52 protein-coding genes, 1 tRNA gene and 3 pseudogenes (2 of these 56 cut by a window edge) are annotated in these 56,597 nt (G+C 72.2%); 31 read left to right on the forward strand and 25 right to left on the reverse strand.

The features are described 5' to 3' along the window. The 4 genes from AB0F04_RS05395 to AB0F04_RS05410 all read left to right on the forward strand — a co-directional run. Positions 1-983, forward strand: the 3' end of a protein-coding gene (locus AB0F04_RS05395) for a beta-N-acetylglucosaminidase domain-containing protein (protein ID WP_362037997.1). Its footprint begins 1,870 nt before the window's first position; the window shows 983 of its 2,853 coding nt (coding positions 1,871-2,853); its start codon lies beyond the left edge, outside the window; it ends in the stop codon at positions 981-983. A 78-nt stretch (positions 984-1,061) separates the two neighbouring features. After that, positions 1,062-1,595, forward strand: a complete 534-nt coding sequence (locus AB0F04_RS05400) for a PadR family transcriptional regulator (protein WP_362038000.1) — start codon at positions 1,062-1,064, stop codon at positions 1,593-1,595. Then, positions 1,592-2,278, forward strand: coding sequence for an ABC transporter ATP-binding protein (locus AB0F04_RS05405; protein WP_362038002.1), 687 nt, complete (start codon positions 1,592-1,594; stop codon positions 2,276-2,278). Before AB0F04_RS05400 ends, AB0F04_RS05405 begins: the two co-directional genes overlap by 4 nt. After that, complete coding sequence (locus tag AB0F04_RS05410) at positions 2,275-3,630, forward strand: FtsX-like permease family protein (protein WP_362038003.1); 1,356 nt, start codon at positions 2,275-2,277, stop codon at positions 3,628-3,630. Before AB0F04_RS05405 ends, AB0F04_RS05410 begins: the two co-directional genes overlap by 4 nt. A 100-nt stretch (positions 3,631-3,730) precedes the next feature. On the opposite strand, the gene AB0F04_RS05415 is transcribed toward AB0F04_RS05410, so the two are convergent. Next, positions 3,731-4,267 carry an HNH endonuclease gene (locus AB0F04_RS05415; protein WP_030836042.1) on the reverse strand — a complete coding sequence of 179 codons (537 nt, stop codon included), beginning with the start codon at positions 4,265-4,267 and terminating at the stop codon, positions 3,731-3,733. Between the two features lie 318 nt (positions 4,268-4,585). Between AB0F04_RS05415 and AB0F04_RS05420 the strand changes: the two genes are divergently transcribed. The 10 genes and pseudogenes from AB0F04_RS05420 to AB0F04_RS05465 all read left to right on the forward strand — a co-directional run bounded on the left by AB0F04_RS05420 (position 4,586) and on the right by AB0F04_RS05465 (position 18,960). Further along, on the forward strand, positions 4,586-5,689 hold the full coding sequence (locus tag AB0F04_RS05420; protein WP_362038676.1) for a mechanosensitive ion channel family protein: 1,104 nt from the start codon (positions 4,586-4,588) through the stop codon (positions 5,687-5,689). 153 nt (positions 5,690-5,842) lie between these two features. Further along, a pseudogene (locus tag AB0F04_RS05425) lies at positions 5,843-6,769 on the forward strand (6-phospho-beta-glucosidase); the annotation flags it as partial. After that, positions 6,760-7,731: a BadF/BadG/BcrA/BcrD ATPase family protein gene (locus AB0F04_RS05430; protein ID WP_362038006.1), complete on the forward strand. Its 972-nt coding sequence runs from the start codon at positions 6,760-6,762 to the stop codon at positions 7,729-7,731. The pseudogene AB0F04_RS05425 and the gene AB0F04_RS05430, both read left to right, overlap by 10 nt. A gap of 452 nt (positions 7,732-8,183) precedes the next feature. After that, positions 8,184-9,635 carry a hypothetical protein gene (locus AB0F04_RS05435; RefSeq protein WP_362038009.1) on the forward strand — a complete coding sequence of 484 codons (1,452 nt, stop codon included), beginning with the start codon at positions 8,184-8,186 and terminating at the stop codon, positions 9,633-9,635. A 68-nt stretch (positions 9,636-9,703) separates the two neighbouring features. After that, positions 9,704-10,684 (forward strand): glutamate ABC transporter substrate-binding protein, encoded by a 981-nt coding sequence (locus AB0F04_RS05440; protein WP_362038678.1) that lies wholly within the window; start codon positions 9,704-9,706, stop codon positions 10,682-10,684. 68 nt (positions 10,685-10,752) lie between these two features. Beyond that, complete coding sequence (locus AB0F04_RS05445; protein ID WP_362038011.1) at positions 10,753-12,090, forward strand: hypothetical protein; 1,338 nt, start codon at positions 10,753-10,755, stop codon at positions 12,088-12,090. A gap of 17 nt (positions 12,091-12,107) precedes the next feature. After that, positions 12,108-14,663, forward strand: coding sequence for a tetratricopeptide repeat protein (locus tag AB0F04_RS05450; RefSeq protein WP_362038680.1), 2,556 nt, complete (start codon positions 12,108-12,110; stop codon positions 14,661-14,663). A gap of 3 nt (positions 14,664-14,666) precedes the next feature. Further along, complete coding sequence (locus AB0F04_RS05455; protein ID WP_362038012.1) at positions 14,667-16,076, forward strand: PP2C family serine/threonine-protein phosphatase; 1,410 nt, start codon at positions 14,667-14,669, stop codon at positions 16,074-16,076. Between the two features lie 101 nt (positions 16,077-16,177). Next, positions 16,178-17,524, forward strand: a complete 1,347-nt coding sequence (locus AB0F04_RS05460) for a VWA domain-containing protein (RefSeq protein ID WP_362038015.1) — start codon at positions 16,178-16,180, stop codon at positions 17,522-17,524. Between the two features lie 32 nt (positions 17,525-17,556). Next, entirely contained in the window at positions 17,557-18,960 is a 1,404-nt protein-coding gene (locus AB0F04_RS05465; RefSeq protein WP_362038018.1) for an FHA domain-containing protein, read from the forward strand. A gap of 26 nt (positions 18,961-18,986) precedes the next feature. Here the strand turns inward: AB0F04_RS05465 and AB0F04_RS05470 are convergent, their stop codons facing one another. Beyond that, the gene (locus AB0F04_RS05470) at positions 18,987-19,970 is read right to left on the reverse strand and encodes a methyltransferase domain-containing protein (RefSeq protein ID WP_362038020.1); all 984 of its coding nucleotides are present in this window, start codon (positions 19,968-19,970) and stop codon (positions 18,987-18,989) included. Positions 19,971-20,048: 78 nt separating this feature from the next. Between AB0F04_RS05470 and AB0F04_RS05475 the strand changes: the two genes are divergently transcribed. Beyond that, entirely contained in the window at positions 20,049-20,462 is a 414-nt protein-coding gene (locus tag AB0F04_RS05475; protein ID WP_362038022.1) for a globin, read from the forward strand. A 67-nt stretch (positions 20,463-20,529) separates the two neighbouring features. On the opposite strand, the gene AB0F04_RS05480 is transcribed toward AB0F04_RS05475, so the two are convergent. Genes AB0F04_RS05480 through ettA form a run of 3 tightly spaced genes read right to left on the reverse strand, consistent with a single transcriptional unit; the run spans position 20,530 to position 23,279 of the window. Continuing rightward, on the reverse strand, positions 20,530-21,198 hold the full coding sequence (locus AB0F04_RS05480) for a hypothetical protein (RefSeq protein WP_362038024.1): 669 nt from the start codon (positions 21,196-21,198) through the stop codon (positions 20,530-20,532). Next, positions 21,195-21,608 (reverse strand): thioesterase family protein, encoded by a 414-nt coding sequence (locus tag AB0F04_RS05485; protein WP_352099376.1) that lies wholly within the window; start codon positions 21,606-21,608, stop codon positions 21,195-21,197. Before AB0F04_RS05485 ends, AB0F04_RS05480 begins: the two co-directional genes overlap by 4 nt. Before the next feature lie 6 nt (positions 21,609-21,614). Next, positions 21,615-23,279, reverse strand: coding sequence for an energy-dependent translational throttle protein EttA (gene ettA, locus AB0F04_RS05490; RefSeq protein ID WP_362038026.1), 1,665 nt, complete (start codon positions 23,277-23,279; stop codon positions 21,615-21,617). Between the two features lie 250 nt (positions 23,280-23,529). Here ettA and AB0F04_RS05495 point away from each other — a divergent pair, with 250 nt between their 5' ends. The 3 genes from AB0F04_RS05495 (at position 23,530) to AB0F04_RS05505 (ending at position 25,364) form a co-directional block, all read left to right on the forward strand. Then, positions 23,530-24,069 carry an HAD domain-containing protein gene (locus AB0F04_RS05495; protein ID WP_362038028.1) on the forward strand — a complete coding sequence of 180 codons (540 nt, stop codon included), beginning with the start codon at positions 23,530-23,532 and terminating at the stop codon, positions 24,067-24,069. Positions 24,070-24,291: 222 nt separating this feature from the next. Continuing rightward, a complete protein-coding gene (locus tag AB0F04_RS05500) occupies positions 24,292-24,756 on the forward strand; it encodes an N-acetyltransferase (protein ID WP_362038031.1) in 465 nt (154 codons plus the stop codon). A 206-nt stretch (positions 24,757-24,962) separates the two neighbouring features. After that, entirely contained in the window at positions 24,963-25,364 is a 402-nt protein-coding gene (locus AB0F04_RS05505; protein WP_362038033.1) for a DUF4234 domain-containing protein, read from the forward strand. 116 nt (positions 25,365-25,480) lie between these two features. Here AB0F04_RS05505 and AB0F04_RS05510 read toward each other — a convergent pair whose 3' ends face one another. The 4 genes from AB0F04_RS05510 to AB0F04_RS05525 form a co-directional block, all read right to left on the reverse strand. After that, positions 25,481-26,890: a Cys-Gln thioester bond-forming surface protein gene (locus AB0F04_RS05510; RefSeq protein ID WP_362038035.1), complete on the reverse strand. Its 1,410-nt coding sequence runs from the start codon at positions 26,888-26,890 to the stop codon at positions 25,481-25,483. Between the two features lie 275 nt (positions 26,891-27,165). Then, positions 27,166-27,648 (reverse strand): single-stranded DNA-binding protein, encoded by a 483-nt coding sequence (locus AB0F04_RS05515; protein ID WP_362038037.1) that lies wholly within the window; start codon positions 27,646-27,648, stop codon positions 27,166-27,168. Between the two features lie 323 nt (positions 27,649-27,971). Next, the gene (locus tag AB0F04_RS05520; protein ID WP_362038040.1) at positions 27,972-29,792 is read right to left on the reverse strand and encodes a YfjP family GTPase; all 1,821 of its coding nucleotides are present in this window, start codon (positions 29,790-29,792) and stop codon (positions 27,972-27,974) included. Between the two features lie 3 nt (positions 29,793-29,795). Then, positions 29,796-31,403, reverse strand: a complete 1,608-nt coding sequence (locus tag AB0F04_RS05525; RefSeq protein WP_362038042.1) for a dynamin family protein — start codon at positions 31,401-31,403, stop codon at positions 29,796-29,798. A 320-nt stretch (positions 31,404-31,723) separates the two neighbouring features. On the opposite strand from AB0F04_RS05525, the gene AB0F04_RS05530 reads away from it, so the two are divergent. Beyond that, positions 31,724-31,799: transfer RNA gene (locus tag AB0F04_RS05530), tRNA-Arg, on the forward strand. An 87-nt stretch (positions 31,800-31,886) separates the two neighbouring features. Here the strand turns inward: AB0F04_RS05530 and AB0F04_RS05535 are convergent. The 5 genes and pseudogenes from AB0F04_RS05535 to AB0F04_RS05555 form a co-directional block, all read right to left on the reverse strand. Then, positions 31,887-32,132, reverse strand: coding sequence for a tyrosine-type recombinase/integrase (locus AB0F04_RS05535; RefSeq protein WP_362038044.1), 246 nt, complete (start codon positions 32,130-32,132; stop codon positions 31,887-31,889). A gap of 168 nt (positions 32,133-32,300) precedes the next feature. After that, positions 32,301-32,522: a hypothetical protein gene (locus tag AB0F04_RS05540; RefSeq protein WP_362038045.1), complete on the reverse strand. Its 222-nt coding sequence runs from the start codon at positions 32,520-32,522 to the stop codon at positions 32,301-32,303. Between the two features lie 282 nt (positions 32,523-32,804). Next, positions 32,805-33,260, reverse strand: a complete 456-nt coding sequence (locus tag AB0F04_RS05545; RefSeq protein ID WP_362038047.1) for a hypothetical protein — start codon at positions 33,258-33,260, stop codon at positions 32,805-32,807. A 218-nt stretch (positions 33,261-33,478) separates the two neighbouring features. Then, positions 33,479-33,955, reverse strand: a pseudogene (locus tag AB0F04_RS05550) (IS5 family transposase); the annotation flags it as partial. 72 nt (positions 33,956-34,027) lie between these two features. Further along, positions 34,028-34,693, reverse strand: a pseudogene (locus AB0F04_RS05555) (histidine kinase); the annotation flags it as partial. Between the two features lie 163 nt (positions 34,694-34,856). Here AB0F04_RS05555 and AB0F04_RS05560 point away from each other — a divergent pair. Next, positions 34,857-35,816 (forward strand): D-2-hydroxyacid dehydrogenase family protein, encoded by a 960-nt coding sequence (locus tag AB0F04_RS05560; RefSeq protein ID WP_362038048.1) that lies wholly within the window; start codon positions 34,857-34,859, stop codon positions 35,814-35,816. Positions 35,817-35,975: 159 nt separating this feature from the next. On the opposite strand, the gene AB0F04_RS05565 is transcribed toward AB0F04_RS05560, so the two are convergent. The 4 genes from AB0F04_RS05565 to AB0F04_RS05580 form a co-directional block, all read right to left on the reverse strand. Continuing rightward, entirely contained in the window at positions 35,976-36,251 is a 276-nt protein-coding gene (locus tag AB0F04_RS05565) for a hypothetical protein (protein WP_362038051.1), read from the reverse strand. A 146-nt stretch (positions 36,252-36,397) separates the two neighbouring features. Then, positions 36,398-36,667, reverse strand: coding sequence for a hypothetical protein (locus tag AB0F04_RS05570; RefSeq protein WP_362038053.1), 270 nt, complete (start codon positions 36,665-36,667; stop codon positions 36,398-36,400). Positions 36,668-36,901: 234 nt separating this feature from the next. Continuing rightward, positions 36,902-37,180 (reverse strand): hypothetical protein, encoded by a 279-nt coding sequence (locus AB0F04_RS05575; RefSeq protein WP_362038055.1) that lies wholly within the window; start codon positions 37,178-37,180, stop codon positions 36,902-36,904. Between the two features lie 83 nt (positions 37,181-37,263). Next, a complete protein-coding gene (locus AB0F04_RS05580; protein ID WP_362038056.1) occupies positions 37,264-37,542 on the reverse strand; it encodes a hypothetical protein in 279 nt (92 codons plus the stop codon). A gap of 387 nt (positions 37,543-37,929) precedes the next feature. Between AB0F04_RS05580 and AB0F04_RS05585 the strand changes: the two genes are divergently transcribed. After that, a complete protein-coding gene (locus AB0F04_RS05585) occupies positions 37,930-38,217 on the forward strand; it encodes a chaplin (protein ID WP_362038058.1) in 288 nt (95 codons plus the stop codon). 75 nt (positions 38,218-38,292) lie between these two features. On the opposite strand, the gene AB0F04_RS05590 is transcribed toward AB0F04_RS05585, so the two are convergent. The 4 genes from AB0F04_RS05590 to AB0F04_RS05605 all read right to left on the reverse strand — a co-directional run bounded on the left by AB0F04_RS05590 (position 38,293) and on the right by AB0F04_RS05605 (position 41,268). Beyond that, positions 38,293-39,159 carry a tyrosinase family protein gene (locus tag AB0F04_RS05590; protein ID WP_362038060.1) on the reverse strand — a complete coding sequence of 289 codons (867 nt, stop codon included), beginning with the start codon at positions 39,157-39,159 and terminating at the stop codon, positions 38,293-38,295. Then, positions 39,143-39,625: a tyrosinase family oxidase copper chaperone gene (locus AB0F04_RS05595; RefSeq protein WP_362038062.1), complete on the reverse strand. Its 483-nt coding sequence runs from the start codon at positions 39,623-39,625 to the stop codon at positions 39,143-39,145. Before AB0F04_RS05595 ends, AB0F04_RS05590 begins: the two co-directional genes overlap by 17 nt. A 195-nt stretch (positions 39,626-39,820) precedes the next feature. After that, entirely contained in the window at positions 39,821-39,943 is a 123-nt protein-coding gene (locus AB0F04_RS05600; RefSeq protein WP_362038711.1) for a hypothetical protein, read from the reverse strand. 617 nt (positions 39,944-40,560) lie between these two features. Continuing rightward, a complete protein-coding gene (locus tag AB0F04_RS05605; RefSeq protein WP_362038064.1) occupies positions 40,561-41,268 on the reverse strand; it encodes a hypothetical protein in 708 nt (235 codons plus the stop codon). 399 nt (positions 41,269-41,667) lie between these two features. Between AB0F04_RS05605 and AB0F04_RS05610 the strand changes: the two genes are divergently transcribed. The 8 genes from AB0F04_RS05610 to AB0F04_RS05645 are packed head-to-tail and all read left to right on the forward strand — an operon-like array spanning position 41,668 to position 51,070. After that, positions 41,668-42,750 carry a DUF3344 domain-containing protein gene (locus tag AB0F04_RS05610; RefSeq protein ID WP_362038066.1) on the forward strand — a complete coding sequence of 361 codons (1,083 nt, stop codon included), beginning with the start codon at positions 41,668-41,670 and terminating at the stop codon, positions 42,748-42,750. Positions 42,751-42,800: 50 nt separating this feature from the next. Further along, a complete protein-coding gene (locus AB0F04_RS05615) occupies positions 42,801-44,048 on the forward strand; it encodes a glycosyltransferase family 4 protein (protein WP_362038068.1) in 1,248 nt (415 codons plus the stop codon). Then, positions 44,045-45,472: an exopolysaccharide biosynthesis polyprenyl glycosylphosphotransferase gene (locus AB0F04_RS05620; protein WP_362038070.1), complete on the forward strand. Its 1,428-nt coding sequence runs from the start codon at positions 44,045-44,047 to the stop codon at positions 45,470-45,472. Before AB0F04_RS05615 ends, AB0F04_RS05620 begins: the two co-directional genes overlap by 4 nt. Positions 45,473-45,478: 6 nt before the next feature. Then, on the forward strand, positions 45,479-46,819 hold the full coding sequence (locus AB0F04_RS05625) for an O-antigen ligase family protein (protein WP_362038072.1): 1,341 nt from the start codon (positions 45,479-45,481) through the stop codon (positions 46,817-46,819). Beyond that, positions 46,816-48,516 carry a lipid II flippase MurJ gene (locus AB0F04_RS05630; protein ID WP_362038074.1) on the forward strand — a complete coding sequence of 567 codons (1,701 nt, stop codon included), beginning with the start codon at positions 46,816-46,818 and terminating at the stop codon, positions 48,514-48,516. Before AB0F04_RS05625 ends, AB0F04_RS05630 begins: the two co-directional genes overlap by 4 nt. Beyond that, the gene (locus tag AB0F04_RS05635; protein ID WP_362038076.1) at positions 48,500-49,264 is read left to right on the forward strand and encodes a polysaccharide deacetylase family protein; all 765 of its coding nucleotides are present in this window, start codon (positions 48,500-48,502) and stop codon (positions 49,262-49,264) included. The genes AB0F04_RS05630 and AB0F04_RS05635 overlap by 17 nt, the downstream gene beginning before the upstream one ends. Before the next feature lies 1 nt (position 49,265). Continuing rightward, positions 49,266-50,417, forward strand: a complete 1,152-nt coding sequence (locus AB0F04_RS05640; RefSeq protein WP_362038078.1) for a glycosyltransferase — start codon at positions 49,266-49,268, stop codon at positions 50,415-50,417. Next, positions 50,414-51,070, forward strand: a complete 657-nt coding sequence (locus AB0F04_RS05645) for a lipopolysaccharide biosynthesis protein (protein WP_362038079.1) — start codon at positions 50,414-50,416, stop codon at positions 51,068-51,070. The genes AB0F04_RS05640 and AB0F04_RS05645 overlap by 4 nt, the downstream gene beginning before the upstream one ends. Before the next feature lie 58 nt (positions 51,071-51,128). Here the strand turns inward: AB0F04_RS05645 and AB0F04_RS05650 are convergent, their stop codons facing one another. Continuing rightward, positions 51,129-52,469 (reverse strand): glycosyl hydrolase, encoded by a 1,341-nt coding sequence (locus AB0F04_RS05650; protein WP_362038081.1) that lies wholly within the window; start codon positions 52,467-52,469, stop codon positions 51,129-51,131. Positions 52,470-52,636: 167 nt separating this feature from the next. Between AB0F04_RS05650 and AB0F04_RS05655 the strand changes: the two genes are divergently transcribed. Both AB0F04_RS05655 and AB0F04_RS05660 read left to right on the forward strand, forming a co-directional pair. After that, positions 52,637-53,887 carry an ATP-grasp domain-containing protein gene (locus tag AB0F04_RS05655; protein ID WP_362038083.1) on the forward strand — a complete coding sequence of 417 codons (1,251 nt, stop codon included), beginning with the start codon at positions 52,637-52,639 and terminating at the stop codon, positions 53,885-53,887. Further along, on the forward strand, positions 53,887-55,155 hold the full coding sequence (locus AB0F04_RS05660) for an FAD-dependent oxidoreductase (protein ID WP_362038085.1): 1,269 nt from the start codon (positions 53,887-53,889) through the stop codon (positions 55,153-55,155). Before AB0F04_RS05655 ends, AB0F04_RS05660 begins: the two co-directional genes overlap by 1 nt. Before the next feature lie 186 nt (positions 55,156-55,341). On the opposite strand, the gene AB0F04_RS05665 is transcribed toward AB0F04_RS05660, so the two are convergent. Together AB0F04_RS05665 and AB0F04_RS05670 are read right to left on the reverse strand one after the other, a co-directional pair. Continuing rightward, positions 55,342-56,058 carry a chaplin gene (locus AB0F04_RS05665; protein WP_362038087.1) on the reverse strand — a complete coding sequence of 239 codons (717 nt, stop codon included), beginning with the start codon at positions 56,056-56,058 and terminating at the stop codon, positions 55,342-55,344. A 398-nt stretch (positions 56,059-56,456) separates the two neighbouring features. Continuing rightward, positions 56,457-56,597: the 3' portion of a von Willebrand factor type A domain-containing protein gene (locus AB0F04_RS05670; protein ID WP_362038090.1), read on the reverse strand. The gene runs 1,374 nt beyond the window's last position; only the last 141 of its 1,515 coding nucleotides appear in the window; its start codon lies beyond the right edge, outside the window — the gene reads right to left on this strand; it ends in the stop codon at positions 56,457-56,459.

A 56,597-nucleotide genomic window follows, 5' to 3' on the forward strand; every position in this document is an offset into this window, starting at 1 on the left:
CCTGGTCGGGCATCCGCCACGAGCCGCCCCGCAATCCCGGTGACGGCCGCACCCTGCGCTTCCCGCAGGCGCGGGCGCTGACCGCCGTGACGGCCCTGACCGAGCCGGGCACCGCGGGGGTCGTCGAGGTGCACGTGCCGGGGCAGGGCTGGCGGGCGGCAGGCCGGCTGGACCGGTCCGGGGCGACCGAAGTGCGGCCGGCGGCCCGCGCCGACGCCCTGCGGGTCACCGGCCCCGCCCCGACACGCGTCCACCACCTCGTCCCCTGGTTCGCCGAGGCCCCCGCCGCCTCCCTCGGTCTGCCCCGCGACCGGGCGGACGTCGCGACCGGGCGGACCGAGCGGCTGACCGCCCGGCTCGGCTCGCTGCGCCCCGCCGACGCCCGCGGCAGGCTCACCGCTGACGCACCCGCGGGCGTGCGGGTCCGGGTGCCGAAGGGCGAGCTGACCGTGCGGCGCGGCACGACGGTGGAGGTCCCGGTCGAGGTGAGCGTGGAGCGCGGTGCCCCCCTGCGGTCGTACGAGGTCCGGCTGGCGTTCGCGGGAGCGGACCGCACCCTCACCGTCCGCGCCGTCCCGCCCACCGGCGGCCCCGACCTGGCCCGCTCCGGCACCGCCCGTTCCTCGGCCGACGAGACGCCCGACTTCCCCGCGTCGGCGGCGAACGACGGCGACCCGGAGACCCGCTGGTCGTCGCCGGTCGACGACGGCGCCTGGTGGCAGGTCGAGCTGGACCGCCCGGCGCGGCTGGGCCGGGTCGCGCTGCACTGGCAGGACGCCCACCCCTCGTCCTACCGCGTCCAGGTCTCGCCGGACGGCCGCCGCTGGCGCACCGCCGCGACGGTGCGGGACAGCGGGGGCGGCCGGGAGAGCGTCCCGATGGACGAGCGGGACGTGCGTTTCGTGCGCGTGCAGGGTGACGGGCGGGCGACGCAGTACGGGTATTCGCTGTGGTCGGCGGAGGCGTACGCCGTCTCCGAGTGAGCTTCGCGGCGATCGGCCGAAAGATTCTCCGGCGATCACTATTCACTCAGTACATGTACTCAGTACATAATGATCGCCATGAGCACCCGCCACATCCTGCTGGGCCTGCTCGCGACGGGTCCGAGCCATGGCTACGACCTCAAGCGACGCCACGACGAACGCTTTCCGCAGGCCCGCCCACTGGCCTACGGGCAGGTCTACACGACCCTGCAGCGCCTCGTGCGGGACGGCCTCGCCGAGGTCGACGGCACCGGCTCGGACGGCGGCCCGGAGCGCACGGCGTACCGGACGACCGACGAGGGGGCACGCGAACTGGCCCGGTGGGCCGGGGAGACCGCGGCGCCCGCGCCCTTCGTGGCGAACGAGATCTTCGCCAAGGTCGTGGTCGCGATCCTCTCGGGCGGTGACCCGGCCCGGTACCTGAGCGCCCAGCGCGCCGCGCACATGGAGCGCATGCGCGAACTCACGGCGGTCAAGGCCGCCAGGGGAGCCGACCTCGCGACCGTGCTCTCGGCGGACTACGCCCTCAACCACCTCGACGCCGATCTCCGCTGGATGAACACCACGGCGGCCCGGCTCACCACCCTGACCGCGGAGGTCGACGCAGCATGAGCAGACCCGTGCCCCTTCTCACGGCCGCCGGTCTCACCAAGGCGCACGGCCGGACCCCCGCCCTGCGCGGCGCCTCGGTCGAACTGCACGCCGGCGAGATCCTCGCCGTGACCGGCGCGAGCGGCAGCGGGAAGTCGACGTTGCTGCACTGCCTGGCCGGCATCGTCCGCCCGGACGCCGGCTCGGTGACCTACGACGGCCGGCGGCTGGAGGACCTGCCCGAGAAGCGGCTGAGCGAACTGCGGCGCACCGAGTTCGGCGTGGTGTTCCAGTTCGGGCAGCTCATCCCCGAGCTGACGGTCCTGGACAACGCCGCCCTGCCCCTGCTGCTGGCGGGCACCGGCCGGGCGGAGGCCCGGGCGCGGGCCGGTGAGTGGCTGGAGCGGTTCGGGGTGCGGGGCCAGGAGGACCAGCGGCCGGGCGAGCTGAGCGGCGGCCAGGCGCAGCGGGCCGCACTGGCCCGGGCCCTGGTCACCGGCCCGAGGGTGGTCTTCGCCGACGAGCCGACGGGCGCGCTGGACTCCCTGGCCGGCGAGCAGGTCATGACGGCCCTCGTCCACACGGCCCGTGAGACGGGCACGGCCGTCCTGCTGATCACGCACGACGCCCAGGTGGCCGCGTACGCGGACCGCGAGGTCCAGCTGCGGGACGGGGCCGTGACGGCGCTGGGGGTGACGGCGTGACGTCACTGAAGGCCGATCTGCGTCTCGCCTGGGAACTCACCCGCGGTTCCGACCGCGGCGAGTGGTGGCGCGTGACCCTCACGGCGACGGGGGCGGCGCTCGCGACCGGGTTCGCCCTGGCCGCCGTCGCCCTGGCGTCGCTGCGCGGCCAGTACAACGTGCCCGTGGCCGCGGGCCTGCTGAACCAGCCGGGCACGCGGTCCGGCGTGATCGCCGGCCTGATGCTCCTGCTCGTGCCCGTGCTCGGGTTCCTCGGCCAGTGCGCCCGCATCGGGGCGGTGCACCGCGACCGGCGGCTGGCCGGGCTGCGGCTGGCCGGGGCGACGGCCTGGCAGGTACGGCGGATCGCCGCGCTGGAGACCGGCCTGGCCTGTCTGCTGGGCTCGGCGGTCGCCACCGTCTTCGCCGTGCTGTTCCTGCTGCGCCTGTGGGACCGTCCGACCGCCCTGGCCTGGGCGGGGATCGTCCTGGTCGCGGTCGGCGTACCGCTGCTGGGCGCGGCGGCCAGCGCGCTGGCGCTGCGCCGGGTGGTGGCCTCGCCCCTCGGCTGGGTGCGCCGGATCGGGCCGCGCTCCGGGCGGGGTCCGGGGCTGCTGTTCCTGGCGGGGGTCGTGCTGGTCGGGGTGGTGACCCTGGTCGCCGTGCTCGCCACGTCCGCGGCCTCCGCCAACCGGCCGCACGCCGGGGCGCCGCTGATGACGGTGGGCGTGGTCCTCGCGGTCGGCGCGGGCGCGGTGTGGCTCTCCGGGGCCACGGCCAAGGTGACCGGACGGGTCCTCGCCGCCCGGGCCCGGTCGGCGCAGGCGCTGATCGCGGCGGAACGGCTGCGCGACGACCCGTGGGCCGCTGCCCGTACGCACGCGGCGGTGCTGCTGGTGACGGTCGCCGGCGGCGGCTTCATGGGCGTGCGCGCGGTGCTCCTCGCCGAGGTGCGCTCCGGCAAGCAGCTCTCCGCGAGCCAGGACTACTACACCACCGGCCTCGACCTCACCGGCGTCGCCCTCGCGGTCGCTCTCGCGATCACACTGTCGGGCCTCGCCGTCGGCACGGCCGAGTCCCTGGCCACCCGCCGCCGCGGTCTGGCCGCGCAGGTCGCCGCCGGGGTGCCGCGCGCGGTCCTCGGCCGGGCCCTGCTGCTGGAGACCGCGCTGCCGCTGGCACCGGCGGTACTGCTCGCGGGCCTGGGCGGGACGGCCGTCGCCGCCTCGTACACGCTGCTCACCGGTCACCCGTTCCCCTGGGCGGCGGCCCTGGTGCCCGTCGCCGTCTACGCCGGCTGCCTGCTCGCCGCGGCGACCTCGCTGCCGCTGCTGGGCCGCTCGGTGCGGCCGGCGGAGCTGCGGTACGCGTGAGCGCCGCGACGGCCGGCCCATGACCGGCCGGCCCCGGGGGAACAGGGGACCCCCGGGGCCGGCTCTCACGCATGCGGCACTACGAAGGCCCGGATCCTCGTCAGGCGGAAATGCCGTCGATCCGGGCCATGGCGTCGTCCGCGCCGAACGGCTGCAAGTACGGCAGCCAGCGCGGATCCCGGTGGCCGGTCCCGATGATGCGCCAGGCCAGGCCCGACGGCGGGGCGGGTTTGTGGCGCAGCCGCCAGCCGATCTCGAAGAGGTGCCGGTCGGCCTTCACGTGGTTGCAGCGACGGCAGGACGCCACCACGTTGTCCCAGACGTGCTTGCCCCCGCGACTGCGCGGGATGACGTGGTCGACGCTGGTTGCGACACCACCGCAGTACATGCACCGGCCCCCGTCGCGGGCGAACAGCGCCCGGCGGGTCAGAGGAACGGGCCCCCGATAGGGAACCCGGACGAATCGCTTGAGCCGGACCACGCTGGGTGCGGGGACTGTGACGGTCGCGCTGTGCAGATAGGCGCCGGACTCCTCGAGGCAGACGGCCTTGTTCTCGAGGACGAGGACGAGCGCGCGGCGGAGCGGTACGACGCCTAGCGGCTCGTACGACGCGTTGAGGACCAGGACATGCGGCACGGATGCCTCCTTGGACGCCGGCGGCGCGTGGCTCGCGCCGGGACGATTCGTAGCCAGTCTCCCCTCATGCCTGGTGGAAGCGCCACCATGTCCCCGTAACGGGCTGGGAGTGTTTTCGACCACATCCCATTCATCCCCCGGATCATGGCCTGTTCAAGCCCAGGTGAGCACGGTCTCTCCTTCACACATTCCGCGAGAGCACACACAATGCCCCGTTAGTGTGGTGGTTCTGCCCCTTCGGTGACCCTGCCGTGACCTTGACCCCCTGAATCACCGCACCGGGGCGGACCGCTGCACCTGGAGGTACCTGCCGTGTCCCTGTCCCTCGCGGACGCCGTCCTGATGGCCGCCGACCCGTCACCGTCGCCGACCCCCTCGGAGACCCAGTCCCCGAGAGTGCCTTCGCTCCAGGACGCACAGGAGAGCGCGACGAACGCCGCCGGCTGGGTCGAGCAGAACTGGTCGACGTGGCTCGCGATCGGGCTGAGAGTCCTGCTCATCGTGGTGATAGCCGCGGTGCTGAGGGTCTTCGTACGCCGGGCGATCACCAAGCTGATCGACCGCATGAACCGGACCGTCCAGTCCGTCGACGGCAGTGCGCTCGGCGGCCTGCTCGTGAACGTCGAGCGCCGGCGACAGCGCTCGCAGGCCATCGGCTCGGTGCTGCGTTCGGTGGCGTCGTTCCTGATCATCGGCACCGCCGCGCTGATGATCCTGGGCACTTTCCAGATCAACCTCGCCCCGCTGCTGGCCTCGGCCGGTGTCGCCGGTGTGGCGATCGGCTTCGGTGCCCGCAACCTCGTCACGGACTTCCTGTCCGGCGTCTTCATGATCCTTGAGGACCAGTACGGCGTCGGCGACACGATCGACGCGGGCGTGGCCTCCGGCGAGGTGATCGAGGTCGGCCTGCGCGTGACCAAGCTGCGCGGCGACGGCGGCGAGATCTGGTACGTCCGCAACGGCGAGGTCAAACGCATCGGCAACCTCTCGCAGGGCTGGGCCACGGCCAACGTCGACGTCACCGTCCACTCCGGCGAGGACCTGGACAAGGTGAAGGCCACCCTGGACGAGGTCGCCGAGAAGATGAGCGCCGAGGAGCCCTGGAACGAACTGCTGTGGGGCCCGATCGAGGTCCTCGGCCTGGACAGCGTGCTGCTGGACTCCATGGTCGTGCGCGTCACCGCCAAGACGATGCCCGGCAAGTCCCTGACCGTGGAGCGCGAGCTGCGCTGGCGCGTCAAGCGCGCCTTCGACGCGGCGGGCATCCGGATCGTCGGCGGAGCCACCGCCCCGGTGGAGGAACAGCCCGTCGACCCGACGGCGGGCATGGCCGCGCCGTCGGTGTACGCCAACACGGGGTCCCCGCAGTCGGCGGCGGCGTCGCCGCTCACTCCCCCCGCGCCGACCAGCACCACGAAGTAGCAGCACCCCCGCGTACGCAGAGGGCGGTGTCCGGTTCGGCCGGGCACCGCCCTCCGGTGTGTCCGGACGGCGACGGGCCGTCCCTGTGGAACCAGGAGGGCCTGGGCGCCGCCCTGGTCCTCGGCGGCCGGCTGCACCGCGGCTGGACCGGCGGCGCCGGCGATGCGCACGGTCCCGGTCGTCCTGGACATCGCGGACCGCGTCCGCCGTACCACCCCCCACGCCTGGATCATCGACTTCACGAACCCGGTGGGCATCGTGACCCGCGCCCTGCTCCAGGCGGGTCACAAGGCGGTGGGCCTGTGCAACGTGGCGATCGGCCTCCAGCGCAAGTTCGCGGCCCTGCTGGCCACCGAACCTGCCGGGATCCACCTGGACCACGTGGGCCTGAACCACCTCACCTGGGAGACCGCCGTACGCCTCGGCGGCCCGGAGGGCGAGGACGTCCTGCCGAAACTGCTGGGCGAGCACGGCGACACGATCGCGGCGGACCTCCGCCTGCCCCGCTCCCTGCTGGACACCCTGGGCGTGGTCCCCTCCTCCTACCTGCGCTACTACTACACGCACGACGAGGTGGTCGCGGAAGCGCGCACGAAGCCGCCCCGCGCGGCCGAAGTGGCGTCAATGGAAAGCCGGTTGCTGACGATGTACGCCGACCCGGCCCTGGACGAGAAGCCGGAGCTGCTCGCCCAGCGGGGCGGTGCCTTCTACTCGGAGGCGGCGGTGGACCTGGTGGCGGCCCTGCTGGGCGGCGTCGGTTCGCCGTACCAGGTGGTGAACACGTACAACCGGGGCACGCTGCCGTTCCTCCCCGACGACGCCGTGATCGAAGTCCAGGCGGCGGTGGGGGCCAAGGGCGCGTCGCCACTGCCCGTACCGGCGGTGGACCCGCTGTTCGCGGGCCTGATGGCGGGCGTCACGGCCTATGAGGACCTGGCCCTCCGGGCCGCCCTGCACGGCGGCCGGAACCGCGTCTTCCGCGCCCTCCTCTCCCACCCCTTGGTCGGCCAGTACGGGTACGCCGAGACGCTCACCGACCGGCTGATCGCACACAACCGGGAGCACCTCGCGTGGGCGTGACCGCACGTGTCCTCGCGATCGACGCGGGCAACAGCAAGACGGACGTCGCGATCGTCACGGCGGGCGGGGACGTCCTCGCCACGGCACGCGGAGGCGGCTTCCGCCCCCCGGCCGTGGGCATCGGCACAGCGATGGACACCCTCGCGGCAACGGTGGGGCGGGCCCTCACCGCCGCGGAACTCACGTCGGTCACACACGTCTCGGCCTGCCCGGCGAACGCCGACTTTCCCGTCGAGGAGCAGAGCCTGGCCTCCGCACTGCGGGCACGCGCCTGGGGCGAGACGGTGACGGTCCGCAACGACACCTTCGCGATCCTGCGGGCCGGGGTCACCGAACCCCGGGGTATGGCGGTCGTCTGCGGCGCCGGCATCAACTGCGTGGGCATGCGCCCCGACGGCCGCACGGCCCGCTTCCCGGCCCTCGGCCGCGTCTCCGGCGACTGGGGCGGAGGCTGGGGCCTGTCCGAGGAGGCCCTCTGGCACGCGTCCCGGGCGGAGGACGGCCGCGGCGCCCCCACCGCCCTCTCCCACACCCTCCCCGCCCACTTCGCCCTGCCCTCCATGTACGCCCTCGTCGAGGCGCTCCACCTGGGGCTCATCCCCCCACTCCGCCGTCACGAACTGACCCCCGCCCTCTTCGCCACGGCCGCCGGCGGAGACACCATCGCCCGGACGATCATCCAACGCCAGGCCGAGGAGGTGGTCTCCATGGCCGTGGTCGCCCTGACCCGCCTGGACCTCCTGGACGAACCGGCACCGGTCCTCCTCGGCGGCGGCGTCCTGGCGGCCCGGCACGCCCGGCTGAACGACCACATCGCACACCTGCTGACCGACCGCGCACCGAAGGCGGCCCCCCAGGTGGTGACGGCGAGCCCGGTCCTGGGAGCGGCGCTGCTGGGCCTGGACAGAGTGGGCTCGGGCGAGGGGGCGCAGGAGCGGTTGCGGAGGTACTACGGCGTGTGAATCGCAGCGCCGCTGAGGCCGGATGGAACCGCAGCCAAGCGGAGACGCGCCCGCACCCGCGTACGGCGAGCAGGGGCCGTGTCGGGGGGTGTCCGCTCGCAGCGGTTGTCGCGTCAACGCACAGTGAGTCGGCGTCAGACCCCATCGCGACGTTCCGAGGACGGACACCCCCCGGCGCGGCCCCGACCCCCACCCGGCGCCACGCGAACACGCGCACCCCCACCCGGCGCCACGCGAAGAGGCGAACCCCCACCCGGCGCCACGCGAAGAGGCACGACCCCACCCAGCCGCACGGGAACCGAACCACCTCCCCGTACGTGTTCCAGGACAAGGCGTGGCGACTGGGGGCGGTGCGCCACGCTGCGATCCGATCAAGATCAGGGCAAGGCCGGTGCGGATGTCAGTCCCGGCAGCGATACTTGCGGCGACGGATGACCACGGGGGAGGTCACAGTGACGCACACGCCGAAGAGCAGCCCGCCACCACCAGGCCCGGCCCTGCCCGTCCTGCCGGCGGTCCCGGCACAGGCAGCGCCCCCCGCCCGACCCGCGGGAAACGCTCCCGCGCTTCCGAGCCCCCCGACCGGCCCCCGCCGCACCGCCTTCGCCGAGGGCCTCGACCAACTCCGCTCCGCCGCCACCACCGAGCCCGGCCGCCTGCGCATCATCGGCGCCCTGCTGGCCCTCCTCGTCATCGCCTTCGGCGCCGTCACCGCCTGGCAGATGACCGACCGCGCGGCCGCCGCCGACGACGTCCTCACCCGCAGCCAGCCCCTCAGCTCGGACGCCGCCGACATCTACCGCTCCCTCGCCGACGCCAACACCGCCGCATCCAGCGGCTTCCTCGCCGGCGGCCAGGAGTCGGCCGCCACCCGCGACCGCTACGAGCGCGACATCCGCACCGCCGCGGAGAAACTCGTCAACGCCGCCGCGAACGCCGAACCGGACTCGCCGTCCACGGCCACGATCGCCGAACTCAACCGACTCCTCCCGGAATACAAGGGCCTGGTGGAGCGCGCCCGCACCTACAACCGGCAGGGCTTCCCCGTCGGCGGCGCCTACCTCCGCTACGCCAACGAGAAGATGCAGGAGCAGATGCTCCCGGCGGCCGAGGACCTGTACAAGAAGGAGAACCAGCGCCTCGGCGCGGACTACGCCGCGGCCACGCCCTACCCCTGGGCCGCCATCGCCCTCGGCCTCGCCGCCCTGGCCGCCCTCGCCTGGGCCCAGCACCGCAACTACCAGCGCACGAACAGGGTCCTGAACCACGGCCTGGTGGCCGCCACCGCCACGGCGACGGTCGTCCTGCTGTGGCTGGTCGTCGGCCACACCGTGGCCCGCGCGGGCCTGAACGACTCCTTCGACCACGGCGTCCGCTCCCTGAACGTGCTGCACGACGCGCGCATCGCCTCCCTGAAGGCCCGGGGCAACGAGAACCTGACCCTGGTGGCCCGCGGCGCGGAGACGAAGAAGGTCGGCGAGAAGACGTACGACGCCTACGACTACGACTTCGGCGAGGACATCAAGGCCCTCGCCACCCACCTGGCGGCAGCCGAGAAGCTCGCCGACGACACCTCGGGCGAGCGCCCCGTCAGCGCCGCCATGGGCAACATGCAGGTGTGGAAGAAGCGCCACGCCGCGGCCCGTCAGCAGGACGAGTACGGCAACTACGAGCAGGCGCTGAAGCGGGTCATCGGCGACAAGGACGCGACCGGCGAGTGCTTCGACAGCGTCGACGAGAACCTGCGCACGGCACTCGCGCACGAGGAGACGGAGTTCAAGCGCGCGGCGGGCGACGGCCGCGACGCGCTGACGGGCATGCCGGCCGGTGTCGCCGTACTGGCGGTGCTGGGCGCCGTGGGCGCGGTCCTGGGCATCGGCCGCAGGCTGTCGGAGTACCGGTGAACGGGCCGGGCGGGAAGGGAGGAACGACCGTGCGAGACACGCTCAAGGGCTGGGGCGGGGTGACCGCGATGGCAGCCGTCTGCGCCCTGGTGGCGCTGGTGGCCCTCTGCCTGCCGTTCACCACGAACGCGACGCCGGCCCCGAACGCCACCGCGACCACCTGGACCGCCGAGACCAGGGCGGAAAAGGACTGCAAGGACCCCGAGAAGCAGACCCTCTCCCCCTCCTCCGCCGACGGCGACACCATCCGGAAGATCAAGGACCGCGAGGGCGGGAAGCGCAAACTGATCGTGGGCGTCGACCAGAACAGCTTCCGGTGGGGCTACCGCGACCCCAACAGCGGCAAGTCCGCGGAGCTCGAGGGCTTCGACATCGACCTGGTCCACCGCATCGCCGAGGACATCCTCGGCGACCCGGACGCCGTCCAGTTCAAGGCGATCCCCACCGACCAGCGCATCCCGGCGATCCAGGGCGAGCGCGTGGACATGGTCGTCCGCACGATGACGATCGCATGCGACCGCATCGACGACGTGGCGTTCTCCGCGCCCTACTTCAAGACGGGCCAGCAGGTCCTGGCCCCGAAGGCCTCGCCCGTCAAGGGCTACGACAAGACGCTCGCGGGCCGCAGGATCTGCACGGCGTCCGGCTCCACGGCCCACTCCAGGCTGCAGGCGGACAAGGACGCCCGCGAGCTGCCCGCCGACACCGACATATCCACCACCGTCCCGAACCAACTCGACTGTCTGGTCCGGCTCCAGCTCGGTGAGGTCGACGCCGTCGTCACCGACGGCGCGCTCGCGGCGAGCCAGGCGGCACAGGATCCGACGGTCCAGCTCAAGGGCGACGCCTTCACTACCGATTACTACGGCGTGGCGATGAAGAGGGACGCGGACGATCTGGTACGCCGGGTCAACCAGATCCTGGTCGACTACCGCAAGGACACCGCGAACGGCTGGCAGGCGTCCTACAACCGATGGCTGTCGGCCACCATGGGCAAGGATGCGAAGAAGTCGGAACCACCGGCACCGCAATACCTCCGCACGAGCTGATGACCGGCACGCAGCCGGACCACGACCGAGAACGCCCCGACGGGCACGACCGCAGCGAGAGGTGATCGATGGGCGCCACGGGACCCACCGGGCCGGTGATGGACCGGGACGAGGTGGACCGTGCGCTGGCGCGGCTCGACGCGGAGCACGAGGCGATCGAGACCTCGCTCCTCGCCCTGCAGGACCACGCGGGCCGCAGACTCCTGGAGGGCGCCGCGCTCACCGGCGTCACCCAGGAGCGCTGGACGTCCACGGAGGCGTCGATCACGCTGCTGTGGACCTACTTCGACGCGTACACCGACGCGCTGCGCTCCGCCCGGGACATCCGGGCCCGCCGCCGCTGGTCCAGCCGCGAGGACCTGGTGGAGCTGACGGAGCTCCTGAACGGCGACTCGGTCACCGTCGCGGGCAGCGCCACGGCGACGGCCAACGCCCCGACCCTGCACGCCGGTCCGACCAAGCTGAGCGAACGCCACTCGCTGCGCACCCTCGTCGACCGGATGAACGAGCTGTACGCGGCGAGTCTGGACATGGTGGTCGCCGCGGACGCGGTCTGGTCGGCGCTGCCGGCCCGGATAGACCTGCTCGCGGCCGAACTCCAGCGCACCCGCCGGCTCGCCCATTCGGTCGGCGTGCGCCCCGGTGAGCACCCGGCCGGTGACGACCTGGAGCGCATCACACGGGTCCTGACCAGGCTGCGCGAGGGGGTGGTCTCGGACCCGCTGGCGTTCTGGCTGGCCGCGGAGGGCAGTTCGGCGCCGGGCGGCGGCAGACCGGACACGACGGTGTACGACCGCGAGGCCCGCGCCCTTGAGGACGTACGCCGTGAGATCGACGCCGTGCTGACGGTCCGCCAGGACGCCGAGAAGCGGATCGTGCGGCTGCGGGACATCCTCAGCCGCGCGGACCGCACGCTCGCCGAGGCGCGCACGGCACGCGGTGAGGTCCTCGCGAAGATCGCGGCGACGGAGGTGCCGGTGGTCAGCGGACCGCCGACCGTGCTGCAGGAGCAGCTGGCGGCGGCGGCCGAGTACCGCAGGCAGGCACAGTGGCACCGGCTGTCCCCGCTGCTGGAATCGCTGGAGCAGAAGGCCGAGGACGAACTGCTGCGTGCCCGCGAGTCGTTGACGGCGGTCACCGCACCGCTGGCGGTCCGCGCCGAGCTGCGCGGCCGTCTCGACGCGTACAAGGCGAAGGTCGCCCGGCACGGCTTCGCCGAGGACACACTGCTGGTGGAGCGGTACGAGAAGGCGCGCCGCATGCTGTGGAGCGCCCCCTGCGACCTGCGGGCCGCGGAGCAGGCGGTGCTGCGCTTCCAGCACGCGGCGGCGGAACTGCTCGGCGGGGGCCCGCGGCTGCCGGAGCAGGGCGTGCCGGAGGACGACCGGAGGGGGCCGGGCGCATGAGCGACGAGGGGGAGTCCATGGGTCGGGCACCGCACGAGCCGGCCGGCGGGCCGCCACGCACCTGTCAGCGGCCGGGTTGCGAGGGCACGTACGAGGACGTCGGCGGCGGTGAACTGTACTGCGACACCTGTGGTCTGGCCCCGGTCGTCGCGGCTGGGAATTCCCCCTCCGGCGCAGGCACGGTCGGGTCGCCTCCCACCGGCGTCACCGCCGGGAGCAGGGGCGGGTCCGCCGGCAGCGGCAGTTCCCGCTCCAGCGGCCGCAGTTCGCGGACGTCGTCCCAGTCGTCGAAGTCCCGCCGCTCGGTGTCGGGGCGTCTGTCGCGGTCCCTCTCGGGCACGTCGACGGGCCGCTCGGTGTCGGTGCGCAGCTCCGGCTCCTCCACCGGTTCGGGGTCCCGGGGGCGGCTGGGCGCCGGGCTGGTGCAGGTGCCGCCGATCCCGCGGCCCGCCCCGCGCGAGATGGTCCTGGACAACCCCGAGGTTCCCGAGCGGAAGCGGTTCTGTTCGCGCTCCGACTGCGGCGCCCCAGTGGGCCGGGCACGCGGCGACCGGCCGGGCCGTACGGAGGGCTTCTGCACCAAGTGCGGGCATCCGTACTCGTTCGTGCCGAAGCTGAAGGCCCTGGACGTCGTGCACGGCCAGTACGAGGTGGTCGGCTGCCTGGCGCACGGCGGGCTCGGCTGGATCTACCTGGCCGTCGACCGGGCGGTGTCCGACCGTTGGGTGGTCCTGAAGGGCCTGCTCGACACGGGCGACCAGGACGCGATGGCCGCGGCGATCTCCGAGCGGCGCTTCCTCGCGGAGATCGAGCACGCCAACATCGTGCGGATCTACAACTTCGTGGAGCACCTGGACCAGCGCACGGGCTCCCTCGACGGCTACATCGTGATGGAGTACGTCGGCGGCAAGTCCCTCAAGGAGATCGCCAACGCCCGCCGCACCCCGCAGGGCAGGCGCGACCCCCTGCCGGTGGAGCAGGCCTGCGCGTACGGGATCGAGGCGCTGGAGGCGCTCGGGCACCTGCACAGCCGGAACCTGCTGTACTGCGACTTCAAGGTCGACAACGCCATCCAGACCGAGGACCAGCTCAAGCTGATCGACATGGGCGCCGTGCGCCGGATGGACGACGAGGAGTCGGCCATCTACGGCACGGTCGGCTACCAGGCCCCGGAGGTGGCCGAGGCGGGCCCGTCGGTGGCGAGCGACCTGTACACCGTCGCCCGCACCCTCGCGGTCATGACCTTCGACTTCCAGGGCTACACGAACGTCTACGCCGACTCCCTGCCCGACCCCGATCACATCGAGGTGTTCCGGCAGTACGAGTCGTTCTACCGGCTCCTGGTCCGTGCCACGGACCCCGACCCGGCTCGCCGGTTCGCCTCCGCGCAGGAGATGTCCGAGCAGCTGACGGGCGTGTTGCGGGAGGTCGTCTCCCTCCAGACGGGCCGCGCCCGCCCCGCCCTGTCCACGCTCTTCGGTCCGGAACTGCGGGTCACGGACACGGAGTTGTTCCCGAGGCTGGACGGCGAGGTGTCGCGCCTGGGGGCCCGGGCGCCGCGCACCCGGGCGCGTGGCGCGCCTCCCGCCGCGTTGCCCGATCCGCGGCGGCCCGGGCCCGCGCACAGCCTGGTGAAGCCCGTCGACGTCCCGGCCGCCGCCTTCGCCCTGCCCGTCCCGCGCGTCGACCCGACCGACCCCAACGCCGGTTTCCTGGCAGGTCTGATGAGCTCGGCGCCGGGCGAGCTGCTCGGCGCCCTGGCGGCCGCCCCGGCCCCGTCGATCGAGACACGGCTGCGGCAGATCCGGGCCTGGCTGGAGACCGGCGATCCGGCCGCGGCGCTGCAGGCGCTGGTCTCGCTGGAGGGTGAGCGGCCCGACGACTGGCGGGTCGTCTGGTACCGGGGCCTGGCCGCCCTGGTGACCGGCGACGACGAGGGCGCCGCCCTCGCCTTCGACGCGATCTACGACGCCTTCCCGGGCGAGATCGCGCCCAAGCTGGCGCTGGGCCTGTGCGCGGAGGTGCTGGGCCAGTCGGACAACGCCGCCGAGTACTACCGGCTGGTGTGGTCGACCGACCCGAGCCATGTGAGCGCCGCGTTCGGACTGGCCCGCGTCCAGCTGGCGACCGGGGAGCGGCACGGCGCCGTACGCACGCTGGAGTCGGTGCCGGAGTCGTCCATCCACTACACGGCGGCGCGGGTCGCGGCCGTCCGGGCGCGGCTGCGGCAGCGCTCGGCGACCGCGGCCGACGCGGCGTTCCCGGGGGATCTGACGGCGGCCGCCGCGCAGGTCGAGGCGCTGGAGGCGTACGGTCTGGATCCGGCGCGCCGGGAACAGTTGGCGGCCGAAGTCCTCGGTTGCGCGCTGGACTGGGTACTCTCCGGGGGCCAGGGTTCCGCCCCTCCCGCCGCCGGGGGACGGACGCTGCTCGGCAGCGGCCTGGACGAGCGGGGCCTGCGTTTCGGCCTGGAACGCTCGTACCGCACGCTGGCCCGGCTGGCGCGGGGCGGCGAGGAGAGGATCGACCTGGTGGAACGTGCCAATCGTTACCGCCCCCGGACGTGGGTGTAGTTGATGTCGCAGATGCCCCAGTTGTCCGCCTGCCCGAGTTGCGAGGAACCCCTCGAGTCGGGTGACCGTTTCTGCGGTGCGTGCGGATACGACCTGTCCGCCGTGCCGGAGCGGCCGCAGGACAACCCGACCATCGCCATGAACGGCTCGGTGCCCGCCCAGGGTGCCCCGGCCGCCGCGTATCCCGAGCCGCCGTCGGCGCCCCCCGCCGGCACGGCCTGGCCCGCGCCCGGTCCGGACGGCGCAGGCGCCCCGGACGCGGTGCACCTGCCGTCGGACCTCCCGGGCACGGACTCGGGCGGCTCCGCCCTGCCGCCGGAGACACCCCCGCCGCCGGGCGCCCCGCCCACCGCGGGCGTGCGGTTCGACCGGCCGCAGCAGTCCGACGGAGCTGCCGCGTCGCCGGAGATCTACCAGACACAGCCCGACGAGTACCTCCTCCAGGCACCGGACCCACGGGCGTCCGCCGAGCCGGCGGCCCGGGCCGCGGGCACCGGCGGCAAGGTCTGCGTCGCCTGCCGGGCCGGCCGCGTGGACGACGACGGCTACTGCGAGAACTGCGGCCACGCCCAGCCGCGCGAACGGGACCACATGGAGCAGGAGTCCGGCCCGGTGGCCGCGGTCAGCGACCGCGGTCTGCGCCACCACCGCAACGAGGACGCGTTCGCCATCGGCACCACCGCGCTGCCCGACGGCTCCCCCGCCTCCGTCGCGATCGTCTGCGACGGTGTCTCCTCGGCGACCCGCCCCGACGACGCCTCCGCGGCGGCGTCCAGGGCGGCGGGCGAGACGCTGCTGGCGGCCCTGCCGCGTGGCACCCACCCGCAGCAGGCGATGCACGACGCGATCCTCGCCGCCTCGCGCGCCGTCAACTCGCTCGCCGCGGAGCCCGCCACGGCGCTGGAGCAGGCCCCGCACCAGAACGCCCCCGCCTGCACGATCGTCGGCGCCGTGGTGACGTCCGGCCTGCTGATCGTCGGCTGGGTCGGCGACAGCCGCGCCTACTGGGTCCCGGTCGACCGCGGCGCTCCCCCCGCCCGGCTCACCGAGGACGACTCCTGGGCCGCCCAGATGGTCGCCGCGGGCCTGATGAACGAGGCCGAGGCCTACGCCGACGACCGCGCCCACGCGATCACCGGCTGGCTCGGCGCGGACGCCTACGAACTGGAACCGCACACCGCCGCGTTCAAGCCGGACCGGCCCGGCGTGGTGGTCGTCTGCACGGACGGCCTGTGGAACTACGCGGAGGCGGCCGAGGACATGGCCCGGGTCGTCCCGCTCGACGCGGCCACGCATCCGCTGCACAGCGCCCGGGTGCTGCTCGGCCACGCCCTCGACGGCGGGGGCCACGACAACGTAACAGTGGCGCTCGTGCCGTTCCCGGCCGCGCCCCAGGGGGCAGGATCGGCCTGAGGCCACGTACGGGGAAGCGCCTCGGCGGACCGGAGGGGACCGGTCCGCCTACCGTCATCACCCCGCCGCGGCGGGGGCTTTGGAGGGGGATCGAAGCAGGCATGGCCAATTTCTCGAAATCGAACGTGCCCCAGTTCTCGGTGGACGTCTACCAGAACGAGTACCTGCCGGAGGGCGCCGGCGAGGTCAACGCCATCGTCACGGTGACGGCGACCGGCGGCGGCACGATCGGCAGCGCGGTCGCGGCGCCCCACCTCTACTCGCCCGGCCAGGGCCCGTCCGCGGCCGTGGCGATCATGGTCGACTGCTCGGGTTCGATGGACTACCCGCCGACCAAGATGCGCAACGCCCGCGACGCCACGGCCGCCGCGATCGACACCCTGCGCGACGGCGTGCACTTCGCGGTGATCGGCGGGACGCACGTGGCGAAGGAGGTCTACCCGGGCGGCGGGCGGGTCGCGGTCGCCGACGCCACCACCCGCGCGCAGGCCAAGCAGGCGCTGCGCTCGCTGAGCGCGGGCGGCGGCACGGCCATCGGCACCTGGCTGAAACTGGCCGACCGCCTGCTGTCCTCCGCGGACGTAGCGATCCGGCACGGCATCCTGCTCACCGACGGCCGCAACGAGCACGAGTCGCCCCAGGACCTGAAGGCCGCGCTCGACGCGTGCGCCGGGCGCTTCACGTGCGACGCCCGGGGCGTGGGCACCGACTGGGAAGTGAAAGAAGTCACAGGGATCGCCTCCGCCCTGCTCGGGACCGCCGACATCGTCGCCGATCCGGCCGGGCTCGCCGCGGACTTCACGCGGATGATGGAGACGGCGATGGGCAAGGAGGTCGCGGACGTCTCCCTGCGGCTGTGGACTCCCGTCAACACGAGCGTGAAGTTCGTCAAGCAGGTCGCGCCGACGGTCGAGGACCTGACCGGCCGGCGCACCGAGACGGGCCCGCGCGCGGGCGACTACCCCCTCGGTTCCTGGGGAGACGAGTCGCGTGACTACCACGTCTGCATCGAGGTCCCGGTCGCGGACATCGGGCAGGAGATGCTGGCCGGCCGGATCTCACTGGTGATTCCGCAGCCCGACGGCAGCGTCCAGAACCTCGGCGCGCAGGGTCTCGTGCGGGCCGTGTGGACGGACGACATGGCCGCCTCGACGTCGATCAACCCGCAGGTCGCCCACTACACCGGGCAGGCCGAACTGGCACAGGTCATCCAGCAAGGGCTGGATCTTCGCAAGTCCGGAGATATGGATGGCGCGACGGCCAAACTGGGCAGGGCCGTTCAGCTCGCGAGTGCCTCCGGTAACGCCGATACTGCGAAACTGCTTGCGAAGGTGGTGGACGTGGTCGATGCCGCGACCGGTACTGTGCGACTGAAGGCGAAGGTCGCGGAGGCTGACGAGATGACGCTCGAAACCCGTTCCACCAAGACCGTTCGCGTCAAGAAGTGACCTAGAAGAGATCGAAGGAGGGACGCGCCGACATGCCGACCTGCCCGAACGGACACCAGTCGGGTTCCGACGACTGGTGCGAGGTCTGCGGTCACCGCATGGCGGGTGCCGTGCCTCCGCCTCCTCCCCCGCCGCCCCCGCCCGGCGGCTACGGCTTCCCGCCCCCCGCCGGCCAGGGCGGCCCGCAGGGCCCCGGCGGCCAGCCCGGTGGACGCCCGCCGCACCTGTCCGCCGTACCGAACGCCGAGCCCGAGCTCTGCCCGCAGTGCCGCACGCCCCGTGAGGGCGGCGCGCCGTTCTGCGAGGAGTGCCGGTGGAACTTCCTGACGAACACGGCGACGTCGTACACCCCCGCGGCCCCGCCGCCCGGCCCGGGCGTGCGTTTCCAGCCGCCGGGCCAGCAGGGCGGCCCGCCCCCCGGCCCCTCGTACGGCGGTGACGCCTTCGACTACCAGGGCTCCCGCCCATCGCAGATCAACCGCCCGGCCGAGCCGATCCCGCCGTTCGGCGGCGACCCGTCCGGCCGCCCCGGCCCGGGTGGCCCCGGTGGCCCCGGCGGCCCTCAGGGCGGTGGCTACGGCTACCCGCAGCCCGGCGGCGCCCCGACCTCGCCCGGTCCCGGCGGTCCTGGCGGCCCGGGTGGCTTCGGCGGTCCTCCCGGCCCGGGTGGTCCCGGCGGCCCGGGTGGTCCCGGCGGGCCCGGCGGCTTCGGTGCCGACCCCTCGCGGCCGGTCCCGCCCCCGCCCGGACCCGGCGGTCCCGGTGGTCCCGGCGGTGCTCCGCAGGCGTTCCACCAGTCCGGCCCGCCGGCCCCGCCCGGATTCCCGCAGGAGACCCGGCGGCCTCCGCAGCAGGGCGGTCCGTCCTTCGGCGGCGGTGACGACGACTGGGTGATCTCCCCGCCGACGTCCGGTCCGGGCGGCCAGGGCGGCCCCGGTCAGGGCGGCTACGGCTACCCGCAGCCCGGCGCGACCCAGGCGCCGCCCGGCCCCGGCGGTTTCCCGCAGCAGCCCCAGGCGCCGCAGGGACCCGCGACGTGGACCGCGACCATCGGCCCGGACCGCGACTACTTCATGGCGATGATGCAGCGCTCCGGCCCCGAGGCCGCGGGCCTGAACCTGCCCGCGTACTCGCCCGAGCAGCAGCGCACGCTCACCGGCAACCAGCTCACGATCGGCCGCCGCCGGCACTCCACCGGTGACACCCCCGACATCGACCTGTCGACGCCGCCGGAGGACCCGGGCGTCTCGCACCAGCACGCGGTGCTGGTCCAGCAGCCGGACGGCAGCTGGGCGGTCGTCGACCAGAACTCGACGAACGGCACGACGGTCAACGGCTCGGAGGAACCGATCCAGCCTTTCGTCCCCGTTCCGCTCCAGGACGGCGACCGGGTGCACGTGGGCGCCTGGACGACGATCACGATCCGCCGCGGCTGAGGCCGTCCGGGATGCACTGAGATCGTTCACGACGGGAGGGGCCAGGCGTACGGCCCCTCCGGGTCGTCCAGCCAGGCCCACTCCGTCTCCTCGCCGACGGTGATGCCGTAGCGCTCGCGCTGCGGCCTGCCCTCCTGCTCCCACAGCGCGTGGGCCTCCTGCGGGTCCAGGCTGCCCCGGGTGAGGGCCAGCAGGAACCGGAACAGGTCGTCCTCCCGGGCCCGGTGCGGCACCCCGCCCAGCTGGACCGGATCGCCCCCGGGCCGGCCGGCGCCGCGCAGCGGCACGAAGTAGGCGGGCGTGTGCAGGAAGCGTCCCTCGGCGCGCCCCGCGCCGGTCACCGTGAGCAGGATCAGGCCCGTGGCGAGCGGCATGAGGATCCGGCCGCCGGGGCGGCTCTGCGCCACCCAGGCGCGCGGGACGCCGCCCAGGGCGCACGTGGCGATGATCCGGTCGAACGGCGCGCGCTCGGGCACGCCCCGGGCACCGTCACCGGTGACGACGGCCGGGTGGTACCCGGCGGCCGCCAGGTGCCGGCGGGCCGACTCGGTGATCTCCGGGTCGAGGTCGACGGTGGTGACCTTGTCGTCGCCCAGCCGGTGGGCCAGCAGCGCGGCGTTGTAGCCGGTGCCGGCGCCGATCTCCAGGACCGTGTGACCGTCCTCGACGCGCAGCGCGGTCAGCATGTCGGCCATCAGGGACGGCTGGCTGCTGGAGGACAGCAGTTCACCGTCGCGCAGCCGGGTGGCCAGCGGGGTGTCCTCGTAGGCGCCGCGCAGCCACCGCTCCCGCGCCCCGGGGTCGGCGCTCTCGCCCCAGCGGCGTTCGTAGCCGCCGGCGACACCGACGTAGTAGTACGGCACGAAGAGGTGCCGCGGGACCGCCTCGAAGGCCTCCCGCCAGCCCGGGTCGGCGGCCCAGGCCCCGCTCGCCTCGATCCGCCGCACCAGCCCCGCCCGCGCGACGGCGGCGAGAGAGTCGATGTCCCTGCCGGGTGCGTGCCCGCCCATGTCTCCACAGTAGGGGCAGGGGCCCGGCGGGAAGGGCAGGTCCTAGGTCTTGAGTCCTATGCCGGGGCGTCTGAGACCATGGATCGCGTGAATGAGATTCGGCGCGGCACGCTTCAGGAGCAGACCTTCTACGAGCAGGTCGGCGGGGAGGAGACCTTCCGTCGGCTCGTCCACCGTTTCTACGAGGGAGTCGCCGGGGACCCGCTGCTGCGGCCGATGTACCCCGAGGAGGATCTGGGCCCGGCCGAGGAGCGCCTCGCGCTGTTCCTCATCCAGTACTGGGGCGGCCCCACGACGTACAGCGACAACCGCGGCCACCCCCGGCTGCGGATGCGGCACGCGCCCTTCGCGGTCGACCGGGCGGCGCACGACGCGTGGCTGAAGCACATGCGGGTCGCCGTCGAGGAACTCGGCCTGTCCGAGGAGCACGAGCACACGTTGTGGAACTACCTGACGTACGCGGCGGCCTCGATGGTCAACACCGCGGGCTGACGCCCCCGCCGCGTTCCGGGAACGCCCCGGGGGCTGCTCAGCTGACGCCGACGAGTCCCCGGGGTGCTCAGCGGACGCTGACGTCCAGCGCCCCGAGCCCGGCACGTCGTACGGCGACGGACCCGTACGGCGTGCGCAGCCGCAGCCACGCGCCCGAGGAGAACAGCGCCGGCGGCCCACCGGGCCGCAGGAAACCGAGGGACTGCGCCGCGTGCACGGCCCGGACGGGGAGCGGGGTGTCCCCGACCGTACGGGACCAGACGTCCCGGCCGATCCGGTCCAGCTCGGCCCGCGTCCGCCCCTCGGGGGGCAACGCCTGGGTACGCGAGCGGAACTCGGCGACCACTGACCCCACGAGCTCGCGCAGCGCCTCCGGCGCCGGCAGCCCCGGCTCGGCCCGCCAGTCGCCACGGGGCGGCAGCACACCCGCCCACGGCGGCCCGGTCACGGCGCCCGGCACGACGGCCGTGCCGGCCTTCTCGTCCACCGACTCCAGGAACTCACCGGCGGACACGGTCATGTCCAGCGTGACGTCGAGACCCCTCTCGTACGGCTTCACCAGCCGCACCGCCCGCACGGCGAGCACCTCGAAGGACGGCGGCCGCCCGAAGACGGCCAGTGCGGTTCCGGCGGCCTGCAGACGCACGGCGGCCCCACGGTCGTAGTGGAGCAGCCGGGAGAGGAAGGCGGCGAGATCCGCCGCCTCCCCCTCGTCGGCGAGGTGGAGCACCGTCATGCGGCGACGGCCTCCTCCTCGGCGTCGTCCATGTACTCGCGGAGGAACTCCCGCTCCTCCGCGGTGATCCGGCGCGGGCGCTGGGCCTCGAAGTCGAACGGCACGATCACCGTCGAGGCCCGCACGTAGACCTGGTCGCCGTCCTTCACCTCGTAGGTGAGGGTGAAGGACGCGGCCCTGATCTCGGTGACCCACAGCTCGATGTCCACCGGGTGGTGCCGGTGCACGAGCTGCCGCTTGTAGTCGATCTCATGGCGTGCCACCACGGACCCCTGCTTGAAGTCCTTCTCCGGGCGGAACAGGAAGTCGATACGGGCTTCCTCCAGGTAGCGGAGGAACACCACGTTGTTGACGTGGCCGTACGCGTCCATGTCCGCCCAGCGCAGCGGGCAGCGGTAGATGTGCCGCAAGACCGATCAGCCCCGGGTCAGCTTCTTGTAGGTGGCACGGTGCGGACGGGCGGCGTCCGGACCGAGCCGCTCGATCTTGTTCTTCTCGTACGACTCGAAGTTGCCCTCGAACCAGAACCACTTGGACTCGCCCTCGTAGGCGAGGATGTGCGTGGCCACGCGGTCCAGGAACCACCGGTCGTGGGAGACGACGACGGCGCAGCCGGGGAACTCCAGCAGCGCGTTCTCCAGGCTGGAGAGGGTCTCGACGTCGAGGTCGTTGGTCGGCTCGTCGAGGAGCAGCAGGTTGCCGCCCTGCTTCAGGGTGAGCGCGAGGTTCAGGCGGTTGCGCTCACCGCCGGAGAGCACGCCGGCCGGCTTCTGCTGGTCCGGGCCCTTGAACCCGAAGGCCGAGACGTAGGCGCGCGACGGCATCTCGACCTGGCCCACGTTGATGTAGTCCAGCTCGTCGGAGACGACGGCCCACAGGGTCTTCTTGGCGTCGATGTTCTCGCGGCTCTGGTCGACGTAGGAGATCTTGACGGTGTCGCCGACCTTGATGGCGCCGGAGTCGGGCTGCTCGATGCCCTGGATCATCTTGAACAGGGTGGTCTTGCCGGCGCCGTTCGGGCCGATGATCCCGACGATGCCGTTGCGCGGCAGCGTGAAGCTGAGATCGTCGATGAGCAGCTTCTCGCCGAAGCCCTTGGTGAGGTTGCTGACCTCGACGACGACGTTGCCCAGGCGCGGGCCCGGCGGGATCTGGATCTCCTCGAAGTCCAGCTTCCGCATCTTGTCGGCCTCGGCGGCCATCTCCTCGTAGCGGGCCAGACGCGCCTTGGACTTGGCCTGACGCCCCTTGGCGTTGGACCGCACCCACTCGAGCTCTTCCTTGAGCCGCTTCTGCCGCTTGGCGTCCTTCTGGCCCTCGACCTTGAGGCGGGCGGCCTTGGTCTCCAGGTACTTGGAGTAGTTGCCCTCGTAGGGGTAGAGGCGACCGCGGTCGACCTCGCAGATCCACTGGGCGACGTTGTCGAGGAAGTACCGGTCGTGGGTGACCGCGACGACGGTGCCCGGGTACTTGGCGAGGTGCTGCTCCAGCCAGTTCACCGACTCGGCGTCGAGGTGGTTGGTGGGCTCGTCGAGCAGCAGCAGGTCGGGCTGCTCCAGCAGCAGCTTGCACAGTGCGACGCGGCGGCGCTCACCACCGGAGAGGTTGGTGACGGGCCAGTCGCCGGGCGGGCAGCCCAGGGCGTCCATGGCCTGCTCGAGCTGGGCGTCGAGGTCCCACGCGTTGGCGTGGTCGAGGTCCTCCTGGAGCTTGCCCATCTCGTTCATGAGCTCGTCGGTGTAGTCGGTCGCCATCTGCTCGGCGATCTCGTTGAACCGGTCGAGCTTGCCCTTGATCCCGGCGACACCCTCCTGGACGTTCTCCAGGACGGTCTTGTCCTCGGTCAGTGGGGGCTCCTGGAGCAGGATGCCGACCGTGTAACCGGGCGTGAGGAAGGCGTCACCGTTGGACGGCTGCTCGAGGCCGGCCATGATCTTCAGGATCGTCGACTTGCCGGCGCCGTTCGGGCCGACGACGCCGATCTTCGCTCCCGGGAGGAAGCTCGTCGTCACGTCGTCGAGGATCACCTTGTCGCCGTGCGCTTTGCGCGCCTTGCGCATGGTGTAAATGAACTCAGCCAAGAGAAACCGTCCGGCAGCTTGAAACTGGCAGTGGGCAGATACACCCCATCTTGCCGTACCGCCAGCCCTGGGTGGAAACGCGTATGCGTGGGGCGCTGTGACCTGGGGGTTCGCGGTGGGCGGCTTGGACTCGCCTGTCACTGTTGGTCACCGTTGGCCGGCTCTGGGCGCCCTCGCACGGCCCGGAGACGGCCCGGAGGACCCAGCCGGAGAGTGCCCCTCCCCCCTCACCCTGAGCTACGGTGCGGCCGTGACCAGCACACCGGAAGGCCCGCTCCTCTTCCTTGACGTCGATGGCCCGTTGATCCCTTTCGGGTCGCCGACCGGTCAGCTGGAGGCCACTGCCGCCGCCTCGACGACTGCCGATCAGGGGAACCCGCTGCTGGCCCGACTCGACCCCGGTATCGGGGCGCGTCTCATGGCTCTGGGCTGCCAGCTCGTATGGGCGACGACCTGGATGGAGGAGGCGAACGAGGTGATAGCCCCGCGTCTCGGCCTGCCGAGGCTGCCCGTGGTGGAGTGGCCAGACGCCGGCACAGAGAGAGGCCCGCGAGGTCTGCACTGGAAGACTCGCCCTCTTGTCGAGTGGGCCGATGGCCAGCCCTTCATCTGGGTCGACGACGAGATCAGCGACATGGACCACGTCTGGGTCGACGCCAGCCACCCCGGGCCGTCATTGCTGTACCGGGTCGATTCGACCAAGGGCCTCCAAGACGCCGACTTCTACGCGCTCGCCGAATGGCTTCATGGCGCCGCGCCGCAGTCCGATGCGGCAGCCAGGGTTTCTTGATGACGCGATCTCAGTACTGGTGGATGAAACATGAGGCCCGAGCCTGCAAGACGTGGACGCACCGTAGCGCCGCCACAGCCCGCCCACGCCAAAGCCTGTGCCTACCCGCAGGCAAGGTCACGACAGTCCCCACCCAGCTCGGTGCAGCTGCGCCTACGGCTATCGGTGCCGCCTCCCTGTTATCAGCGAGAGGCCGGTGAGGGCCCGGGGTAACCTCCCGCGGTGACCTCACCTGACCAGCCCCTCGTGGCTCCCGGTTTCGCCGTACCGCACCCGCCTGCCACCGACCGCTTCCGCCTGGAGCCCCTCGGCCCTCAGCACAACGCTGCCGACCACGCCGCCTGGACCTCCAGCATCGCCCACATTCGAGCCAATCCCGACTTCGCCGGCCGCTCCTGGCCGCCTCCGGAGGGCATGTCCCTGGAAGCCAACCTCGACGACCTGCGCCGGCACGCGGAGGACTTCGACCGGCGGGTCGGCTTCACCTACACCGTCCTGTCGGTCCCTGGGGATGACGTCATCGGCTGCGTCTACATATACGGCTCACGCCAGGACACCGGTGTCACCGACGTCCGCTCCTGGGTCCGCGCGGACCATGCTTCCCTCGATGCCGAGCTCCACCGCGTCGTCAGCGACTGGCTGGCCCGCGAGTGGCCCTTCGAGCGTGTGACGTACGCGCCTCGCTGATCGGCGATCCGTGCCATCACGTCGGGAAGGTGGCACGCGGGTCCGCCCAAGCCTGGGTCCCGGTACGGCGCAGGCGGGCCTGACCTGCGGTTTCAACGGGGCGCCGGGAGTCCTCCTGTCACCGCCGCTCGACGGGGGCCGCCGTGGACCTCACCACGCGCACCCGGCACCTGATCGTGATGCACTGGACCTATGGGAGGTGCGCCATGTCCGGTCGCGCTGGCAAGACCCGCAACATCTTTCTCGTCTGGCTGATCTGGCCGCTGATCACACTGGGGATCTACCACCTGGTCTGGTACTACAAGATCAACCGCGAGGCCAAGGACTTCGATCGGCGGATCGAGGTCGATCCGGTCGTGTCGGTCGTGGCTCTCACTCTCGGCTGGCTGCTGATCGTTCCCCCCTTCATCTCGGTCTACAACACCGGTGTGCGCATAGCCCGCATGCAGCGCTCCGCCGGGATGGAGCAGCAGTGCAACCCTTGGATCGGCCTCATCCTCTTCATCGTGGCCGGCCTGTATCCGCTTTACTACCAGCACGAGTTGAACCAGATCTGGGCTCACTACCAGGCCCCGGCGGAGGGCGAGCAGGTACCTCTCGCGGCCTGACGTGCCCAGTACGTGCCCGGTACGCCCCCAGCTCCAGCCCTGGCGCGGCGACGGCGGTCAGCGGCCGCCCGGCGCGGTGACGAGGGTCAGGCACCTCCGGGCGGCGTTCGCCCGGGTCACTCCCCCGACGTCGACTCCCTGCGTCGCAGGACGATCAGCGTCGCCCCGCCGATCACGACGAAGCCGATGGCCGAGCCCGCGATCAGGGGTGTGATGGCCGAGCCGCCCGTCTCGGCGAGGTTGGTGTCCGCGGCCGCGCCGCCCACCGCCGCCGGGACGGGTTCGCTCAGGGTCTGGGTGGTCGTGCCGCTGTCGCTGCCACGCGTCTGGCAGTCCAGCATGCCGGTGAAGCGCTTCTCGAGACCGCCGGGGCCGTGGATCGTGAAGTCGTAGGCCTGGTCCTCCTGGAGCGGGACCGTCACCGTGCGGGACTCGCCCGCGGCGATGGTGTGCTGCAGTCCGGCCAGTTCGAAGGTGAACGGCTCGTCGCCCTTGTTGGACGCGATGATGTCGACGCCGCCCTCGGCGCAGTTCTTCGCCGCCGACAGCGCCGGGGCCGGGCCCTGCTTCGCCCACGTCGCCCCGGCCGTCGCGGACACCGTCGACTCGCTGGAACCGGCCAGGATCTGCGTCTGGCTGCGGCTCTCGGAGGCGAAGGCCCGGCCGACCGGCACGGTCGTCGAGGCGTGCACGGTCAGTTCCGACGTGCCCGCCGTCGCGTCCTCGGGCACCTCGACGTACACCTGCCCGCCGTCGGACGTGGAGGTGACGGCCTTGCCCTGCTTGTCGACGACCCGCACTCCGCTCGTGGCGGCGTCGGCGGGCGGGGTGACCGTCGCACTGCCGGCGTTGGTGCGCACCGTCACCGGTCCGAGCAGCTCACCCGGCCGGCCTGAGACCGCGGACGGTTCGAGGGTGAGCGAGGCGCGGGGCTCGGGCAGGTTGCGGGCGCTCTTCTCCAGATAGTCCGCGAGCTGCTCGGCCTGCGGATCAAGGGCGTCGACGGCGACGTCGTCCGAGTAACGCCAGATCGCCACCTGCGTGCCGGCCGCCGCGTCCTGCTCGGTCAGCGCGCCCCGCACGCCCGCCTTGCGCGCCAGCGTCGCGAGGTCGTTCACCTGCGGGTAGGAGTTCTGCAGGATCCAACGGATCTTGCCGGCGTCCTGGTTGGCCCCCAGGGACGTGCCGCTCCAGGGCGTCTCGTGGTACTTGGCGTCCCGCTGCGTGGGGTTGTGCAGATCGACGCAGTACGTCTGCAGCATGCCGCCGCCGTCGACGGACATCTCGAAAAGGCCCGCCGAGATCTCCTGGTCACCGGTGCCGGCGTGTATCACCGCCGCGCCGAACGTCTTGAGGCCGCCTATCGTCGCGGCCGCCCCGCCCTGACTCTGCGTCGTATCGTCGGCGGCCGCCCGGCCGGCACCGGCCAGCCCGCCCGCGGCGACAAGGCCGGACACCACCGTGGCGGTGGCGAGGCGGGCCGCGCCTCGCCTGCGTACGAACAGCTCAGAGAACGAAGCAAACACCAAATTCCCCTTCGAGCAGGACCTGTTGACGTGGGGGGACGGTCCCACCTGCAGAATCAGAAGCCTCACCGGACACAAAAGTCCCGAGAGCCACGTCCGGCATCCTAGGGACGCGGGAGACCTCGCCCGCCGGTCAGGCGGTCGGACGAGTGATCCGACTTGAAATCGTTATCGCCAACGCCCGCGGTGAGCAGGGCTTATCGACAAATCACCCCTGGTCGATCGGCGCGCACTCGCCGATAAGCCGCAGTCCGGGCGGGTCTCACCGCTTGACGTTATGTCAGAACAGCTTCAGGCACCGCCGGTTGTGAGCGCGTGGCCGTCGTCGCCTCCGAACCCTCCGGTGGGGTCTCCCAGTTGGGCTCGGGCTGTGGCGCCTGAGAGGGGGCGGCGATCTCCGCTTTGCTCGCGCGCCTGAAGGCCGCCGTGCCCCACGCCAGATCGTGACCGATCGCCACCGCGTCGATGTCCGCCGATGTCCAGCTCTGCCCCTCGCGGACGTCCGTCCGCACCTTCAGCCTGCCCTGCACGATCACGGGCTCACCGACCGTCAACGAGGCCGCCGTGTTCGTGGCCAGCTGGCGGTTGGCCCACACCGTGAAGAAGTTGGTGTGCCCGTCGGTCCACGTGTTCTTCTCGCGGTCCCAGTAACGCGCGGTCACCGCCAGCCGGAACCTCGCCGACGGGCCGGACGCCATCTCCCGGTACACCGGCTGGGTCGCCACCCTGCCCACCGCGCAGACCATGGTCTCGTTCATCGCGAATCCTCCCTCGCCCGGATCACGGCTACGCACCGGGCCGACACGCGTACGGGCCCGTCCCGTACGGCTGCGTCTGCCAGACTGCCGCCGCCGGGCCGGGCCCGCTGAGCGCTGTGGACCACCGCCGGCCTGTGGACAACGCCGCCACTCACAGGGGTGACGGCAGATGGGCGCGCGCCGCTCGAGGATGGACGGCGATATGGACGCACGCACAGCCGTCCCTTCCCACCTCCTCCCGGGAGCCAGACCAACAAGAGCCTCACGGTCTGGTTGGCCCACAGCCTCAGTGGCCGACCGCAGCCTCACCGGTCGCAGGAACATCACCGCCCCGTCCCCACCACCCTCGCGTATTGCTCCCGGACCTCCCGGTAGCGCAGCAGCTCCGCCGCCACCGGGTCCAGCACCCGGGCCCTGCCGCATCCGGACGCCGCCTCCCGCAATCGGCGTTCCGCCTCCAGGCCGTAGCGCCGGGCCGGGCCGCGGGCCGCCATCCGGCAGCTCCACTCGATGAGCGGGCCGCCGACGATGCCGATCACCATCAGCAGCACCGGCACCCCCAGGTTGGGCGACACGACCCCGATGATCTGGCCGAGCAGCCACAAGCCGCCCAGGAACTGCAGGATCGTCATCGACGCCTGGATGAGCACGGCCACCGGCCACCACCCGGGCCGCGGCGGCCGCCCCGTCGGCACGCCCGCACGCGCGGTCAGCTCGTCCAGCGCCTCCGGCAGCCCCTGCGAGCCACGCACGGCCGCCTCGCGCACCGCCTGCGCCCAGGGCGCGGGCAGCCCGGCCGACGCCCGGTCGGCCACCGTCCGTACCGCCTGCTCGACGCGCTGACGGGCGGTCGCCTCCTCGTCGGCCTGCGTGCGTCCGGGAAGCCGCCCTGTGGTGGGCTCGCCACGGTCCTGGTACCAGCGCCACAGCCGCAGCCAGGGCGTACCGCAGGCCCGGTTGGCGTTGCGCAGCCACGCCCGCTCGGCCGCCTCGCCCGCCGCCGTGGCACCCACCGCGTCCGCGAGCCGGTCGGAGAACTCCTCCCGGGCCTGTTCGCTGAGGCCGGTCCGCCGCTGGGTGGCGTAGACGGGCCACAGCCGGGCCGCGGCGATGTCCACATCGGCCGAGATGCGACGGTTCGGCGCCCCGCGCTCCGAGACGAACTGCCCGAGTGCCTCCCGCAGTTCGCCCACGCCGTCCCCGGTGAGCGCGGACAGCGCGAGCACGGTCGTGCCCGGTTCGCCGTACTCCCCGAGGGCGATGCCGTCCTCGTCGAGGAGCCGCCGCAGATCGTCGAGGACCTGTTCGGCGGCCTCCCCGGGCAGCCGGTCGATCTGGTTGAGGACGACGAACATGACCTCGGCGTGGGCCGCCATGGGCCGCAGATAACGCTCGTGGAGGACGGCGTCGGCGTACTTCTCCGGGTCGACGACCCAGATGACCGCGTCGACGAGCCCGAGGATGCGGTCCACGTGCTGACGGTGCTGGACGGCGGCGGAGTCGTGGTCGGGCAGGTCGATCAGGACGAGTCCGCGCAGCGGCGACTCGCCGTCCCCCGACGGCAGCGGGCGGCGGCGCAACCGGGGCGGGATGCCGAGCCGTTCGATGAGGCCGGCCGCCCCGTCGCTCCAACTGCACGCGATGGGCGCCGCGGTGGTGGGACGGCGTACGCCCGTCTCCGAGATGGTCACCCCGGCGAGCGCGTTGAACAGCTGCGACTTGCCGCTTCCGGTGGCGCCCGCGATGGCGACGACGGTGTGCTGCCCGGAGAGCCTGCGCCGCGCGGACGCCTCGTCGAGCACCCGGCCGGCCTGCGACAGCGTCCGGCTGTCGAGCCGGGTACGGGAGAGCCCCACCAGCTGGCGCAGCGCCTCCAGCCGGGAGCGCAGCGGCTTCTCGTACACCAGTGGGGTCACCGTCGGCGGGACGGCGGAGCGGCTGTCCGTCACGGGGAACCGGCCTCCTTCGGCTGTCTCGTTGACCCGGCGCGCGATGAGCCCGTCGTCCCAGGTCTCGGCGGAGTCGGTGCGCGCCGCGCGCTCGCCGTCCGGGGCGGGCCGGCCGGCGGTGCCCGCCGCCGTGCGGGCGTCGTCGTCCGGCTGGTCGGCGTGCTCGGTGGGGTCCTGGTCAGTGACGGCGGTCACCGGTCACCTCTCCTTCTGCAGTACGGACAGCGCGGCGATGAGTTCGGCCTGTGGCTCGGGATGGACGTCCAGCGCGTCGAGCGGGGCGAGCCGGCGCTCGCGTTCGGCGTGCAGGACGCGGTCCACGTGCTCGGTGAGCAGCCGCCCGGCGCGGTCGCGCAGCCGCAGCGCGCCATGGGCGCCGATCCGTTCGGCGAGCCCCTCCCCGGCCATCCGGCCCCGGCGGCCGCCCAGCAGGGAGGTGGCGACCAGGGCGGCGACCAGTTCCGGGTCGGGCGCGAGGGTGCGGTCGAGTTCGCGCACCTCGTCCTCGGCGTGCTCCTCCAGTTCCCGCCGCCATCGCCGTACGGCCAGTCCGATGCGCTGTTCTGCGCTGTCCGCACCCGCGTCGCGTGCGGCGAGTTCCGGGGCGGCGGATGCCGGTTCGCGCCGCCAGGCGTCGTCGATGCGCTCGTCGGCGGCGGTGACGGCGCACAGCAGCAGCGCGCTGAGGCTCTCCACGAGCGCGTCGAGGAGTTCACCGGCGGTGCAGTCCAGGGGGAAGGCGCGCCACCGTTTGAGTGCGTCCCCTGCGAGGACCGCCCCGCCGTGCAACCGGCCCCGCACGCGCGTGTGCTCGCTGTCGTACGCCACCTCGACGGCGGAGGTGAGCCGCAGTGCGGCGGCGTACTGCGCGGCGGCGGCACCGGCCAGTTCGGGCATCCGGGACTTGAGGGAGTCGAGGACGCCGTACGCCGTGCGGGCGACGACGTGCTGCCGGGCCGCGGGGTCCTGGGCCTGGTGGATCAGCCAGCTGCGCAACTGGGCGACGGCGGTGGCGGGCAGGAGGCCGCCGCCCCAGGCGGACTCGGGCAGTTCGGGCACGGTGAAGCGCGGCACCTCGCCGAGCCCGGCCTTGGTGAGCAGGGCGCCGTACTGCCGTGACACCTCGTTCACCACTTGGTGGGGTACACGGTCGAGCACGGTCACGAGGGTGACGTCGTACTCCTTGGCGGTGCGCAGCATGTGCCAGGGAACGGCGTCGGCGTAGCGGGCGGCGGTGGTGACCATGACCCAGATGTCGGCGGCGCAGATGAGTTCGGCGGCCAGGACCCGGTTGTCGGACACCAGGGAGTCGATGTCGGGCGCGTCGAGGAGGGCGAGGCCGGGCGGGAGGGTCTCGGCGGACTCGACGCGCAGCACGCGCGCGGGGTCCTCGCCGGGGAGCAGGAGGTCTTCGGTGGCTTCCTGCTGGGGCACCCACACGCGGGTGAGATCGGGCAGCACCCTCATCCCGCTGAACCAGTGGTGGTCCTCCGGATGGCAGACCAGCACGGGGGTGCGTGTCGTCGGCCGCAACACGCCCGCCTCGCTGACCCGCCGCCCGACGAGGGAGTTCACCAGTGTCGATTTCCCAGCTCCGGTCGACCCGCCCACGACGGCCAGAAGCGGCGCTTCGGGGTCCCGCAAGCGGGGCACCAAGTAGTCGTCGAGCTGTGCGAGGAGTTCGTCGCGGTTGGCACGCGCGCGTGGTGCCCCCGCCAGGGGCAGCGGGAAGCGTGCGGCGGCGACACGGTCGCGCAGGGCGGAGAGTGCGTCGAGCAGCTGAGGCCGTACGTCCAAGGTCACCACATGTGCAGAATGCCCAATTTTAGGGGAATTCTGAAGCATATGAGCATGTCTGCGCGCCGACAGAACACAAGGGACGGAAGGGACTACTGGGACACGGGCACACTCCAGGCATAACGAGTGCACAACACCCGATGCGTCTGACGCCAAAAGCGGTGCACGATTCGCACCTGCCTGCGATTATCAGGACCGCTTCACCGAACCTCCACATCGAGCCACGGAGGCGAAGCAACAGGGGCAAGGACGCGGGAGCCCTATCCTTGTCCCCGGCAACGTCACGGTTCGGCCCACACCAGGGCACCAGACAGAGGCCACCACACCCGGCCCCCGTAGCTCAGTGGATAGAGCAGGCGCCTTCTAAGCGCTTGGCCGCAGGTTCGAGTCCTGCCGGGGGCGCCACCTCTCACCAGCAAAAACGCCCCAGAGGGGATCTCCCCTCCAGGGCGTTTCGTGTCTCTGACGGCAACGCTGACGGCAACGGCCCCGTCATTCGCCGGACAGCAGGTCTCCCAGCCTGTCCAGAGCTGCCCGCTTCTCCGTCATGTCGGCGTGCGCGTAGATGTTCATGGTCACGTCCAGGGCGCTGTGCCCGACGATGTCCCGGACGATGTGCGGCGGGATCCCGAGGCCCGGCAGCAGGGTCACGCAGGTGTGGCGCAGGTCATGGAAGCGGACGTCCAGACCGAGCCGCTCGCGGATCGGATAAGTGCCGGCTCCGGTTCCGGGGCTCAATCGGGGTCCCACGCCGGGTGGTGAAGACCAGGCCGGTCTCCCGCCATCGCTCCCCCGCGGCTGCACGCTCTTCCGCCTGGCGCTCGAAGTGCCTGCGGAGCGCGTCGACGCACACGGCCGGGAGCGGTACGGGGCGCTCCGAGCGACGCGTCTTGGGCGCGGTGAGCGTCAGCTCTCCATTGACCCGCTGCAGGCCGTACGGATCTCCAGCGATCCCCCATCCAGGTCGACGTCCGACCAGTGCAGCCCGAGCAGTTCGCCGCGCCGTAGCCCCAGGTACAGCGCGAGCACGTACGCCGCACTCAACCGGTCGTCACGCACGTCTTCCAGGAGCTTCTTCCCCTCCGCGACGGACAGACCGCGACCAACCCGGTATCGAGGAGTCTCCACGGGGTCATGATCACTCGCGCCAAAGCAGCTCCCGGCCACAGTCGTTCCGCCGACCTTGTCGATCCCATGGCACCACCGGTTGTCGAACGCGGTCGACGGCTCCTCCCCGCCCCCTGCCCCCGCCGGCACTCAGACCGGCGGCATCCGCCTCCACGATGAGGACGGTGCCGCGCTGTGGGCGTTCGGGGTGACGGAGACCGGAGTCAGAGTCGTCGAGTAGCTCCTGAGTCGTACGGGCGATAGCCCGGACACCCTGACCGGCGTGTCCGGGCTGGTGTGGCCTCAGCAGATGGACATGGTGTTGAAGTCGTACGTCGCCTCGTTCTTGAACACCCAGATGACGTTGGGGTTGGCAGGGGCGCGGTACGTACCCACATTGGGCCCCGTGAATTTGACTTCGGCTCCGCCCGTCTGGTTGTTGAGCACGGAGAGCGCGTCGATAAAGTTCGAGAGCGACCGCGTACCGCACTTGAACAGGTGGAAGATGCTCTGTTTGCCGTCGCCCTGACCGACCGATACACAGGCGATCCCTGATGCCCGGGCGCAATCCTTGAGCCACGAGTCAGCTTGGTCACCACCCGGTATATCCCGCTTCACCCACTCGCCTGGGTGCAGGGGGGAGATCCCCGGCGTCCACGCGGTCGCGGCTGCCTGTGCCGGTGCCTGCGCAGCCAGCGGAAGAAGGAACGCGGCGATCAGCGTCACGACCGTCGCAGCCGCTCGACTTCTCAGTCCCATGTGATCTCCTCTGTAGTCGTATCCGACGACTCGAACCGTAGACCGCACCAGGGACGTCGTGACCCTGACAGCTATCAGGGTGGGGGCGCTCGGGCTGCGTCCCGAGGCAGGGGCACCTTCGGTCATCCAACCGCTTGCGGCCCGCAATGACTCGGGCAGTAGCAGCCGGACGAATTCCCACTCTGCATCGGCCACTTCATGGCGACTTAGACGGTGTCCTATGTGGTGAGGCGGACGAGTCGCTTGTAGCAGCACAGAGCTGCAGCGAGTCCGAGAAAGGCTAGGTAGTTACGGGGATCGCGTTCGTAGCGGGGGCTGAGTCGGCGGTAGCCGGACAGCCACGACATGGTGCGCTCGATAACCCAGCGGCGGCGCCCTAATCGCTCGCTGGACTCGATGCCTTTGCGGGCGATGCGCACTCCGATGCGCTTCCAGCGAAGCCATCTGCGCAGGTCGGCGCGGTCGTAGGCTTTGTCTGCGTGTAGGCGCTGGGGCTTGAAGTGGGGGCCGCGGTGGGGGTCGTGTCTCGTTTGGTGGCCCTCGACCATGGGCTTCAGCCCTTCGCTGTCGTGGGTGTTGCCAGCCGAGACGCCGACGAGGAGGGGCAGTCCGTTCGCGTCCGACAAGATGTGCATCTTGGAACCCGGCTTGCCCCGGTCCACGGGGCTCGGACCTGTGTGTTCGCCCCCTTTTTGGCCCTCACGCACGCGGTATCCGGCGGACACCGCCCGTACCTCCGAAAGGGCATGTCGGACCAGGGTCTGGATACGTGCCAGCTCCTTTTCAGCGCGCTGTGGATCGCTGCGGACGAGCCACTGGATCTGCTCGCTCTGCAGGGCCACCGCGGTCAGCGAGTATCCGCACAGATCGTGCAGGTCACGTGCGAACCGCAACCGTTCACGGTCGACCGCCTGCCGCGCCAGCTCCGTTCGGGCCGCCTGCAGTTCCCGGGCCAGATCCGCGAGCCGCACCACACCGAACAGGGCCAGACCGCCCACGACATGGGAGACGGCCGAGTTGAGGCCCTGCCACGTCGTCTCACCCGAGGCGACGACGAGCGGCACCTGAAGCGCGGACAGCACGACGAACGCCGTCCATGCGTGCGGGACGGGTGTCGTCAGGAGCACTGCCGCGGCGAAGGACCCCGGGATCCCCACCCAGGTGTCCTGAAAGAAGCAGTACGGCGCATACGTCACGACCCCGTGCGCGACCAGCGACCACGGCCACCACGGCTTGCGGTGGCGCACCGCGGCACGGGTGGTGTGCAGCAGATGAAGGCCCAGCGTCACCGTCAGCACGGCTCTGGCCGCGATGAGATGGCCCACCCCGTCACGGTTGGCCGCCGTCGCCACGACCGAGGCGACGAAGAAGCCGACCGGCACCAGACACACGATGGCCCGCGCGACGCGCGGGCTCCCCCCGTCCCGCCCCATGCCCCCCCTTGTGGACGCATTGCGAAGCGCTTGCACATGACCCACACATGAGGATACGCCGCGCCGACCGATTGGTCGGGCGCCGAGGGGGAGGCTTCCCGCGCCACCCACGAGGCGCGATCATGGCTTCCGAACCGATCCACAGCCATGAGAGGGGCAAGCCGTGCGGCTGCGGTGTGCTGTGCTGGACGACTTTCAGAAGGTGGCGACCGAGGTCGCCGACTGGACGGAGGTCGCGGAGGACGTGGAGGTCGTGGCCTTCGACCGGCACATCGAGGGCGAGGACGGTCTGGCCGCGGCGCTGGCCGGTTTCGACATCGTCGTGACCCTGCGCGAACGCGTGCCGTTCCCCGGGTCGTTGATCGCCCGGCTGCCCCGGCTGAAGCTGATCGTCGCCTCCGGCATGCGGAACTCCGTCATCGACTACGCGGCCGCCGAGGCCCACGGCGTCACGGTCTGCGGCACGGCCAGCTCCTCCACCCCGCCCGTCGAGATGACCTGGGCGCTGCTGCTCGGCCTCGCACGCGGGCTCGTCGAGGAGAACAACGCCCTGCGCTCAGGCGGCCCCTGGCAGAGCACCGTCGGTGCCGATCTGCACGGCCGGCGTCTCGGACTGCTCGGCCTGGGGAAGATCGGCAGCCGGGTCGCCCGGGTCGGGCTCGCCTTCGGCATGCGGGTCGGGGCCTGGAGCCAGAACCTCACCCGGGAGCGCGCCGGCGAGGTCGGCGTGGAACTCGCCTCCTCCAAGGAGGAACTGCTGGCGGACAGCGACTTCGTGTCGGTCCACCTCGCCCTCGGCGACCGTACCCGTGGCCTGCTCGGCCGGCCGGAACTCGCCCTCCTCAAGCCGACCGCCTACCTGATCAACACCTCACGCGCGGCGATCGTCGACCAGGACGCCCTCCTCGACGCCCTGCACGCGGGCCGTATCGCGGGCGCCGGCGTGGACGTCTTCGACATCGAGCCCCTTCCCGCGGACCACCCGATGCGCACGGCACCCCGCCTCCTCGCCACGCCGCACCTCGGCTATGTCTCCCGGTCCAACTACGCGACGTACTACGGGCAGGCGGTCGAGAACATCCGCGCGTTCCTCGCGGGCGCGCCGGTGCGACGGCTGCCCTGACACGCGTACGGCGGCACGCCGTTCCCTCCGCGGCCTCCGACCGCAGATCCACGACACACGCATGGCCGGGACCCGGTGTATCGGGTCCCGGCCATCGCCGGCCGTGCCGGCGGGCTCAAGGGCGCCCCCATGGACGAGACGCCCCGGCCTCGGCGGAAGTCAGGCCTTCTTGCCGGGAACGACGGTGCTGCTGACGCAGGACACCTGGCTGTGCGAAGTCGGGCACTCCTGCGTCGAGTTGTTGACGACGGTGACCTTGCCCTTGTCGGTGGTGTACGTGTACTGGCTCAGTTCCACACAGCGCACGTGACCGTTGCCGTCGTCGGCGCACTTGCCGGGGCCACCGTCGGCGGAGGCCTGGGCGGTACCGACACCGAGCAGAGCGAAGCTCCCCAGCACTCCCGCTACCGCTGCGATCTTCTTCGAAGTGAGCATTTACCTTTTCCTTTACGGTCGACCCGCCGCCACCGGGCAGTTCGGGTCGCTCCGGACGCATGAGCGGCAACAAAGCCAAAGGGCAGGCCCCGCGGCTCGGACACCTGGTTCGAGCCCCGGGGCCTGCCGGATCACCTGGTCGGTGATTACTTGCCCAGGGTGAAGGCCTGCGAGCAGGTCACGGACTCGCGCTCGCTGTTGTCCTGCTTGGCGAGACCCAGGATGGCGAGGTTGACGTTCACGTCGTCGATGTTGATGAGGCCCTCACGCGAGTCGTTCTGCTCGCACGACTGGGCCTGCTTGTTGTCGATCTTGACGTGCTCGTCGCCGTCCGAAGCGTGACCAACGCCAGCGCCAAGGAAGCTGACGCTGCCGAGCATGGCCGCGACGACCGCGGCCTTCTGGTACTTGCGCATTACTTCTCCGATTTCTCGAATAGACACAGACCGTAATGGACTGGTCACCGACAGTTGCCAACCCTAGGCGGATTGCACGCCCTTCGCCCGGACGAAACGCCCAACCGCGTAAGTTTCTGGAAAAGACGTTTTGTAGTTCCGCACACCGACTCGCAGCGGTGGCCGAACCCCGAGTCACGACCAGCGGCCGCACCTGTCCACGGACAGAGTGGGCCCGCACCGGCCGGCGAGGTGTCAGCCCCCCGCGGCGGGAACCACGGCGCTGTCGACGCAGCTGACCTGACTGCGTGACGTCGGACAGGTCTGCGTCGAGTCGTTGACGACGGTGACGCTTCCGCGCTTGTCCCTGATGACCTGGTACTCGCTCATCTGCACGCAGCGGACATGCCCCGCACTGTCCTCGACGCACGTACCGGGACCACCCTGGGCCGACGCCTGGACGGCCCCGAGACCCATCAGGGCGAAGGCCCCCAGAGCCGCCGCCACCGCCGCGGTCTTCTTCTTGTCGAACATCTGCCTTTTTCCTTCAGTAAGGCGGCAGGCCCCGGGGCTCGGACACATGGTTCGAGCACCGGGGCCTGCCTGGATCAACCTGATCAGTGGCCGCCACGCAGAGAGAAGGCCTGCGAGCAGGTCAGGGACTCCTTCTCGCTGTTGTCCTGCTGGCCCAGACCCAGGAGGGCGGCCACGTTGACGTTGACGTCGTCGACGTTGACCAGGCCCACGGTCGAGTCGTTCTGCGAGCAGGCCTGCGTCTGGTCGTTGTCGACCTTGAACTTCCCGTCGCCGCCCGCAGCGTGACCAACGCCAGCGCCGAGGAAGCTGACGCTGCCGAGCATGGCCACGACGACCGCGGCCTTCTGGTACTTGCGCATTACTTCTCCGATTTCTCGAGTCGACACAGACCGTTGTGGTCCGGTCACTGACAGTCGCTAACATAAGCGGCATTTGCGGCTTTTGCCACGCGAAACGCCTCACGGCGTGGCTTTCTTGTGAAAGCGCACGTCACGGCGGAGCCGCACGTCCGCCGGATGGCCCCGTGCCGGGCGGTCACCCCGGGCCACTGCCGTCCCACCAATACAGCCGGCACAGGACCGGGGGCGAGCGAGGGACCGCGATCAACACCCGTTTGGCGCAGTCGCTGTTCAAGACGAGTGATCCCCGGAAGATTTCTCGTGACCGGTTCGGGGTCGCCGCGTTGAACGGGCAGTGCGGCCGCTCGTACTGCTGCCGCACTTACCTAGTCAGTAAGGGAGAACGTGATGTCTCGCATCGCGAAGGTTGGCGCTGTTGCTCTCGGCACGGGCGCCGTGGTGCTCAGTGGAGCCGGTCTCGCCGCCGCGGACGCCGGCGCCCACGGCGCTGCCATCGGCTCGCCCGGCGTCCTGTCCGGCAACGTGGTCCAGGTGCCGGTTCACGTGCCGATCAACGTGTGCGGCAACACCGTCAACCTCGTCGGCCTGCTGAACCCGGCTGTCGGCAACGAGTGCAAGAACGAGGGCCACAAGAAGCACGACAAGAAGAGCAAGAAGAGCGGTCACCGCCACTGACCGCCGCTGGCGTAATTGAGAGCCCCGGCCTCCCAAGGCCGGGGCTCTCCCCGTGCCCGGCCTCCCCGTGCCGCCTCACGCGTAGCGGTAGATCCTGCCGACGTCCTCCAGTTCCGCCGGTGTCACGTCCCACGGCGGCATGCTCTGGTGCCGTGCCACGATCCGGCCGTGCTGCTGCTCGCCCCGTCGAGGCGGTTTCGCGGGGAGGTAGCGCGCGCCGCGGTGCCGACGTTGCCAGCGGTACCACTGCAGGTCGATGAAGGCGTGGTGCAACCAGAACACGGGGTCGTTGACGGAGGCGCCGCCGAGCATGTCCCCACCGACCCAGCCGTGTACGCGGTTGTGGTTGCGCCAGGCCCCCTCGCCGCGGCCGGAGCCCCAGCCCTCGAGCCTGTTCCTGAAACCCCGGGTGACCGTCGAGTCCCAGGGCGCCACGTCGTAGACAGGGTCCTCAAGGGCCCGCTCCAGCTCGCTCCTCGTGGGCAGGCCGACCGGGTCGCGGGGCCGTCCGAGGTTCCGGGTGAGGAACTCCCTGTCGGTGACGTTCACTTTGATGGTCCAGTTGCCTTCCCGGTAGGCGAAGGGGCCGGTCATCACCTGATGGTCGGAACGGCGCCCGTCACCCCCGAGAAGATGGGCCGTCCAGGGCGCGGAGGTGGTCTTGCGGTCGCGCGTCCAGTCCCAGTACGGCACCGTCACCGAGGGATCCACCCGGCGCAGGGCGCGCTCCAGGTCGAGCAGGAACCGGCGGTGCCAGGGCAGGAACGAGGGCGCCATGTGCGCGGCACGCAGTCCGTGCTCCCCGTCCGCTGAGAAGTACTCGATGTGCATCCGCACGAACTCGTCGTACTCACCCCGCCGTTTGACCTCCAGCAGCGCCTTGACGAACCGCCGCTGCTCGGCCCTGGTGAGCGTACCGGCGTCCTTACGTACGTACGCCATGCCGGTGCTCCGTGTGGACGTGGCCCGCCGGGGCCGGGTCACGCAGGTGCCGGCCGGGGCCGAGGGCGTCGACGGCGGCGCGGGCGGCCTCGATCGGTGAGGGGTGGGAGCAGTAGTGGTCGACCATGCTCAGCCAGGTGCCGTCGGCCCGGCGCATCAGGTGCAGCGGGCGGCCGTCCACGGTGACCTGCCAACGGCCCTGCCCGGCCGGGTCGCGGGGTGGGGTCCACACCACGACGATGCGGCGGCCGTGACGGGTCTCGCTGGAGACGGTGGCGCTCGGGGCGTCCCCGGGCCCGGGGCTCTGCGGCCTGAGGGCGGCGGCCACCGGGGCCGCCACGGCGGCAGCGAGGGCGCAGGCACGCAGTCCGCGCGCCACCTCCCGCCGCGTGCTGCCCGGTCCGTTCCGCGCCGGGGCCGCCGCCGCCCCGTCTCCTGTCTGCCCTCCGCCGGTGCTGACGGCCATGGTCCGCTCCTCGTCCGGATCCGATGTCGTAGCCGTAACCGCCGGACGTCCCGCGTGGTCACCGCCGTGCGGCCAGACAAGTGACCGTCCGTTCCTCCGGAGGGGAAAACCGGCCGCGTCATCGGGTGGACACGTACGGAGGGCCGGTGCCCGGGATCTCCGGGAACCGGCCCTCCGTACGGCGGGGTTGCCGCCTCAGAACCACAGGTTGCCGTGCATCGGCTTGGCGTCGTTGACCGCGGACGCGGCGTTCTTCGCCGTGTGGACCAGCGACTCCTTGCCCTCGGCGGTGACGTCCAGGGGGACCTTGGTGCTCACGCCTCCGGTGAAGTCGGTGGACGCAAGGTCGCGACCGCTCTGAGCGGCCGGAGCGGGCTGAGGCAGGGGAGCCGGGGCGGGCTGGGCGACCGGAGCGGGCTGCGGAGCGGGGGCCGGGGCGGGCTGGGCAACCGGAGCAGCCTGAGGGGCCGGCGCAGCCTGAGCCATCGGAGCAGGCTGGGCCATCGGAGCGGGCTGGGCCATCGGAGCGGGCTGGGCGACGGGAGCACTCTGAACCGGAGCGGCCTGAGGAGCCGGAGCAGCCTGAGCCATCGGAGCGGCCTGAGGAGCCGGAGCAGCCTGCATGTCCGGAACGCTCTGAGCAGCGGGCGCGGCGGGAGCGACCATGGCGTCCTGGGCGAACGCGGGCGTGGCGGAACCGGCGGCGATCAGAGACCCGGCAAAGACGGCGGCAGCCTTCAGAGACTTCATCGTGTTCCTTTCTTCGGCAACGCGCGTCGCCGGAGGGGATTCTGTCGCCGTGCCTAACGAGCCCTGGCCTGGGCGGAAACCGAGATGCCGAAGATTGCCAATACCTCATACGAGATCTATTAAAAGACTGAAGAACAACAGTCGTGGCGCCGCTCCCCTGGGGGCGGCGCCACGACCGGGCGGGGTCAGGATGCCGGTGGCAGAACCTGCTCCAGCAGCGGTACACCGGGGAGCGTGACGGCTGTCTCCTCGGGGGCTGCTGTCGACGAGGTCCCGGACGACTCGTCGGCCACGTCGTCGGACGGTGTGGACACGGCGGGCGCCTCCTGGAGCGTCGGGGCGCCCCCGGTCAGCGCGGCGAGGAGGTCGTCGACCCCGCCCAGCAGGTTGTCGACCGTGGGAAGGACGCCTCCGACACCGGAGGTGACCGTCTTCAGGAGGCCGTCGACCGCTCCGACCACGAAGTCCAGCAGGTCGGTCACGGGGTCGGCGGCGCGCGGCACCGACACCGCGGGTACCGCGGCGGGCAGGGCGGGAGCCGGCAGCCGCACCACCGTCGACACGAGCGAGGTCCGCACGCCCTTGGCGTCCGACTCGGCCAGGGCGGCCTTCGCGGCGGCTGCCAGCCTTTCGGCCTCGGCCGGGGGCAGCGTCCCGTCGCTGTCCCGCAGTACGGCGTTCAGCAGGTCGGCGACGGGGGTGAGCTGGCCCCAGTTCACTCTCGCGACCTGCGCGAGCCGCGCGTCCGCGCCGGGAAGCCGGGCCTCGGGCGCCGCACGGTGGCCGTGCCCCCGGGACGTTTCGGCCGCCATGGCGACGGGGCCGGTGATCCCGACCAGAAGGGCGGCGCAGAACACACCGGACACGATGCGCCGTGCGGACAGAGCACACATGGGGATTCCTTTCGACGGCGTTGGATCTTGAGCCCACCGTGGAAGCACCCAGGCCTTCCCGCAACCGCTCATACGCTTTTCGGGATGTCGCAGTTCCTCCTTTTGCCGCGTCCAGCCTGATCAAACGGTCGGCCAGGGCGCACTCCCCCGACCCCTGATGGAGCAAGGCGGCGGCCCGCGCCGAACGGAATTCATCCCGCCGGCAGTGAGTCGGCGGCCGGAGGCGGCAAAGAAATGCGGTTTCACGATTCCGACACACTTGTCAGATTTCATCGGATTTCATCGACTATGTCCGGTTGATGACTAGAGTTGCGAACCGCCCGACGCACTCTCAGCGCGGACACATCGCATTCGTGGCGCTCTGCCACGGCTCCCCGTTCCGAAAGGCAACGACCGGTCATGCGTCATTCCTTGGGCCCGCTGTTCCGCCGCGCGACCGTGGGCGTCCTCGCTCTTGCCGCCGTGTGGGCGGCCGGCAGTTCACCCTCCGCCGCACCCGCTGCCGCGCCCGCGCCGGAAGCCGAGCGTCTCAGCTTCACCGAGCGGTACCGCGCGCTCCAGCACGGCGGCATCGTACGCGCTGCCAACGCATCGATCACCTGCCGCGCGGCCCAGAGCTCTTCGTGTCCCGAGACCCAGGCAGGCGGCCCCGGCGTGAACGGCGACTTCGACATGTTCTACGTCGACGTCGACCGCGACGCCAACACGTACAACTCCTCCCGCGGGGAGGTCCGTCTGCCCAGCGGCTCCCGGGTGACGTACGCGCGCCTCTACTGGGGTGGCAACCTGCGTGTGGGCGAACAGAAGCCGCCGCAGGACAACGGGCGCGTACTGATCGCCGAACCCGGCGGCGAGTACAAGGAGTTGGTCGCGGACACGACGGTCGGACACCGGGTCATGGACGGCATGGACGCCTTCCAGGCCTCGGCCGACGTGACACGGCTGGTGCGGGAGGCCGGAGCGGGCCTGTACACGGTGGCGCAGATCAACATCGCCATGGGCAGGTCCACGGCCGGGGCCTGGGGCGGCTGGACACTCGTGGTGGCCTACGAGAACCCGGCGGAGCCGCTGCGGCACCTGGCGGTCTGGGACGGCTTCACCCCGCTGGGGCCCGGTCAGGAGATCGGCATGGGCGGCCTCGACTTCGCCGCGGGCGCATGGGGCCGTGCGGGCCTGGTGACGTACAACGGCGACCGCGGCACGGTCGGAGACTCGCTCACCGTGACGACCGGTCAGTCCACGACCGCCCTCGGCAACTCCGCCAACCCCCGCGACGACGTCCTCAACTCCACCATCAGCGAGCCCGGCACAGACGCGTCCCGGGTGCCCGCCCACGGCAACACCCTCGGTTACGACTCCGACGTCTTCGACCTCGGAAGCGCCCTGCAGCACGGCGGTGACCGGGCCACCTTCCGGATCCAGTCTCAGCAGAACGCGGCGTGGGCCGGCGTGCTCTTCGCCGCCGTCGACGCACGGCGGTGAGTACGTCGCCGTCCGCCCCGAACGCCTTCGCGAGCGAGGAATCCGCGCACATGCACGAGTCACCCACCGCACCTCACCCCCGAGTCCTGCACCTCACCCAGCCGGTGGACGGCGGTGTCGCGCGCGTCGTCACGGACCTGGTCCAGGCGCAGCTGTCGGACGGCCTGGACGTCACCGTGGCCTGCCCCGAGAGCGCGCTCACCACGAAACTGCGGACGCTCGGCGCGCGCGTACGGCACTGGCACGCCACACGGTCTCCCGGTACCTCGCTCGTCCGGGAGGTACGGCACCTGGCGCAGGTCATCGACGAGGTGCGTCCGGATCTGATCCACGCGCACAGCGCGAAGGCCGGGCTCGCCGGACGGCTCGCGGTACGCGGGCGGATCCCGACGGTCTTCCAGCCGCACGCCTGGTCGTTCGAGGCGGTCGGCGGGGGCACCGCGACGCTGGCGCTCCTGTGGGAGCGCTGGGCGGCGCGGTGGGCCTCACGCGTGGTGTGTGTGAGCGAGGCGGAACGCGCGACCGGCATGGGCGCCAGGATCACCGGCCGCTGGACCGTCGTTCCCAACGGCATCGACCCGGAGCGCTTCCGTCCGGCCGCCCCGGGTGCCGTACGGGCCGGACTCGCACCGCTCGCCGGCATCCAGCCCACGGCGCCGCTCGCCGTGTGCGTGGGGCGGCTGTGCCGGCAGAAGGGGCAGGACGTCCTGCTGGAGGCGTGGGAAACCGTCGAACAGCAGGTGCCCGACGCCCGTCTCGTCCTGGTCGGCGACGGGCCGGACCACGACCGGCTGCGCGAGAACGCCCCACCGTCAGTGGTGTTCGCCGGAGCCGTCGCCGACGCCTCCCCCTGGTACCAGGCCGCCGATCTCGTCGTTCTGCCGTCCCGCTGGGAGGGCATGGCTCTGGCGCCGCTGGAAGCGATGGCCTGCGGGCGGCCGGTCGTGGTCACGGACGTCGACGGCGCCCGGGAGAGTCTGCCCTCCTCCACCTCCGCCCGGTGCCTGGTTCCGCCGGAGGACCCGGCGGCGCTGGCCGGAGCCGTCACCGCGCTGCTGGCGGACCCGCTGCTGCGCGCATCCCTCGGCGACCAGGGCCGCCGGCACGTGCTGTCCGCCCACGACGTGCGGCACACCGCCGAAGCCGTCTCGGACGTCTATCGCGACCTGCTCGGCCCCTGGACCGCCACCACCCCCAGCGCTGAGCACGGTCCGCTCGACACCGGACGTGGCGCCGAGGCGAACCGGCCGGTCCAGCGCGTCGAGCCCACCGAGTACAGGGAGTCCATCCACTCGTGACCGCCGAACGTACCGTGCCCTCCCCCGGCGTAGCGCCGCGGGACCACGGATCCTCACCAGTCTCGGTCATGCCCCCGCGCGGCACGACCACCGGTTTCCGCTCACCCGCCCCGCGGCCCCCGGCCCGGCCCGCCTCACCCGTCCCGCTGCTCGCGGCAGACGGCCTCGCCGCCCTCGCGGGCACGCTCGCGCTCACCGGGTCCCAGCGCCACCCGCTCCTCGTCACCCTGCTGATCGCCGGCTCGTTGCTGCTGCGCCGCCGCGGCGGGCGGCCGCCGATGCCCGGGTTGCTGGACGAACTGCCCGCCCTGTGCGGCCGCATCGCGGTGGCGTGGCTGGCTCTCGCGGCTGTCGTGGCGGCGTACCGGCCGGAGGACGCGTTGTCCCTGCGTACCGTGGTGACGGGCCTCGCCCTGCACACGGCGGCCGGCTGCGCGCTGCGCGGAGCCGTGTACGCGCGGCGCCGCGCCGCGCTGCTGCGCCACCCGCACCCGGCCCTCGTCCTCGGCCCGGTCACGACCGCGCAGCGGGTGGCCGCCGCCGTACTGCGTCACCCGCGCTGCGGAGTCCGGCCGGTGGGGATCGTCGCCGAGCAGCCGGAGGGCACCGAGACGCTGCCGGTGCTGACGACCGCCGAGGAGGTCGAGCGGGCGGTCATCCAGAACGGGGTACGGGCGGTGCTGGCCGTGCACCCCTCCGTACGCGCCGGCCAGGAACCGCTGCTGCGGGCGCTGGCCGATTCGGGCTGCGTGGTCTGGGAGGTCGACGCCGACACCCCGTCGTACGCGGCGCGAGAGCGGCTGGCCGGGTTCGCCTGCCGACGGCTGGACATGTCCCCGGCCCGGCGTGACAGCGCGGCCAAGCGGGCGCTCGACATCCTGGTGTCGGGGACGCTGCTGTTGCTCATCAGTCCGCTGCTGCTGACCTTCGCCGCGGTGCTCAGGATCAGCGACGGGCCGGGCGTGGTGTTCCGGCAGGAGCGCATCGGCAGGGGCGGCGAGCCGTTCACCCTGCTGAAGTTCCGTACGCACCGCCCGGTCGACGAGCACGAGTCGGCGACCCGGTGGAGCGTGGCGAACGAGAACGAGATGCGCTGGTTCTGCCGGATGCTGCGGCGCACCTCGCTCGACGAGCTGCTGCAGTTGTGGAACGTGCTCCGGGGCGACATGAGCCTGGTCGGACCCCGGCCCGAACGCCCCTACTTCGTCGCCCAGTTCGGCCAGACCTATCCCGGTTACTCGGTGCGCCACCGCATGCGGACCGGCATCACCGGTCTCGCCCAGATCCACGGCCTGCGCGGCGACACCTCGATCGAGGACCGCTGCCGTTTCGACAACGCCTACATCGACGACTGGTCCCTGTGGCAGGACGTCTGCATTCTGCTGCGCACCGCCGCCACGGTGGTACGCCCCACGGGGAGCTGAGAACTGGTGAGCCTCGCACTGACGCCCCTCCCCCGCCGTGACGCCGGGCAGACACCGGCCCTGCTCGTGGTGGCCGTACCGGCCCTGCTGGCGCTGCCCCTGACGTCGGACGGAGCGGGGCCCGCCGACGTGTGCTCCGGGCTGGTGGTGGTCTACTGCGTGATCCGTCTCCTGTTCGAACGGCGGCGCCCGCTGTCGCCCGCCGCCGCGGTGATTCTGGGTCTGCCGGTCGTGGGGCTCGCGCTCTCCGCCATGGGGGCGTTCTCCGCCGAGGCCGGGCTCGCCGGCCTCGGACGCTATCTGCAGACCTTCGTCCTCGTTCCGGCGGCCGTCCTGCTGCTGCTGCGCGACCGCACCGGCTTCCGGATGGTGGCCTGGGCCTGCGTGGGGCTCGGTCTGTGCCAGGGGGCCATCGGCGTCCACCAGTTCGTCACCCGCACCGGTGCCTCCTACCAGGGCGCGAACATCCGGGCGGTGGGCACCTTCGGATCGCACGACGTGATGGGCATGGCGACGGCGGTCGCCCTCGGCCTGGTGTGCGCGACCGGTATCGCGCTGGGCCGGGTGTCCGTACGGCAGCGGGCGGCCGCCGCCGCGTGCGCTTCGGTGCTGCTGCTGCCGCTCGCGCTCTCCTTCAGCCGGGGTGCCTGGATCGCGACGTTCCTGACCTGCGCCGTGCAGCTGGTCCTGGCCGGATGGCGGCGCGCTCTGAAGGTGGCCGCTGCCGCGGTCGCGGTGGGTGTGATCCTGGTGGGCGGGTTCGGTGTGGGCTCGGTTCTCCTGCAGCAGCGCATCGGCAGCATCGCCCAGGTCGCCGACGCCCCCGACCAGTCCGTCGTCGACCGGTACACCCTGTGGGCGTCCGCCACGGACATGTGGCGGCAGCACCCGCTGACCGGGGTCGGCCTGAAGGGCTTCCCGGAGCACCGGGACGGACACGCCACGCTCGCGCTGTCGTCGGGCAGCGAGACCGGGGGCGCGGGAGCCATGTACCAGCGGCAGCCGCTGCTGTCGCCGCACAACATGTACCTGCTGGTGCTGAGCGAGCAGGGCCTGATCGGGCTGCTGGCGCTCGCCGGGAGCTGGCTGGCGCTGCTGGTGTGCGGGGTGCGGCGGCTCGTGCGCGTGCGCGAGCGCGGCCCGGGGACCGACTGCGGGCTCGTCGCCTGCGGGCTGCTGATCTGGCTGCTGACCGACTTCATGTACGGCGACATCGGCGGACCCTCGACCGTGCTGATCGCCGTGGCGATGGGGCTCGGGGCCTGGTGGGCGCTGACCGGCGACACGCGCGCGGATGCGCCCCGCAGTGCGGTGCGGGAGCCCGCCGAGGAGGCCCTGGTCCGATGACGGTGGTGCCTTCGCATTCCCCCGGCTCCGACACGGACGACGCGGTGACCGTTCCCCCGGCTCGGGCCGCCACCGGCACCGGCGACGCTACCGAGCAGCCCTCGGCGCCGTCGCCGGTCTCCGGAAGCTTCCTGGCCAGGGCCGCGCTCGTCACGGCGTCGCTGTCCATCGCCGGTTCACTGCTGGGCCTGGTGCGCGACCAGTCGCTGGCGCGGCTGTTCGGCGCCGGGAGCGACACCGACGCCTTCCTGGTGGCGTGGACGGTGCCGGAGTTCGCCTCCACGCTGCTCATCGAGGACGGGCTGGCGATCGCGCTGATCCCGGCGTTCAGCATGGCGCTGGCCCGCCGCGCCCGGGGCGCCCCGGGTGACCCGGTCCGCGCCCTGGTCGGCGCCACCCTGCCCCGGCTCTGCCTCGCCCTCGCGGCGGTGGCCGCCCTGATCGCCGGCACGGCTCCCCACCTGGTCCAGGCGCTCGCTCCCGGTCTGCCCGACCCGGCGCTCGCCGCCGACTGCACCCGGATCACGGCCACCTGCGTGCTGGCCTTCGGGCTCGCCGGGTACTGCAGTGCCGCCCTGCGGGCCCACCGCTGCTTCCTCGCCCCCGCGGCGATCTACGTCGTCTACAACACCGGCATCATCGCCGCGATGTTCCTGCTCGGTGAGGGCTGGGGCGTGCGCTCCGCCGCGGTAGGGGTCGCGGCGGGCGGCTGTCTGATGGTGGCGGTGCAACTGCCGTCGCTGTGGCGGCGGCTGGCGTCGCCCACGCCGCACCTGGCCAAGGCCGGGGCGGCGGCCGAGGAGCGGCCGGTGCAACTCGCCCTGATCGCCGCGGTGCTCCTGTTCGCCCTGTGCCGCCAGTCGCAGGTGCTGGTGGAGCGCTTCCTCGCGTCCGGCCTGCCCGCCGGTGCCATCTCGCACCTGAACTACGCGCAGAAGGTCGCCCAGATCCCGATGACGCTGTCGCTGATGGTGTGCACCGTCACCTTCCCGGTGGTGGCGCGGGCTCTCGCGGACGGGGACACCGCGCGGGCCCGCGCTCGCGTGGAACGGGACCTGGCGCTCGCCTCGTGGCTGGTGCTGCTGGGCATGTGCGCGGTGGTCGCCTGCGCCCCGCAGATGATCGGACTGCTGTTCCAGCGGGGAGCGTTCACCCCGGGCGACACCGGCGCGACAGCGGACGTCATGCGCGTGTACGCCCTCGGGCTGCTGGGCCAGACCCTGGTGGGCGCCCTCGTGCGGTCCTACTTCTCGGCGGGCCGGGCCTGCTGGTACCCGCTCGGCGCGATGGCGGCGGGCATCGTCGTGACGTCCTGGATCGGCGCCGCCTCCGTGCACTCCTGGGGCGTGGCGGGGATCGCCGCCGCCAACGCCCTCGGCATCACCGTCACGGCGAGCCTGCTGCTCGCCGGGCTGCGATCGGGCCGGCGCAACGGCTCGCACGGCGTCTCGGTCCGGGTCCGGCCGGTGGTGGCCGAGCTGGGCAGGCTGGTGTCCGCCGCGGCCGTCGCCACGGCCGCGGGGGCGTTCGCCGCGAGCCGGCCGGCGTCCCCGGCGGCGGGCCTCACGGCCGGCCTCCTGACCGTGGCCTTCGTCTTCGTCCCGCTCAGCTGGGCCTTCGGGGCCCAGAGTTCCGCGTCCGCTCTGCGCTCCCTACGCGCCGTCACACGAAGGCTCACACATGGCCGTTTCCGCTGACTCCCTCGACACCGGCAGACCCCGGGCCCCGCGCAGGGGCCCGGCCCCCTGGGTGGCGATGTACCACTCGGTGGGCGACTGCTCGGACGACCCGTACCGCATCACGGTCACGCCCGGACGGCTCGCGTCGCAGCTGGCCTGGCTGCGCCGGCGCGGGCTGCGGGGCGTGTCGGTGACCGAGCTGCTCGCCGCCCGCGCCCGGGGCGAGGGACACGACCTGGTCGGGCTGACCTTCGACGACGGGTACGCCGACTTCGTCACCGACGCCCTGCCGCTGCTGCACCGCTGGGACTGCGGCGCGACCCTCTTCGTGCTGCCCGGACGGCTCGGCGGCGACAACGCCTGGGATCCGCTCGGCCCGCGCAAGCCGCTGCTGACCGGGGACGGCATCCGGCGCGCGGCCGCCGAAGGCGTGGAGATCGGCTCGCACGGGCTGACGCACGTCGACCTCACCAAGGCGGACGACCACACGCTCAGGGCCGAGGTCGCCGAGAGCCGCGCGCGGCTCGAGGAGCTGACCGGCGTCCCGGTCGAGGGCTTCTGCTACCCGTACGGCACGATCGACGCCCGCGCCGTGGAGGCCGTACGGGAAGCGGGGTACACCTACGCCTGCGCCATCGACCCGGGCCCGCTGACCGGCCCGCACGCCCTGCCGCGGGTGTACGTCGGCCAGGACGACACGGCGTGGCGCCTGCACCTCAAGCACTGGCTGCACCGGCTGCGCCGGCGCCCGGTGGAGGGCCTGTGAGATGAGGGCTCTGCACATCATCACCGGCCTCGGCGTCGGCGGGGCCGAGCAGCAGCTGCGGCTGCTGCTGCGTCATCTGCCCGTCGACTGCGACGTCGTGACGCTCACCAATCCCGGCGCGGTCGCCGAGGGCCTGACCGCCGACGGAGTCCGTGTCAGGCATCTCGGCATGGGCGGCAACCGTGACCTGGCCGCGCTGCCGCGCCTGGTCCGGCTGATCCGCGCCGGCGGTTACGACCTGGTGCACACGCACCTCTACCGGGCCTGCGTCTACGGCCGTTTCGCCGCACGCCTGGCCGGGGTCCGGGCGGTCGTCGCCACCGAACACTCCCTGGGCGATTCACAGATGGAGGGCCGCGGCCTGACGGCGGGGGTGCGGGGGCTGTACCTCGCCAGTGAGCGGCTCGGTTCGGCGACGGTCGCCGTCTCCCCGACGGTGGCCGAGCGCCTGCAGCGCTGGGGCGTGCCCGCGCCCCGTATCGAGGTCGTCCCGAACGGCATCGACCTCGACCGGTTCCGCTTCGACCCGGAGCGGCGCGCGCACGCCCGCCGGCACTTCGGCCTGCCGGAGGACGCCTGGGTCGTGGGCGGAGTCGGCCGCCTCTCCGCGGGCAAGCGGTTCGACGTCCTCGTCCGCGCGCTCGCCCTGCTGCCGGACGAGTGCCGGCTGCTGCTGGTGGGCGGCGGCCCCGAGGAGCACGCCCTGCGCCGCACGGCCCACGAGGCGGGCGTGGCCGAGCGCGTCGTCTTCACCGGCGAACGTCCCTACGTGCGCGGCGACTCGCCGGGCCCGGACCTGCCGTCGCTCACCTCGGCGATGGACCTGCTCGCCTCCCCGTCCACGGAGGAGGCCTTCGGGCTGGCGGCCGTGGAGGCTCTGGCGTCCGGGCTGCCGGTGCTCTACGCCTCCTGCCCGGCCATCGAGGACGTGCGGCCGTCCGCTGCCGCCGGCGTCCGGTGTGTGCGCGGCGGCCCCGAGGCCTACGCCCGCGCGATGACCGAGGTCCGCGCGGCCGGCTCCGGGCCGCGCCGGGTCTCGGAGGTCGCCCGCCACTACAGCATCACCCACTGCGCGGCCCGTCTCACCGACGTGTACGCGACAGCGGTCTCCAGTTCGCCGTCCCTCTCACCTCTGGGAGCCACCTCCTCATGACCGACACTCCGCCCCGTCAGCACCGCCTGTCCCCGGCTCGTCTCAGGGGTCTTCCCCTGTGGTCCGTGCTGGCGGCGGGCACCGTCCTCGGGGGGCTGCTCGGCGGTTCCTACGGCGTGCTCACACCCTCCACGTACACGGCCACGAGTTACGTCATCGCCGTCCCCACCGAGAAGTCCACGCCGGACGCCGCCCTCGGGTTCGCCCAGGCGTACGGCCGGGTCGCCACGCAGCTCGCGGTGCTCGGGGACGCGCAGGTGTACGCGGGTGTTCCGGTGCGCACCCTGCAGCACAGTGTGCGCACGGCGACGTCGCCGGACGCGCCGATGGTCGCCGTCTCGGCCACGTCCTCGCGCCCCGGCCTCGCCGTCGACATGGCCAACGCGGTCACCCGCTCGCTGACCCGCCACGCGGACGACAGCAGTGACAGCACCCATGTGCGGCTCGTGCGGTTCTCCCGGGCGGTGGAGCCGCGCGAACCGACGTCCGCGTCACCGGTGGTGACGGGTCTGGTGGGGGCGAGCGCCGGCGGTCTGCTGGGAGGCCTGGCCCTGCTGGCGCGGCCCCGGAGGAGCGGCCGGGACGGTGAGGGCGCCCCGGCCGCCTCGGTGCCCGGCCCGGCCGCCGCCGCCGATGTGCGCGGCAAGCGGTGACGACGGCGGGCCCGGCCCGGCACGGCACCGGGGAGCGGCGTCCTGCCGGGCCGGCGGATCACCACCAGTCGGAGCGGAGGCAGAGCTTTCCGCCGAGCCACTCCTCGACCCAGCTGCCCAGGTCCAGGGGCGTGCAGTCCGCCGGCGGCGGCGTCGTGCCGGGCGGGGTCGGTTCCGGCGTGGGCGTGGGTGTGAGGGGCGGGGCCGCCTGGTCGCCGCGGCCGAACAGGGCGGACCGGTAGACGTGGGAGGACTTCGGGTTCGCTCCGCACTGCCACACACCGTGCGGGCAGTAGTCGGTCAGCGTGTTGTAGAGCGGCCTGTGCTCGTCCATCCAGGCGAGCATGCGCCGCATGTACTCGGGATTGTCACCGTTGCGGAAGAGCCCCCATTCCGGATAGGAAATGGGTTTGCCGTGAGCCTTCGCGAAATCCACATGATGCTGCAGCCCGTAGGGCTCTTTCACCTGCTGATCGAACGACATTCCGTTCGGCTGATCGTAGGAATCCATGCCGATGACGTCGACCGTGTCGTCCCCCGGATAGCACTTCGTCCAGGGAACGGCATCATGGCCACGGCTCGGCGTGAAATCGAACCGGAATTTCTGGCCCGGCACGGAACGCATGGTGGCGACGATCCTGTTCCAGTACTTCTTCCAGGCCTCCGGGTCCGGCCCGCAGCGATGGGTGTACGTGATGCCGTTCATCTCCCAGCCGAGCACGATGACCGTGTCCGGGACCTTCAGCTCGACCAACCGCTCGGCGAGGACACGGAAGTGGTGATCGAACTCCCCGGCCGCGCCGCGCCGCAGCAGCTGCCGGACCTCGTTGTCGGAGACGCCCTCCTCGTTGCGCTCCTGCATGGGGACGTTGAGGACGAGCATCCGGTCGGGCCTCTTGTTGCGCCAGTGCGCCCACACGTCCAGGAAGTCGGCGGCACCCTCGATGTCGCGCCAGCGGTGTCCCGGCAGGTAGGTGTGGCCGACGCGGAGCTCCGTGCCGCCCAGCCAGCGGCTGAACAGCGGCATCCGCGCCACGCCACGGGCGTCGGACTTGAGGAAGACACCGAAGGCGGGGATCTCCTCACCGGCCACCGCAGTGGTGGGGGCCGGGGTGGGCGCCGGGGGCTGGGAGACGGCCGGAGATGCCGGCTCGGGAGGCGTGAGGGCCGGAGGTGTCAGGGCCGGAGGTGTCAGGGCCGGAGGTGTCAGGGCCGGAGGTGTCAGGGCCGAGGGCGTGGCGGTGGGGGCCACGGGGGTGGGTGCCGGAGCCCGGGGCTCGGCGGCCTGCGCCACCCCCGCCTCCGCCACGAGGCCGGACGCCAGGGCGGCCGACGCGGCGACCGCTGCCGCGCCCAGGGTCAGCCGGCGGACCTTGGCCCGCCTGTGCCGTGGGGCCATGCCTGCTCCTTTGTTCGCTCTCGTCCGGAGTGCTGCCGCAATCGATGTTATTGACGGGCAGTCATATGAGTCAGTCATAGAAAAGCCTGGAGCGCCAGTGCCGTTGCGGCTTTCGAGTGCCGGGCTCGCCCGTGCGGGTGAGCCGGCCGAAGAGAAAGAGAGAATTCGTGTCGCTGCTCGACATCCGCGTCCCCGCTGTTGTGCTGCGGATCGACCGGAATCCTTTTCACCACGGAACGCTGGGAGCCGTGCGTTCGCTCGGCAGGGCGGGAGTGGAGGTACACGTCGTCGCTGACACCGCGGGAAGTCCCGTCGGAGCCTCACGTTACGTACGACACATGCACCCGCCGCCGCCCCCGGGCGCCTCCGCGCAGGAGATCCTCGCCGTGCTGCGCCGCGTGGCCGACCGGATCGCGCGACCCGCCGTCCTGGTCCCGATGGACGACGCGAGCGCGATCACCGTGGGGCGGGCGCGGGACGAACTCGCCTCCTCCTACCTTCTGCCGGAGCTGCCCGGCACCCTGGCCGAGCGCGTCGCCGACAAGGCGGAACTGGCCGCCGTGTGCGCGTCCGCCGAGGTCCCGCACCCGCAGACGCTGATCCCGGACAGCACGGCCGGGGTCGACGATGCCCTGCGACGGCTCGGGCTGCCGCTGGTGGCGAAGTGGAGCCGTCCCTGGCTGCTGCCCACCGGCAGCGGGCTGCGCAGCACGGTGCTGGTGCGGTCCGCAGCGCAGGCCCGGGAGCTCTTCCTGCGCACCGGGGAAGCGGGCAGCCGGCTGCTGCTCCAGGCCTACCTGTCACCGGGCCCGGACCGGGACTGGTTCTTCCACGGGTACGCCGACCGCTCGGGCAGCGTGCGCGCGGGCGGTCCGGGCCGCAAGCAGCTGGCCTGGCCGCGGGGGGCGGGCCTGACCGCGGTGGGCCGATGGACTCCCAACACCGAGGTGCAGGCGCTGGCCGAGCGGCTCACCGGTGAGCTGGGTTACCGGGGCATCTTCGACCTCGACTTCCGCCGCTGCGGCGAGACGGGCCGTTACCACCTGCTCGACTTCAACCCGCGCGCCGGCGCCCAGTTCCGGCTCTTCGCCGACAGCACGGGCCTGGACGTCGTACGGGCCCTGCACCTGGACCTGACGGGCCGTTCGCTGCCGGCCGGGGCTCCGATCGCCGGGCGGGAGTTCGTGGTGGAGAACTACGCGCCGATGGCGGCGCTGCGTGCGGCGCCGGGCGGGCGCGAACTGGCCTGGTACGCGGCGGACGACCGCGCCCCCGGACGGGTCATGTGGGCCCAGTGGTGCCGCCACGTGTCCCGCCGGCTGTACGAGCGGCTCGGTACGACCACGGTGCCGACACCCCGGCGGATCCCCCGGGCGGCCTCGCCCTCCCTGACCGACAACGAGAAAGCGAGCAGTTGATGGTGTACGACCTTCTGGTGGTGGGCGCAGGCCCCTACGGTCTGTCGATCGCGTCCCACGCCGCGGCCGCCGGACTGAACCTGCGCGTGTTCGGCCGCCCCATGGCGTCCTGGCGCGACAACATGCCCCGCGGCATGTTCCTGAAGTCGGAACCGTGGGCGTCCAACCTCTCCGACCCGGCCGGGCAGTGGCGTCTGGACGTCTACTGCGCGCAGCACGGGCTGACGGCGCGTCATGCGCAGCCGATCCCCGTCGAGGCGTTCGCGGAGTACGGCCTGTGGTTCGCACGCAATGCCGTACCGGAGGTGGACGAGCGCACGGTGACCCGTGTGGCGGCCGGGCCGGGCGGTTTCACGGCGGTCACCGAGGACGGGGAGGAGGTGCAGGCGCGGACGGTGGCCCTGGCGGTCGGTGTGATGCCGTTCGTCGAGGTACCGCAGGCACTGCGCGGACTGCATCCCGCCCTGGTGACGCACAGCAGCCACCACAGCGACCTCGACCGCTTCCGTGACAAGGACGTCACGGTGATCGGTGGCGGGCAGGCGGCCCTGGAAACGGCGGCCCTGCTCGCCGAGCAGGGCACGAACGTCCGGGTGCTGGCGCGGGCGGACCGGCTGGTGTGGAACGACGTGCCGCCGCCCTGGGAGCGCCCCTGGTGGCGGTCGGTCCGTTCCCCGCACAGCGGCCTCGGCCCCGGGTGGAAGAACTGGTTCTACGCGGAGCGCCCCAACTTGTTCCGGCGACTGCCGGAGCCGACCCGGGCCCGCATCGCGACCACGGCGCTGGGGCCGGCGGGCGCGTGGTGGGTGCGGGACCGGGTGGAGGGCGTCGTGGAGCTGCTGCCGGGCCATGAGGTCACCGCGGCCTGCGCGGTGCCGGGCGGGGTGCGGCTGGACATGGCGAGCCGTACGGGTGCCCCGCGCAGCCTGGAGACCGAACACGTCATCGCCGCCACGGGGTTCAGGGCGCGTTGCGACCGGCTCGGACTGCTCGCCCCGGAGTTGCGGGGGACGCTGACGGCACTGCCGGACGGCTCGCCGGCGGTCGGGCGCAGCTTCGAGTCCTCCTGCCCCGGCCTGTTCTTCGCGGGTTTGGTGACGGCCTCGGGCTTCGGCCCGGCCATGCGGTTCGTGCAGGGCGCGTCGTTCACGGCGTCGACTCTCGTCCGCGGTGTACGCCGCCGGCTCGGGGCGATGCCGGTGGGCGGCGTCGTCCCCGCTCCGGTGGACGGCAGCCGGAGCGAGTCGCCGTCGCCCGTGCACCGCTGACGGCGGGCTCACACGGTGACCGGTGGGCCGCTGACGGCGACAGCGTCGTCGGCGGCCCGCTCTCGTGCCGGAAGGCCGGTCGGGCCGGCCGGTGCGGCACGACGGCCGACACCCCCCGGACCGTGGTCGACGGGGGGTGTGGGTGGTGCGGTCCGGTGCGGCCGTGCCCGGCCGCACCGGGAAGGGTCAGCGGGACGAGGTGGCGCGGCCCCGGCGGTACATCATCACTCCGCCCGTGATCAGGACGGCACTGGCGGCCGATGCCGCCGCAAGGGCCTCGCTGCCGGTCTCGGCCAGCTGGGGCAGGGTGCTGTGCTCCGCCTGCTCCTCCACCTCTTCGGTGACGGACGAGTCCTCGGTGTCCGGGGTCGTGGAACGCGGCTTCTCGCTGTCCGGCGGGAGAGAACCGTCCTTGGCCGGGGGCTTCGGCTTCTCCTCCGTCGACGGCTTGTCGTCGCCGCCGTGGCCGCCGCCGTAGGAGCCGTTCTCGCAGTCGTTCTCGAGCGCGTCGTTGAACAGCGCGCCCCCGTCGACACTGTTGCCGCACACGTTCACGGGCACCTCGACCGGCACCTGCACGTTGTTACCGGAACCCACGCCGGGAGAACCCTTGACGACCGCCGACGCGTCCGCGCCCGACTCGTGGCCCGACGACTTGTGCGAGACGTTCCTGCAGGAGTTGCCGAACGCGGTGTTGAGCGCCGCGAGCACGTTGACGGTGTTGCCGCACACGTTGACCGGCACCTCGACCGGCACCTGCACGCTGTTCCCGGACAGCACACCGGGAGAGTCCTTCGCCACTCCCGACGCGTCGGAGTCGGCGAGGGCGGGGCTGCCGTACAGGGACAGAATCCCCGTGGCGGCGGCCGCCGCGAACGCTCCCTTGCTCAGGGTCTGTCGCATTGCAGTTGTCCTCCTGCTTGAAGAATCGGGGCGGCCGGCCTCGGTGCGGGGATCCACATCCAGGGCCGACGGTGCGGCGGCATGAACAGGTCGCAGCGCTGAACAGGAACCAGGCGTGTGGACTGCTGTCTCGCGGCACAGGGCCTGCGGAGGCAGCGTCTACTCGCCGTTGCCCTGCGCGACGGCCGGTCCGCCGGCGAGTGCCGGGACAGCGGCCGTCACCGGCACATCAAGGGCGGAAGCGGCGGCCGCCGCAGCGATCATGGCCTCCTTGAGCACTGCGCGTTCCTTTCTCGTGGCGCCGCATGCTCTACTGCCTCATCAACCCGGTGCAGAAGAATTGGTTCCGCAGGTTCACCCGGTTGGCCCGCGTCCCGTCAACGAAGGCCGGGAGGTCCTCAGTCCCGCTGCCGGTCCGCCTGTTCGATGGCCCGGGCGAGTCCGCGCACCTCCCCGTCCTCGGTGGTGTCGGACAACGCGCGGGCGTGCTCCGCGAGTTCGGCCAAGCCGTCCGGAGCCCCCGGGAGACGGTCGTGGCG

This window comes from Streptomyces sp. NPDC029041, assembly GCF_040637515.1.
Classification (GTDB): Bacteria; Actinomycetota; Actinomycetes; order Streptomycetales; family Streptomycetaceae; genus Streptomyces.

Bases quoted from the DNA above. Each gene is read 5' to 3' on its own strand.
- AB0F04_RS05595 (WP_362038062.1), bottom strand. From the start codon at position 39,625: ATGGCCGTCAGCACCGGCGGAGGGCAGACAGGAGACGGGGCGGCGGCG.
- AB0F04_RS05645 (WP_362038079.1), top strand. From the start codon at position 50,414: ATGACCGACACTCCGCCCCGTCAGCACCGCCTGTCCCCGGCTCGTCTC.
- AB0F04_RS05570 (WP_362038053.1), bottom strand. From the start codon at position 36,667: ATGCGCAAGTACCAGAAGGCCGCGGTCGTCGCGGCCATGCTCGGCAGC.
- AB0F04_RS05575 (WP_362038055.1), bottom strand. From the start codon at position 37,180: ATGTTCGACAAGAAGAAGACCGCGGCGGTGGCGGCGGCTCTGGGGGCC.
- AB0F04_RS05635 (WP_362038076.1), top strand. From the start codon at position 48,500: ATGGCCGTTTCCGCTGACTCCCTCGACACCGGCAGACCCCGGGCCCCG.
- AB0F04_RS05475 (WP_362038022.1), top strand. From the start codon at position 20,049: ATGGATCGCGTGAATGAGATTCGGCGCGGCACGCTTCAGGAGCAGACC.
- AB0F04_RS05660 (WP_362038085.1), top strand. From the start codon at position 53,887: ATGGTGTACGACCTTCTGGTGGTGGGCGCAGGCCCCTACGGTCTGTCG.
- AB0F04_RS05640 (WP_362038078.1), top strand. From the start codon at position 49,266: ATGAGGGCTCTGCACATCATCACCGGCCTCGGCGTCGGCGGGGCCGAG.
- AB0F04_RS05460 (WP_362038015.1), top strand. From the start codon at position 16,178: ATGGCCAATTTCTCGAAATCGAACGTGCCCCAGTTCTCGGTGGACGTC.
- AB0F04_RS05450 (WP_362038680.1), top strand. From the start codon at position 12,108: ATGGGTCGGGCACCGCACGAGCCGGCCGGCGGGCCGCCACGCACCTGT.
- AB0F04_RS05400 (WP_362038000.1), top strand. From the start codon at position 1,062: ATGAGCACCCGCCACATCCTGCTGGGCCTGCTCGCGACGGGTCCGAGC.
- AB0F04_RS05465 (WP_362038018.1), top strand. From the start codon at position 17,557: ATGCCGACCTGCCCGAACGGACACCAGTCGGGTTCCGACGACTGGTGC.
- AB0F04_RS05580 (WP_362038056.1), bottom strand. From the start codon at position 37,542: ATGCGCAAGTACCAGAAGGCCGCGGTCGTCGTGGCCATGCTCGGCAGC.
- AB0F04_RS05545 (WP_362038047.1), bottom strand. From the start codon at position 33,260: ATGGGACTGAGAAGTCGAGCGGCTGCGACGGTCGTGACGCTGATCGCC.
- AB0F04_RS05445 (WP_362038011.1), top strand. From the start codon at position 10,753: ATGGGCGCCACGGGACCCACCGGGCCGGTGATGGACCGGGACGAGGTG.
- AB0F04_RS05405 (WP_362038002.1), top strand. From the start codon at position 1,592: ATGAGCAGACCCGTGCCCCTTCTCACGGCCGCCGGTCTCACCAAGGCG.
- AB0F04_RS05630 (WP_362038074.1), top strand. From the start codon at position 46,816: ATGACGGTGGTGCCTTCGCATTCCCCCGGCTCCGACACGGACGACGCG.
- AB0F04_RS05440 (WP_362038678.1), top strand. From the start codon at position 9,704: ATGGCAGCCGTCTGCGCCCTGGTGGCGCTGGTGGCCCTCTGCCTGCCG.
- AB0F04_RS05565 (WP_362038051.1), bottom strand. From the start codon at position 36,251: ATGCTCACTTCGAAGAAGATCGCAGCGGTAGCGGGAGTGCTGGGGAGC.
- AB0F04_RS05605 (WP_362038064.1), bottom strand. From the start codon at position 41,268: ATGTGTGCTCTGTCCGCACGGCGCATCGTGTCCGGTGTGTTCTGCGCC.
- AB0F04_RS05470 (WP_362038020.1), bottom strand. From the start codon at position 19,970: ATGGGCGGGCACGCACCCGGCAGGGACATCGACTCTCTCGCCGCCGTC.
- AB0F04_RS05480 (WP_362038024.1), bottom strand. From the start codon at position 21,198: ATGACGGTGCTCCACCTCGCCGACGAGGGGGAGGCGGCGGATCTCGCC.
- AB0F04_RS05665 (WP_362038087.1), bottom strand. From the start codon at position 56,058: ATGCGACAGACCCTGAGCAAGGGAGCGTTCGCGGCGGCCGCCGCCACG.
- AB0F04_RS05650 (WP_362038081.1), bottom strand. From the start codon at position 52,469: ATGGCCCCACGGCACAGGCGGGCCAAGGTCCGCCGGCTGACCCTGGGC.
- AB0F04_RS05585 (WP_362038058.1), top strand. From the start codon at position 37,930: ATGTCTCGCATCGCGAAGGTTGGCGCTGTTGCTCTCGGCACGGGCGCC.
- AB0F04_RS05505 (WP_362038033.1), top strand. From the start codon at position 24,963: ATGTCCGGTCGCGCTGGCAAGACCCGCAACATCTTTCTCGTCTGGCTG.
- AB0F04_RS05590 (WP_362038060.1), bottom strand. From the start codon at position 39,159: ATGGCGTACGTACGTAAGGACGCCGGTACGCTCACCAGGGCCGAGCAG.
- AB0F04_RS05615 (WP_362038068.1), top strand. From the start codon at position 42,801: ATGCACGAGTCACCCACCGCACCTCACCCCCGAGTCCTGCACCTCACC.
- AB0F04_RS05455 (WP_362038012.1), top strand. From the start codon at position 14,667: ATGTCGCAGATGCCCCAGTTGTCCGCCTGCCCGAGTTGCGAGGAACCC.
- AB0F04_RS05515 (WP_362038037.1), bottom strand. From the start codon at position 27,648: ATGAACGAGACCATGGTCTGCGCGGTGGGCAGGGTGGCGACCCAGCCG.
- AB0F04_RS05610 (WP_362038066.1), top strand. From the start codon at position 41,668: ATGCGTCATTCCTTGGGCCCGCTGTTCCGCCGCGCGACCGTGGGCGTC.